Consider the following 57,053-nt stretch of genomic DNA (forward strand, 5'->3'; position numbering starts at 1 on the left):
TCGGCAGGGGCTTTACACAAAACCCAACCCCTGTAGTGCCGAGCCATGCTCGGCAGGGGCTTTACACAAAACCCAACCCCTGTAGTGCCGAGCCATGCTCGGCAAGAGGCTTCCCCGCTAGCAACCCTGCCGAGCATGGCTCGGCACTACATCCAATCAGCGCAGCAAAGCGCTGACGGCGCTGCCGAACTGCTGTCGTGCCTGCATGGATGCGGGATCGTGATTCAGCTGGCGCACCGCGTACGCCAGCCGCGACGCTCCCACAAAACCGCAACTGGCCTGCAGCTTGTGCAGCTGTGCGTGCAGGGTTTTATCGTCGTGTTCTTCCAGTGCATGACTGACCGCATCACGCGTGCCCGGCAGCTCGGAGAGGAACAGCTCGCGCAATGCACGCACGTGCGCCTGTTGCCCGTTCAATGCGCTCATCGCGGCCGATTCGTCCCAGTCCGGTGCGGCATCGGCAATGACCCCGTCGGCTTTTGCAGGTGCCTTGGCCAGCGCACGGCGCACGCATTTGAGCAGCGCATCGCGACTGATGGGCTTGACCAGGGTCTCCTGGAATCCGGCCTGCTGCAATGTGTGCTGCAACTCCAGGCTGGTGTCGGCGGTGTGTGCCAGTGCCACGGTGCGCGGGTGCTGCTCATGCAGGCTGCGCAACAGGCTGGCGCCGTTGCCGTCGGGCAGGTTCACGTCGATCAGCCACAGATCGTAGTTTCCGTTCTGTGCAAGGCGCAGCGCGCTGGCGCAGGATTCTGCGATATCAACCTTGGCCGGTAGCGATTCCAGCACGAACTGGAAGAAGCCTTGGCTGGTCATGTCATCCTCGACCAGCAACAGGCGCGGCGGGTTTCCTTGGTGATGCGTATTCATCTGCTGCCTCCATGTCAGCTGTCACCCGCATATTAGCGGGGGCGTGGCGATCTGCAAGCCATCGGGGTGTTCCAGTGGCGCATCTGCGACAATGGCCGCCCTTTTGCCCGCAGCCTGTTGCCACGTGGCCCGATCCAGATCCCCCCGCATAGACAAAACCCCGTTCCAGACCGACATCCTCGACCTCAGCCACGATGGCCGTGGCGTTGCCCGCCGGGAAGGCGAGGGTGGCAAGGTCACCTTCATCAGCGGTGCCTTGCCGGGTGAAACGGTGATGGCTGAACAGACCGCCAAAAGCCGGCATTTCGACGAAGCCAAGACGGTAGAAGTACTGAAGGCCTCGCCGGATCGCGTGCAGCCGCGTTGCCCGCATTTCGGCGTCTGCGCCGGCTGCGTGCTGCAGCATCTGGAAGAGTCGCAGCAGATCGTGGCCAAGCAGCAGGTGCTGACCGACAACCTGACCCGCATCGGCCATGTCAGCCCGGGCACGGTGTTGCCGGCGCTGGTGGGTGACAGCTGGGGCTATCGCCGCAAGGGCCGCTTCTCGGTGCGTCGCGTCGAGAAGAAGGACAAGACGCTGGTGGGTTTCCGCGAATTGGATCCGCGCTTCGTCGCCGACCTGTCGCAGTGTTTTACGGTGATCCCGGAGATCGGCAGCAAGGTCGGCGCGCTGTCCGCGTTCATCGAAACCCTGGACGGCAAGCGTGATATCCCGCAGATCGAGTTCATCGCCGGTGATGCCGCCATCGCCCTGACCGTGCGCCACCTGCAGCCGCTGAGCGATGCCGACAAGCAGGCCTGGATCGCATTCGGCCAGGAGCATGGCTTTGCGATCTACCTGCAGTCCGGTGGCCTGCACACGGTGGCGCCGCTGTGGCCGGCCGAAGGCGTGGCTTTGTCGTTCGCCTTGCCGCAGTGGGATGTGGAGCTGGCGTTCCGTCCGCTGGATTTCATCCAGGTCAATGCCAAGCTCAACGAGAAGATGATCGCGCATGCGCTGACCCTGCTGGACGGCCAGGCCGACGAGCGCGTGCTCGACCTGTTCTGCGGGCTGGGCAACTTCACCTTGCCGCTGGCGCGTACCGTGCGCGAAGTGGTGGGCGTGGAAGGCGATGACGGCCTGGTCGCGCGCGCCCGTGAGAACGCGCAGCGCAACGGGCTGGCCAACGCCGAGTTCCATGCCGCCGACCTGACCCAGGACCAGAGCAATGCGCCGTGGATGAAGCAGGGCTTTGACAAGCTGCTGCTAGACCCGCCGCGTTCGGGCGCGATCGATGTGCTGAAGCAGTTGCCGCTGAAACAGTTCAAGCGCATCGTCTATGTCAGCTGCCACCCGGGCTCGCTGGCCCGCGATGCCGGCTACCTGGTCAACGAGCAGGGCTTCACCCTGGTGTCGGCCGGTGCGATGGATATGTTCCCGCATACCGCGCACGTGGAAAGCATTGCCGTCTTCGAGAAGAAGTAAGCGATGGGCATCGAGATCGAACGCAAGTTCCTGGTGACCGGCGATGGCTGGCGTGCGGCTGCGCACGCCGTCGTCCCGATGGCGCAGGGCTACATCAATGACATCGCGGCGATGGACAGCGGCGCGCAGAAGGCCTCGGTGCGGGTGCGCATCCAGGGCGAGGCGGCCTACCTGAACATCAAGTCGCGCGAGCTGGGCCACACCCGCCAGGAGTTTGAGTACCCGGTGCCGGTGAACGAGGCGCGCGAGCTGCTGGCGTTGTGCGTCGGTGGCCTGATCGACAAGCGCCGCCACCTGGTGCAGCACGGCGGCCTGCTGTGGGAAGTGGATGAGTTCCTCGGTGACAACGCCGGGCTGGTGGTGGCCGAAGTGGAACTGGCGAGCGCCGACCAGGTGTTCGACATGCCGGACTGGGCGGGCGCCGAAGTCACCGACGAGCTGCGGTATTACAACCTGGCCTTGGCATCGAAGCCGTACAACCAGTGGTGAAGTGCCCGTAGTGCCGAGCCATGCTCGGCAGGGGCTTAACAAGCAAACCCTGTAGTGCCGAGCCATGCTCGGCAGAGGCTTAACAAGCAAACCCTGTAGTGCCGAGCCATGCTCGGCAGAGGCATTACCGGCAAGGCTTCAGCCGAGCATGGCTCGGCACTACAGTTGGGATTATTGGTAAAGCCCTTGCCGAGCATGGCTCGGCACTACAGTTGGCATTATTGGTAAGGCCACTGCCGAGCATGGCTCGGCACTACATTCGAATCTAGGAACCCTCATGCGCATCGATATCTGGTCCGACGTGGTCTGCCCCTGGTGCTGGATCGGCAAGCATCGCTTCCAGCGTGGACTGGAACTGCTGGGTGAGGACGCACCGGAGGTCGACGTGCATTGGCACCCGTTCCTGCTCGATCCCACCGCCGATACCACCCCGGTGCCGCTGCGCGAGGCCTATGCGGCCAAGTTTGGTGGCATCGAGCGCACCAACCAGATGCTGGCGCAGACCCAGGGCGCCGCCCAGGCCGAAGGTCTGCCGATGGATTTCGACAAGGGCCAAGTCAAGGTCAGCACGCTGCCGGCGCATCGGCTGCTGTGGCTGGCCGGGCAGAGCGGGGTGCAGGAACAGGTCGGTGAGGCACTGTTCCGCGCGCACTTCGCCGAAGGCCGCAACCTGGCCGATCCGCAGGTATTGGTGGCCGCGGCCGCCGTCGGTGGCATTCCCGCCGAGCGGGTGCAGGCCATGCTGGCCTCCGACGAGGGCCTGGCCCAGGTCCAGGCCGGGCTCGGCCAGGCGCAGGCGCTGGGCATCCAGTCGGTGCCGACCTTCGTGATCAACGGCAAATACGCCGTGCAGGGCGGCCAACCCCCGGAAGTGTTTGCCCAGGTGCTGCGCAAGATCGCCGCCGAGCAGGCGCCGGCCGTCGCCAGCGGCGATGAACAGGCCTGCGGCCCGGACGGCTGCAGCATCTGAACGCAGGCTCTGACGCGACCGGCGCCATCTGCGACAATGCGCAGCTACGCCGCAGCCTGCGGCGGATTGGAGTCCTTGCATGCTTTTGATCGGCGTTGCCGGCACTGAATTGACCGCCCAGGAGCGCGACTGGCTGCAGAACGACGCCGTGGCCGGGGTGGTGCTGTTCAAGCGCAACTTCGCCTCGCGCGCGCAGGTGGTGGAGCTGAGCGCGGCCATCCGTGCCGCTACCGCCCGCCCGCTGTTGCTGGCGGTGGACCAGGAAGGCGGCCGCGTGCAGCGCTTCCGCGAGGGCTATGCCGAACTGCCGCCGCTCGATGGCCTGGGCAAGCGTTATGCGACCGACCCCGAGGGCGCGTTGGCGCTGGCCGAGCAGCACGCCTGGCTGATGGCCAGCGAGATCCGCGCCAGCGGCCTGGACCTGAGCTTCGCGCCGGTGGTGGATGTGGGCCACGGCAACCTGGCCATCGGCAACCGCGCCTTTGGCGAAGACCCGCAGGTAGTGGCGGCGCTGACCGCTGCCTATGTGCGCGGCATGCATTCGGTGGGCATGGCTGCCACCCTCAAGCATTTCCCCGGCCATGGCACGGTGCGCGAGGATACCCACGTCGATACCGCCGTGGACCCGCGCCCGCTGGCGGAAATCCAGGCCCATGACCTGATACCGTTCCAGGCCGGCATTGCCGCCGGCGCCGATGCGGTGATGATGGCGCACGTCATCTACCCGCAGGTGGCACCGGAACCGGCCGGCTATTCGCCGCGCTGGATCAACCAGATCCTGCGCGAGCAGATGGGCTTCCGTGGCGTGGTGTTCTCCGACGATATCGGCATGGCGGCCTCGTTCGCCGCCGGTGGGGTCAAGGGCCGCGTCGATGCGCACCTGGATGCCGGCTGCGACGTGGTGCTGGTCTGCCACCCGGAGCTGGTCGAGGAATCCCTGCAGGCGGTGGCCAGCCGCCGCCTGAACACCGCCGCCGTGCTGAGCCTGATCGGGCGCGGGGCGATGGGCTGGGGCGGCCTGCTGGCCGATGCCCGCCACACTGATACCTGTAATCATCTGTTTGAAAACCTTGGAAGAACCGCCTGATGTCCAGCAAACTCACTCTTGAACAAGCCGTGGCCCAGGCCGACCTGCTGGTCGACCGCCCCACCATCGACACCGCCATCGCCGGCATCGCCGACGCCATCGCGCGCGACTACAAGGGCGAAGTGCCGGTGTTCATTTCGATCATGAACGGTGCGCTGCCGTTCGCCGGCCAGCTGGCGCTGGAACTGGGCGCGCGCGGCCAGGACGCGCAGTTCGACTACATGCAGGCTTCGCGCTACCACGGTGAGAGCGGCGGCGAGCTGGTGTGGAAGCACCGCCCGGTGTCGGCGCTGTTCGGCCGCCGGGTGATCCTGGTCGACGACATCCTCGACGAGGGCTTCACCCTGCAGGGCGTGCGCGAATGGTGCCTGGAGCAGGGCGCGACCGATGTGCGCATCGCCGTGCTGACGGTGAAGAAGCACGACCGCTGCCTGCCGGGCGTCAAGGCCGACTATTCCGGCATCGAGCTGCCGGATCGTTTCGTGTTCGGCTTCGGCATGGACGTCAGCGAATCGCTGCGCTCGCTGCCGGCCATCTACGCAATGAAGCAGTAATAGCGGTGGCCGATGCTTGTCATCGGCTTTCGCGCTGATCGCGGCTGGGCCACGCCAAGGGCGTGGCCCGCGCGTGCCCAACGAGAACATCAGGAATGAGCATGGAACCTATCGCCCTGGCCGTTATTGGCGGTACCGGCGTGTACAAGCTGGCCGCGCTGGACGACGTCCAGACCCATGAAGTGGAAACCGTCTACGGCTCTCCCTCGGGCCCGGTCCGGGTTGGCCTGCTGAACGGCCAGCGCGTGGCATTTCTGGCCCGGCATGGCGAAGGCCATTCGATCCCCCCGCACAAGATCAACTATCGCGCCAATCTGGCTGCCCTCAAGCAGTTGGGGGCCAGTCGAGTGCTGGCGCTGAACACGGTCGGCGGTATCGGTGACGAGTTCGGTCCGCGCGTGCTGGCCTGCCCGGACCAGTTGATCGACTACACCTGGGGTCGGATTTCCACGCTCAGCGAGGAGGAAGGCAGCGAGGTGCTGCATGTCGATTTTGGCCATCCCTACACCCCGGCGTTCCGTGCCCAGGTATTGGCGGCGGCCGCGGCCAAGGGCGTGACCATCAAGGACGGTGGCTGCTATGGCGCGACCCAGGGGCCTCGCCTGGAAACCAATGCTGAAATTGCCCGGATGCGCCGTGATGGCTGCGATCTGGTCGGCATGACCGGCATGCCGGAGGCTGGGCTGGCGCGCGAGTTGGGGCTGGACTACGCCTGCCTGGCCATCGTCGCCAATTGGGCCGCCGGCTGTGGCGATGCGGGGGAGATCACCATGGCCGAAGTGCTGGCCAATGTGGACGCAGCTTCGTCTGGTTTGCCGACTTTGGTGGGTGAATTGGCCCGGGGGTGATTGTCATCCCGGCTTAAGCTTTGCATACTCCGCCAGTGCGCTTCATTCAGCGTGCATCAATCCATTCATCGAACAAGGTCTCGCATCACCATGCCGAACGGTACCGTCAAGTGGTTCAACGACGCCAAGGGATTTGGCTTCATCTCACCGGAGGACGGCAGCGCCGATGTCTTCGCGCACTTCTCTGCGATCAATTCCAAGGGCTTCCGCAGCCTGCAGGAAGGCCAGCGCGTCAGCTATGACGTGACCCAGGGCCCGAAGGGTGCCCAGGCTTCGAACATTACGCCGGCTGAGTGATCCACCCGGCTGTGCGGAAAAACCCCGCTTCGGCGGGGTTTTTTTTTAGCAAAGGCAGCCACCCAGGGAGGGACTGCAATGAACAGGACACTGGATATCGCCATTGTCGGCTATGGCACGGCCGGCCAGGCCCTGGCCGTACTGTTGTCGCGCGATGGGCACCGGGTGCAGGTGTTCGAGCAGGCGGCGACACCGGGACCGGTAGGCGCCGGCTTCCTGCTGCAACCCAGCGGCCTGCAGGCGCTGTGGCAGATGCAGTTGATGCCGCAGGTGCTGGAACATGGCGCGGTGGTCCGCCGCCTGTACGGTGAAACCCCGTGTGGCCGGGCGGTGATGGACATGACCTATGCCGGTCTGGACGCGCGTCTGTGTGGCGTTGGGATGCAGCGCGGGGCGCTGTTCTCGTTGCTGGATGCGGCCTGGGATGCGGGCCCCGCACTGCACGTGGACAGCCGTATCAGCGCCATCGATGAATCCCTGCAGCGCGTGCAGGACCAGCATGGGCGTTGGCACGGCCCGTTCGACCTGGTGATCGCCACCGATGGCTCGGGCTCCGGGCTGCGCGCGCAGGTGCAGGGCACCAGGCTCGACCGGATATACCCGTGGGGCGCGCTATGGTGCCTGCTGCCGCGCGGCGACTGGCAGCACGGCGATGAGCTGCGCCAGCGCTATGTGGCGGCGCGCAAGATGATAGGCCTGCTGCCGGTGGGCACCCGCCCCGGTGACAGCGAACAACGGCTGAGTTTCTTCTGGAGTCTGCCGCGCGATGGTTTCCAGGCCTGGGAACGCGATGGGCTGGAGCCGTGGCTGGATGAGATCGCCACGTTATGGCCGGAAGCGCGCGCGCGTCTGGCCGGGGTCAGTGTGCAGGCACAGCTGGCGCGCGCGAGCTACCGCGATGCGGTGATGGACCGCTGGTACCGCGGACGCCTGGTATTGGCCGGGGATGCCGCGCATTCGATGAGCCCGCAGCTGGGGCAGGGCGTCAACATGGCGCTGATGGATGCCATGGCGCTGCGCGATGCGCTGCGCGCGGAGCAGGATATCGAGGCGGCGTTGGCGCGTTACCAGCATGCACGCAAGGCGCATGTCTGGCTGTACCAGTTCTGGAGCCGCTGGCTGACCCCGATCTTCCAATCCGACCACGATTGGATCGCCACGGGTCGCGACCTGCTGTTCAAGCCGATGGGGCGCATGCCCGGCGGCCGTGGCCACATGCTGCGGGTGCTGAGCGGCACCCAGCACGGGCTGTTCGGCAAACTGGCGCTGCAGGACGAGTTCATCGCGGCAATGGCCGAAGTCGCAGAAAAGCACTGAACAACGCGCGGGCGGTGGGTGCTTGCGGCAGAATCAAGGGTGGTCCCATACGAGTCGCCGCCATGCTGCCGCAGCCGCCACCGTTTGAAACCCACGTGGTCGACAATCAGCCGCCACCGTTCGCCGAGCGCGATCTGTGGCAGGACGACCTGGCCCTGCAGCAGTGCGTGCAACGCGAAGGCGCGGACGCCTTTGCCGCGGCATTGCAGCATTACGGCGTGCTGGCCGGTGGCGAGCTGTACCGGATCGGCTTCGATGCCAATCGGCAGCGGCCGTTGTTGCGCACCCACGATGCGCAGGGCAACCGGATCGATACCGTCGATTTCCATCCGGCCTACCACCGCCTGATGGCCTCGGCGAAGACCCGTGGCGTGGCCGGCCTGTCCTGGCGCTCGCCCCAGCCCGGCGCGCATGTGGCACGTGCGGCCTTGAGCTATCTGCACAGCCAGGCCGAAGCGGGGACCAGTTGTCCGCTGACCATGACCCACGCGGCGGTGCCGGTGCTGCGGCAGGAACCAGCGTTGGCGGAATGGGCTGACAAGGCGGCGGCCCCATTCTATGACGCGCGGGACCTGCCCATTGGTGACAAGCCGGGCATCACCGTCGGCATGGGCATGACCGAGAAGCAGGGCGGCTCCGATGTGCGCAGCAACAGCACGCTGGCAACGCCGCTGGCGGGCGAGGGCGAATACAGCCTGGTCGGGCACAAGTGGTTCTTCTCCGCGCCGATGTCCGATGGCTGGCTGGTGCTGGCGCAGGCACCGGGTGGCTTGAGCTGCTTCCTGATGCCGCGTCGGCTGGCCTGCGGGCGTCGCAACAACTTCCATCTGATGCGCCTGAAGGACAAGCTCGGCGACTGGGCCAATGCCTCCAGCGAGGTGGAGTTCTGCGGTGCCTGGGCACGTCGCGTCGGCGAGGAGGGACGTGGCGTGGCCACCATCATCGAGATGGTGATGCTGACCCGCCTGGATTGCATGCTCGGCTCGGCCGCTCAGATGCGCATGGCCTTGGCGCAGGCGCTGCATCATGCACGGCACCGGTACAGCTTCGGGAAGCGCCTGGTCGAGCATCCGTTGATGGCCAACGTACTGAGTGACCTGGCAATCGAGTCGGAAGCGGCGACCACCCTGGCGATGCGGGTGGCGCATGCCGTGGATCGCGCGCCGCAGGATGCACATGAGGCAGCGTTCGCACGCATTGCCACGGCCATCGGCAAGTTCTGGATATGCAAGCGCGCACCGGGCTTCGTCAATGAAGCGCAGGAGTGCCTGGGCGGTGCCGGCTATGTGGAAGAATCGATGCTGCCGCGGCTATATCGGCAGGCGCCACTGAACTCGATCTGGGAAGGCAGCGGCAACGTGCAATGCCTGGACGTGCTGCGCGCGCTGCAGCGTGAGCCGGAAACCCGCGTGGCCATGCAGGCCGAGTTGCAGCAGGTTGCCGGTCGCAGTGACGTCTACGATCAGTCGCTGCAGGCGCTGTTGGGACGGCTGCAAGGGGCTGAGTTGCTACAGGCCGATGCGCGCACGCTGGTGGTGGATATCGCGGTGTTGTTGCAGGCGGCGATGTTGCTGCGTGCGGGCAGCCCCTTGGCGCAGGCCTTCGTGTGTTCGCGGCTGCGCCGGTCACAGGCGGTGTATGGGCAGCTGCAGGCGGATACACCGTTCGCGGACATATTGGCCCGCGCCTTGCCGATGGCAGCGGCTGCAGGAGCGGCGTAAGCCGCGAAGCCAGTAGCCATTGCAGCCGCTACTCAGCTGGCAACTGCAGAATGCCGGCTTGCAGACGTCGCCTTGTGGGAGCGGCGTGAGCCGCGAAGCCGACAGCAATTGAAGCCGCGAGCAAGCCCGCAAACGCAGAATCAAGGCCGCCGCGTACGGCAGCCATCTACGCCGCTCACGGCTTTCCTGCAACGCGCGCCGCCGCAGCCCTGGTCAGTTGCGGTAGCCCGGGTAAGCGCAGCGCACCCGGGGCTGTTGGCGGACAGCCTGGAAGATCCATGGACCGTTCCCCGGGTGCGCTGCGCTTGCCCGGGCTACAGTTCCGGTGACATGGCCGGTGCGATCCACCGCCACCGTTTGCGTGCATCCTTCAGGGCGGCTTGCCGCAGCCCTGGTCAGCCGGCGCCATCCAGTGCCGGGTCGAAGCGCAGTACCTGGTTGCGGCCGCTGCGCTTGGCCCGGTACAGCGCGGCATCGGCCTTGCGCAGCAAGGTAAGACCGGCCACGCCATCGACGGGGTAAGTCGCCACGCCCAGCGAGATGGTGATCGCTGGCAGTGTCTTGCCGGAGAACGGGACGCTCATCTGCGACAGTGCCAGGCGCAGTTCCTCGGCCTGGCGCAGCGCATTGCTGCTGTCCGACTCGGGCAGGATCACGGTGAATTCCTCGCCGCCATAGCGGCAGGCGATGTCTTCGCCGCGCAGGCGTGAGCCCAGCAGTTGGCCGATGGCAGCCAGCAAGGCATCACCGCCGCCATGGCCGTGGGTGTCGTTGAACTGCTTGAAGTGATCCACGTCCAGCATGATCACCGACAACGGAAAGTCGCGGCGACCGCAGCGGGCGATTTCGCGGGTCAGCGATTCTTCCAGGTAGCGGCGGTTATACAGCCCGGTGAGCGGGTCACGGATGGATTGCAGGCGCAGGGATTCGCGCAGGCGCAGGTTGCTCAGCGCCAGTGACAGCTGCTCAACCGCGGATTCGGCGATGTTCAGGCGCGGCAGTGGCCCGGGACCTGGGCCGGACAGAAACAGGAAACCGATCTGCACGCCTTGTGCCGACATCGGGATGCAGGCGCTGGCCACGCAGTGACCCGGTTCCGGTCGGCTGATATGTGGGCAGCCGGCGTCGCGCAGCAGGTCATCGATCACGTGCGGCTGTCCACGTCGCAGCGCCCAACAGTCGCTGGGTGACAGGAATGCGGCGGTTTCCACCAAGGGGCTGCCCCAACTGACAATGTTCTCGACGCGGTCATTGGAGGCGCGCAGCAGATAGACCGAGCCGGCGACGTTCGGCATCAATGCCTGCAGCGTGCGGGCGCTGATATCCAGTGCTTCCTCGGGGTTGGCGCAACTCTGCAACAGGCCTGTGTAACGGCCCAGGGTCTGCAGGTCGGCACTGGAACGCTCGATCTGTTGCAGGTTGTCCGCCAGCTGCTGGCTGGCATGGGCCGCGCGTTTTTCCGCGCGGGTACGGCGGCGCAACTCGGAAAGCAGAATGCCGTAGACCGAGGCGACCACGGCCAGGCCGAACGGTATGCCGGCAAAGGCCAGCCCCAGCAGCAGGTCGGCGCTGCGGCGGGAACTGGCGGCGCGTTCGACCAGACGCTGGTGTTCCTCCTCGACCATGGTCCGCACCTGTTCGCGGATGGCGCTGGTGGTGCGGAAGGCGGTCTGGTTGATGGCTGCCCGCGCTGCCTCCAGGCCGTTGCTGTCGTAGATGTCGACCACGTGCTGGATCTGCTGCAGCCGTTGGTTGACCAGCTCATTGAGCTTGCGCGCGTTGCGCACCTGGTCGGGGTTGTCGGGGACCGCCTTGGACAGGCTGCTCAACAGCAGCGGCAGACGCTCCACGCTCACCTCGTAGTCGAGCAGGTAGGCCTGGCTACCGGTCAACAGGTAGCCGCGCTCGGCAGATTCGGCGTCAAGCACCATCGACTGGATTTCGTCGATGCTGCTGATGACTTCATGGGTGTGGGCGACCAGTTGAGCATCGGCGATGAAGCGACGTGCGCCGATGAAAACGCCTACGCCAATTGCGACGAATACCAGCGCGGAAAAAATCAGCGCGAGTTTACTGCTTGTGCGTTTCTGCATCGCGACCCTGACCGCCTGATCAAGGTGAGGCGCGCATACTGCCTGTCGCGCTGATCACCCGCCTGCCTGGATGGTTTGCATCCGGCCCCCGCTGGCACCACGCTTCCCGCGCGATTGCCACGCAGTCGTCCGTGCACGGACGGCTGCGTGGCGGAGTCTATCAATGCTTGGCTTCGTTCGCTTTTTCGCGTGCCTGTTTGGCGGCGTCATGGGCTTCATCGGCCACTTTCTGTGCAGCGTTGGCGGTAGCCGCACTGGCATCGGCAGCGGCATCCTTGGCTGCCACGGATGCGTCTTCGGCGGCCTTGCTGGTGGCGTCGGCAGCCTTGTCCAGCGCCTGCTGCGATTCGGCGGCGGCGGTGCGGGTAGCGGCAGCAGCCGAGTCGGCAGCATCGCGGGTAGCATCGGCGGCTGACTCTGCCGCGTTCCTGGCGGCATCACCTGCGTGTTCTGCCGCGGCGGCGGCGTCCTGCTTGGCCTGCTCGGCATTGCGGTCGTTGCAGCCTGCCAGTGCCAGGACCAGGCCTGCGGCCAGCATGGGGATAATTGGCTTCATTGCATTCTCCTGTGAGGGGACCAATGCAAACAGCGTATGGGCTGACGTATTCAGATCACGTCAAGACGCCACCGGTCCAAGCCCGGGGCAACCGGGCAGGTTGCAGGCGCGCCGGCGGAACGTTGGCCTTGCGCAGACGTGGCCGCAAGCATCTGCCATCGACTGACGGTGACCGATGCGGCGTGCGGGGGAAGTTTGCCGCGCGGTAGCGGGGCGGGATTGCAGCAGGCGAAGGCAGGTGCAGGCTGGCGACGCGTTCGGGCGCGTTGTCGTGCAGGATTCGCAGGCAAAGAAAAAGCCGCTGGCGAACCAGCGGCTTTTCCAGACTCACTTGGAAGCAGAAGTTATTACTTCTTGGCTTCTTCAGCAGCGTCCTTGGCCTGGCCGGCCACGTCTTCAGCAGCCTTGGCAGCGTCAGCAGCGGCGCCAGCAGCAGCGTCGGTGGTGGCAGCAGCAGCGGCGCCAGCAGCTTCGCCAGCGGCGTCAGCAGCGGTAGCGGCGGTGTCAGCAGCAGCCTGGGCAGCGTCGGCGGTAGCAGCGCCGGCGGTAGCAGCCTGGTCAGCAGCGACCTGTGCTTCCGAAGCAGCCTGGTTGGCGTCAGCGGCGGCGTCAGCAGCCTGCTCCTGCTTCGAGCAGGCGGTCAGGGCCAGACCCAGGGTCATTGCGATCAGCAGCTTGTTGATGCTCATTTGTGAATCCTCGTCGTGAAATTAGGCAACGCGCCATTGCGCGCCGGGAACATGATGACAAGCCCATTTCGGCTGTCAAGCGGTCCCGCATTCAGGTTTGAAAAAATCTGAGATTTCTCAATTAAATCAATTCAATGGCGATGGCGGTTGCTTCGCCGCCGCCGATGCAAAGGGATGCAACGCCACGCTTGAGGCCGCGCGTGCGCAATGCATTTACCAGCGTAACCACCAAGCGGGCACCCGAGGCACCGATGGGATGACCCAATGCACAGGCACCGCCATTGACGTTGATCTTGGCATGCGGAATACCGAGCTCGCGGATGGGGGCCATCGCGACCACGGCGAACGCTTCATTGATCTCGAACAGATCGACGTCGGCGACGCTCCAGCCTGCCTTTTCCAGCACCTTGCTGATCGCACCGATCGGAGCGGTGGTGAACCATTCCGGTTCCTGAGAGAAGGTGGCATGGGCAGCAATGCGGGCCAGCGGCTGCACGCCGCGGCTGGCGGCATCGTCGGCCGACAGCAGCACCACAGCGGCGGCACCGTCGGAAATGCTGGAGGAGCTGGCGGCGGTGACGCTGCCGTCTTTCTTGAAGGCCGGACGCAGGGTAGGGATCTTGCTGATGTCCGACTTGCCCGGCTGCTCGTCCTGGTTGAACTCCACCTCGCCCTTGCGGGTGGCAACCTTGACCGCGACGATTTCGTCAGCGAACGCGCCATTGGCCTGCGCGGCCTGGGCACGGGTCACCGACTCGATGGCGTAAGCGTCCTGCTCCTCGCGGGTGAAGCCGAACTTGGCCACGGTGGCCTCGGCAAACACGCCCATGGCCTGGCCATCGTAGGGATTGGTCAGGCCGTCCCATGCCATGTGGTCGACCGCCTGGAAGTTGCCATAGCGATTGCCGGTGCGCGAGTTGGGGAGCATGTGCGGGGCGTTGGACATGGACTCCATGCCGCCGGCAACGACGATGCTGGCCGAACCGGCCTTGATCAGGTCGTGGCCAAGCATGATGGCCTTCATGCCGGAACCGCAGACCTTGTTGAGGGTGGTGGCGCCGGCGCTGGTCGGCAGGCCGGCGGCGAGCGCGGCCTGGCGGGCCGGTGCCTGGCCCAGGTTGGCGGGCAGCACGCAGCCCATGATGACTTCGGATACGTCGCTGGCAGCAATGCCGGACTGCTGCATGGCCGCGCTGATCGCGGCTGCACCGAGGGTCGGGGTGGGAACGCCGTTGAACTGGCCAAGGAAGGAGCCAATGGCGGTACGCTTGGCGGCGGCGATGACGATGTCAGACATGAGCAATCTCGGTTATACCTTGCGGCAATTATCGAACGTCTGCGGGGCCGGGCACATTGGACCAACGGCACATCCCCACGGACAATGGATTGTCGTTGCAGTATAGAAGGTCGCCGCAGCAACGCCGGGAACAGGTAGTACCTGAATTGGCGGATCATCCACAGGACGGAGAGAAAGGCAATGAGGAGTGCAATGGTGAGTAGTAGTGTGGTGCGCAGTGCGCTGGCCAGTTCGTTGGCATTGGCGTTGGCCGCTTGCGGCAGTGGCAGTGGTCCCAAGTCCGATCCGCCGCCGGTGACCCCGCCGGTAACCCCGCCACCCACCACCCCGCCGGTGACGCCGCCGACAACTCCCCAGCCGGCCTTTGACGCGCACCTGGCGCTGACCAATACCGCGGCCGCGCACGCGATGGGCCTGACCGGTGCGGGCTACCGCATCGGCGTGATCGACTCCGGAGTGATGCGCAACCACCCGGCACTGGCCGGGCGGGTACTGGTCAACCGCAATTACATCAGTTCGACCCAGAACAACCTGTTGGTGGATGACGTGGTGGGTCACGGCACCACGGTGGCACAACTGGCTGCGGGTGCGCCGACCGGGCAGTGGCCGGGTGGTGTCGCGCCGGGCGCGCAGATCCTGTCGGCGCGCATCATTGCCGACAAGTCGCCAACCGATGACGGCTCCGGCAAAGGCAACGAGGTGACCGGCGCGCTGGGCATGGCTGCGATCCATGCGGACCTGATCCGCGATGGCATGCGCATCATGAACAATTCCTGGGGTGGCCTGTACTGGACCCGCCCGAATGTAACGGCGGATATCGCCAACGAATACCGTCCTTTCATCAGCAACAATGACGGGCTGGTGGTGTTCGCCACCGGCAACGAATCCAAATCCAACCCTTCGGACATGGCGGCGTTGCCGAGCAAGGCAGGCGCCAACAACACCTATCCGGCAGCTGACCTGGAACGGGGTTGGCTGGCGGTGGCCGCCCTGGACACGGCCAACCCGACGGCCCTGGCGACCTACTCCAACGCCTGCGGCGTGGCCAAAAATTATTGCCTGGTGGCACCGGGCACATCGGCATTCATCGGCCATAACAGCACCGCCAGCAACCTGACCTATTACTATGGCAGCGGCACCTCGTACGCGGCACCGCTGGTATCCGGTGCGGCGGCGCTGGTGTGGCAGGCATTCCCCTACTTCAACAACGACCTGGTCCGTCAGACCCTGCTGGGTACTGCGACCGACCTGGGCGCGGCCGGACCGGATGCCGTGTTCGGTTATGGCCTGCTCAACGTGGGCAAGGCGGTGAAGGGGCCCGGCAAGGCCGACTGGGGAGATATCAAGGTCGATGTGAATCAGCTCGGGCTCAATTCGGTATGGAGCAATCCGATCAGCGGCGCCGGCGGCCTGGTGAAATCCGGCAGTGGCTCGCTGGGCTTGGCCGCGGCCAATACCTATGCCGGTGCTACCCGCATCCAGCAGGGCACGCTTGCGCTGCAGGACGGTGGCTCAATCCGTTCCAACGTCAGCATCGATGCCCAGACCAAACCCAGTCTTGCCGCGCTTCAGTTCATGGGGGGCACCACGCGTGTGGTGGGCAATGTGGACAACGGCGCCAGTGTCATCGTGCTCAGCAATCAAGGCTCGGCAACGATCGAAGGCAATTACGTGCAGCGCCCGGGCGCGCAGCTGATGGTGGCGCTGGGTTCCAACGCCTTGCAGGTGACGGGAACCGCCACCCTGGATGGCGGAGTTAATGTCAATGGAGCGGTCACTGGCTATGTGCCGCAGGATGGTCGCCGCCAGGACCTCCTGCATGCAGGTGGAGGTATCAGCGGCCAGTTTGCGACCCCGGCTACCGGCAGCACCGGCGTTACCTTGCTGCAGACACAGTATGGCTATGACGCCAACAATGCCTGGTTGCAGCTGGACCGTGTAAGTGTCACCGCGATGGCAAGCACGGCCAGCGTGGGCCTGCGCGCGATGTCGGCGGCACAGCGGGTGGAGCAGGCGTTTGAAGTGCTGGATGCGGATTCCGGCCTGCAGACCACGGCATTCGGTACGGCGGCGGCAGCGGTGCAAGGTGTTGGCGGCGGCGTTGCCGGTTTGGCCAAGAGCCTGGAAAGTCTCTCGGGGCAGGCTCACGCCACCGCCACGGCAATGACCTTTGACAGCATCGACATGAACCGGCGCGCGTTGTCCAGCCAGTTTGCCGAGGGCGCCACAGGGGCGGCAGCCAATGGCGTCTGGATGCGCAGCCTCGGCGGTGGCGGGCAGGGCGGGTATCTGGGCAGCGACTACAGCGTCGGCGGTTGGATGATGGGGGGCGAAACCGCGCTGTCCAGCAACGCCGTACTGGGCTTCGCGTTCGGCGAAACCCGCGCCAATGCCAGCGGTGGTGTGGCGCAGGACCGTAGCCGCGATCGTCAGACCCAGTCCCAGCTCTATGCCGGTTGGCAGCGCGGTGATGCCTATGTGCTGGGTCAGGCCGGGTTTGGCCAGTACCAGCGCGCACTGGATCGAGGCCTGTTGCTGGGCGCCGAGCGCAGTGGCGTGCATGCGCGTTACAACGGCAACTTCCTCTCCAGCAGCGTCGAGGCCGGGTATCGGCTGGGGCGCGGTGCGGCGCAACTGACGCCGTATCTGGGGGCGGATTACATCCGCATCGACGGTGGCGCGTTCAACGAGCAGGGCGGTTACGGCTTCGGCCTGCGCGCCGATGATTGGAGCAGCAGCCGCGTGCAGGCCTTGGCGGGCCTGCGGGGCCAGTACCTGTGGAAGCGGGTGGCGTTCAACGGCTATGCCGAATGGCAACAGGCAATGGGGGGCAATGGCCTGAGCCTGGATGCCAGCTTCGTGGGTGTGGATGCCTGGGCGCCGATCGCCGGCTTGCAGCCATCGCGTTCGGGCGGCTTGTTTGGCTTGTCGGTGGACTCGTGGCTGGCGCGCAATACCCGGCTGTCGTTGGGCTACGACCAACGCTTCGGCCCGCGCGGCGACAACCGGCAGGTTTCAATGCGGCTGCAACAGGCGTTCTGATCCGGCGCCCGTCCTGGCCGTTTGAAAAGCAGAAGGCGGGCGAGAGGATCGCCCGCCTTCCGTGTTTTGACTGTGCTGCTTACTCGCCGCGCAGGCGGTTCATGCGCGGCACCGAACGGCCCATCGGCATCTTCAGCTTGCCGATCGCTTCCAGCCGGGCCTCGGCAATACGATCTGCCGCGCGCTGCGGGGAGACGTCGTCGCGCTCGGACTGGTCGAAGATCTTGTCGAGGTTGTGGTAGATGCTGCGGATCAGCCGCATCGCCCGCTCGCGGTTGTAGCCATCGATCTCCAGCGACACGTTCATCACGCCCCCGGCGTTGACCGCATAATCCGGCGCCCACAGCACGCCGCGCTTGTACAGCTCGTCGCCGACCGCATGGCTGGCCAACTGGTTGTTGGCGGTGCCGCAGATGACCTTGGCCTTGAGCCGCTCAAGCGTGGCCATGTCGATGGCGCCTTCCATCGCGCAGGGCGCGAACACGTCGGCGGCCACGTCATAGATGGCGTCGGGCTTGACCGCCTCGCAGCCGTATTCAGACACGGCCTTCTGTACCAGCACCGGGTCCAGGTCGGTGACGTAGAGCTTGGCGCCGCGCTCGCGCAGCAGCTTTACCAACTCCATGCCGATATGGCCCAGGCCCTGTACGGCGATGCTGAGCTTGCCGATCTCCTCGTGGCCGAACTTGCGCTTGACCGAGGCCATCAGCGCTTGCAGCGCACCGTAAGCGGTAAACGGGGCCGGGTCGCCGGAGCCGCCATGGACCTGGTGTACGCCGGTGACATAACCGGTCTCCAGGTAGATGTTCTCCATGTCGTTGACGTCGGTGCCCACGTCCTCTGCAGTGATGTAGCGGCCGGCGAGGGCTTCAACCTGGCGGCCGAAGGCGCGGAACAGGACTTCGCTCTTGGCGGTCTTGGGGTCGCCGATGATCACCGCCTTGCCGCCACCCACATTCAGCCCGGCCAGGGCGTTCTTGTAGGTCATGGTGCGGCTCAGGCGCAGCACGTCGCGCAGCGCGTCATCGGTGTTGGCGTAGGGACGCATGCGTACGCCGCCCAGGGCCGGGCCGAGGGTGGTGTTGTGGATGGCAATGATGGCCTTCAGGCCGGCGTCGCGGTTCTGGCAGAACAGGACCTGCTCATGGCCGGAGGTCTCGAGGGTGTCGAACAACATGCGGGCTCCGATGGCGTGTTTGCCACAACGTCAGTGATCGTGTGGCCAAATGGCTGGCCGGAAAACAAAAAATGCGACTTCGTCGGGGTGGTGACGGGTCGCGGATGCGCCATTCTAATCCATTCCCGCCGAAGGAATGTTCAGGCAGGGGCTACCCGCGGTGGTAGCTCGCTTTGCCGGAAACGGCGCCTGCTGTAGCCATCGATAGCGCAAACCGGCAAAAGGTCACGCTGCGCTGCAACCTGACCTGCAGGGCTGGCGGTTCTATGATCGGTTTCAACAGAAACCGGATGTTGCACGGCCCATGAGTACCCCCGCCTCCCAGCTCCCGCAGGCCCAGCCTGAGACCACCCCGCTGCGCTTTGTCACCGCCGCCAGTCTGTTCGATGGCCATGACGCGGCGATCAACATCATGCGCCGGCTGATCCAGGCGCAGGGTGCGGAGGTGATCCACCTCGGCCACAACCGCAGCGTGGAAGACGTGGTGCGCGCGGCGCTGCAGGAAGATGCCGACGCGATTGCACTGTCGTCCTACCAGGGCGGGCATGTGGAGTACTTCAAGTACATGGTCGACATGCTGCGCGAACGCGGCGCCGGCCATATCAAGGTATTCGGCGGCGGTGGCGGCACCATCACGCCGGAGGAAATCCGCGAGCTGCAGGCCTATGGCGTGGAGCGCATCTACCACCCCAACGACGGCATGAAGATGGGGCTGGTGGAGATGATCGAGGACGTGGTGGCGCGCGCGGGCAAGGCCCGCGAGGCCGCCGCGCGTGATGACAGCGCGGACGCCCCGGTGATAGAGGATGAAATCGGTATTGGCCGGGTGCTGTCGGCGCTGGAGGATGGCAATCATTCGGAGGCGGAGCTGCTGCACCTGCGCAAGCAGTGGCAGCTGGCGGCGGGCAATACGCCGGTGGTCGGCATCACCGGCACCGGTGGTGCCGGCAAGTCGTCGGTAACCGATGAGCTGCTCAATCGCTTCCTGGCCAGCTTCCCGCAGATGCGCATTGCGGTGATCTCGGTCGACCCGACCCGTCGCCGCACCGGTGGTGCGCTGCTGGGCGACCGCATCCGCATGAACTCACTGCGCTCCAAGCGCGTCTACATGCGTTCGATGGCAACCCGCCGGCAGCATGCGGCGATCAATACGGTGCTGCGTGATTGCATTGGCTTCCTGAAGTCGCTGCACTTCGATCTGGTGATCGTCGAGACCGCCGGTATCGGCCAGAGTGATTCGGAGATTGTCGATCTGGTCGACTTCCCGATGTATGTGATGACCAGCGATTTCGGCGCGCCCAGCCAGCTGGAAAAGATCGACATGCTCGATTACGCCGAACTGGTGGTATTGAACAAGTTCGACAAGCGTGGCGCCGAGGACGCCCTGCGTGATGTGCGCAAGCAATGGAAGCGCAACCGCACAGCCTTCAGCATGAAGGACGAAGACGTGCCGGTGTACCCGACGATTGCCAGCCAGTTCAATGATCCGGGCATCAGCTGGATGTTCGCCAACCTGTGCCGTTTGTTGCGTGAGAAGCGAGATCAAAACCGGGGTCAGAGTCCGGTTTTGCAGGCAAAATCGGACTCTGAACCCGGTTTTGATCTCGCCCCCAACATCGACACAACCCTCAAAGAGCCGCGCGCAACCGTCCTGATACCGGGCAGCCGCGTGCGTTACCTGGCCGAGATCGCCGAGCAGGGCCGTGGCATCAACGCCCGCATTGAATCACAGGCAGAAGTGGCCGAGCGTGCACAGAGCCTTTGGCAGGCGCTGCAGGAGCTGGGTGATGCAGCGCAGCCGGGTGCCCTGGACCTGTACGCAGGTGATGCACTGACCGATGCAGGCGTCGACAACAGCATCCGCACTCTGCGCCAACGCTACAACGATGCCGTGCAATCGCTGGATTCGGACGCACTGCGCCTGCTGCGTGAGTGGCCGGCACGGCTGAAGTCGATCACCGAGCCGGTCAACGAGTACCAGGTGCGCGGCAAGACCATCCGCGTCGAGAACTACCGCGAGTCGCTGAGCCACCAGCAGATCCCCAAGATCGCCGCGCCCACCTATCGCAGCTGGGGCGAGCTGCTGGTCTTCCTGCAGAAGGAAAACCTGCCCGGCTCCTATCCGTATACCGGCGGCGTCTACCCGTACCGCCGCAGCGGCGAAGATCCGATCCGCATGTTTGCCGGTGAGGGTACGCCGGAGCGCACCAACCGCCGCTTCCATTACCTGAGCGTGGGCCAGCCGGCCGCGCGCCTGTCCACGGCCTTCGACAGCGTCACCCTGTACGGCGAGGACCCGGCGCCGCGCCCGGACATCTACGGCAAGATCGGCAACTCCGGCGTCAATATTCCTACGCTGGACGACATGAAAAAGCTGTACTCCGGCTTTGACCTGTGCGCGCCAACCACCTCGGTGTCGATGACCATCAATGGCCCGGCACCGATGATCCTGGCGATGTTCATGAACACCGCCATCGACCAGCAGATCGAGAAATACCTGCAGGAAGATCCCGCGCGCTGGGCCGAGGCGGAAGAGAAGATCGCGAAGCTTTTCGAAGGCCGCTCACGTCCGCAGTACCACGGTGAGTTGCCGCCGACCAACAACGGCCTGGGCCTGGCCCTGCTGGGTGTCACCGGCGATCAGATGGTGGATGCCGATACCTATGCGCGGATCAAGGCAGAAACCCTGTCCACCGTGCGTGGCACCGTGCAGGCCGACATCCTCAAGGAAGACCAGGCGCAGAACACCTGCATTTTCTCCACCGAGTTCGCGCTGCGGATGATGGGTGATATCCAGCAGTACTTCGTCGACCACAAGGTGCGCAATTTCTACTCGGTGTCGATCTCCGGCTATCACATCGCCGAGGCCGGCGCGAACCCGATCAGCCAGCTGGCCTTCACCCTGTCCAATGGCTTCACCATCGTCGAGTACTACCTGGCGCGTGGGATGAAGATCGACGACTTCGCGCCCAACCTGTCGTTCTTCTTCTCCAACGGCATGGACCCGGAGTACACGGTGATCGGCCGCGTGGCTCGCCGCATCTGGGCGCGCGCGATGCGCGAGCGCTACGGCGCCAACGAACGCTCGCAGATGATGAAGTACCACATCCAGACCTCGGGTCGTTCGCTGCACGCGCAGGAGATCCAGTTCAACGACATCCGCACCACGCTGCAGGCGCTGTATGCCTTGTTCGATAACTGCAACAGCCTGCACACCAATGCCTACGACGAGGCGATCACCACGCCGACCGAGGAAAGCGTGCGCCGCGCGGTGGCGATCCAGATGATCATCAACAAGGAGCTGGGGCTGAATTTCTGCGAGAACCCGTGGCAGGGCAGCTTCATCGTCGACAAGCTCACCGATATCGTCGAGGAGGCGGTTTACAAGGAGTTCGAGGCGATCAGCGAGCGGGGTGGCGTGCTCGGCGCGATGGATACCATGTACCAGCGCGGCAAGATCCAGGAAGAATCGCTGTACTACGAGCACAAGAAGCACGACGGCAGCCTGCCGCTGGTCGGCGTCAACATGTTCCTGCCCAAGGAGCATGCCGGTGAAGTGGCCACCGAGATCGAACTGATCCGTTCGACGGAGGAAGAGAAGGGCCAACAGATCGAGAACGTGCACAACTGGCAGCGCAACCGCAATGCGCTGGCACCGGCGGGGGAGACCTCGCATGCACACGAGATCGAAGGCGCGGCCTCTGACGACGCGGTGCATGACGGTCACGGACTGGGTTACCTGCAGAAGACCGCGCGCGATCGCCGCAATGTCTTCGAAGCACTCATCGAGGCCGTCAAGACTCACAGCCTCGGCCAGATCAGCCACGCCCTGTACGACGTAGGCGGCGAGTACCGTCGCAATATGTAAGCGCCCCGCCAAAGGCGAATGTAGTGCCGAGCCATGCTCGGCAATCGCCTTAATGTAGTGCCGAGCCATGCTCGGCAGAGGCTTTGCCAGTAATGCCCCTGCCGAGCATGGCTCGGCACTACAGGTGGAGCTTTGCGCTGCTACTCTTGGGTCGACTCCCGGTAACAGGCAACAACATGGATAGACGGCGTTTCATTGGCGGTACGGCATTGGCGGCAGCCTTGCCGCTGCTCGGCATGCAGGGCGCAATGGCGGCTACGCGCGGGCAGCTGCTGGCCGCCGGGCTCAACAAGGGCGATACGGTCGGGCTGGTCAGCCCGTCCTCGGCCAGCAGCGAGCGGCTCAGCCTGCAGTTGGCGCGCGAGGCGATGGAGGCGCTGGGCTTTGTGGTCAAGACCGGGGCGCATTACGCCTCGCGCCATGGCCACCTGGCCGGCACCGATGCCGAGCGCGCGGGCGATCTGAATGCCATGTTCGGCGACAAACAGGTCAAGGCCATCATCTGTGTGCGCGGCGGCTCCGGTGCAGCACGGCTGCTGCCGCTGCTCGACTACGAGCGCATCCGCGCCAATCCCAAGGTGTTGCTCGGTTACTCGGACATCACCGCGCTGCATTGTGCCATCCATGCCAAAACCGGCCTGGTGACTTTCCATGGGCAGATCGGCGCAGGCAGTTGGAACCGTTTCAATGTCGATCAGTTCGAACGCGTGTTCTTCAAGCGCGAATTGATGCACTACCAGAACCGCAGCGAAAACGACGATGAGCTGGTGCCGCGCGACAACCGCACATTGACCATCCGTGGTGGCAAGGCGCAAGGCGAGTTGATCGGCGGCAACCTGACCGTGCTCACGGCCTTGGCCGGTTCGCCCTATCTGCCGGATTTCACCGGCAAGATCCTGTTCCTGGAAGACGTCGCAGAGGCGCCCTATCGCATCGACCGCATGTTCAGCACCTTGAAGCTGATGGGTGCGCTGGACAAGATCGCCGGCTTCATCTTCGGTGAGTGCACCGATTGCGCGCCGGGTGATGGCTATGGCTCGCTGACCCTGGACCAGATCTTCGACGACTACATCCTGCCGTTGAAGATTCCGGCCTACCGTGGCGCGATGATCGGCCACATCAAGGAGCAGTTCATCGTGCCGGTCGGCGGCAAGGTGGAGATGGATGCCGACGCCGGAACCTTCCGCCTGCTGGCGCCGGCGTTGGCCTGAGCGTGATATGCGCGACGACGTGGCGCGGTGCGCTCACGTCGTCATTGCACGGGGCTTACTCTTCCTCGTCGTCCTGTGCGTCCTCGTCCTCGTCCTCGTCTTCATCCTCGGGCGACAACCACCAGGCATGGCCGTCCTCGCGTGCCGGCTGCGGACACTCGCGGGTCTCGATGGCGTCCAGATGGCGGCCGCTACCGCCGGCGAGCCAATCCTTCAACAGCTTCTCGACGGATAGGTGGCTCTGCGCTGCAATGCCGAGGTTGCGCTCACGCTGCCACGCCGTGTCTTCATCAGGCCTGGATGCATGGCTGTGCGGCGCGCCGTAACTGCAACGCAGGCAGTAATGGCGGATGCTGCGGGTCCAATCCTCGGCATAGCCGATGCCGGGTGCGCTGGCACGTAGCAGCGCGTTGATGTCCTCGGCGCTGTCCGCGCGCACGAACACCACGAAGGTCTGGAACTCGGACGACTCCAGCCGCTCCAGTTCGTTGAACACATGCACCTCGCGCTCGCCATCGAAGCGTGCGCCGGTGGGGGCACCGTCGTGCAGCACGATGTCGCCGAAGCGGTGGCCGCTTTCCGGCAGCGGGACGTTGAGGATGCGTGCGCGCACCGGGTCGATGCGGCGCATGAACACCGTTTCCCCGGCACTCCATGGATTCAGGCGCACCACCGCGACACCGAAGTTGCCGTCGATGGGGCCTTCGCCTTCGGGCAGGGTGATATCGCAGGCGGCCCATAGTTCGCGCACTGTCGTCCATTGGCCCAGGCCGGTCGCCGCAATGGCGGCGTTCCAGTGCTGGGCCTGGCTGAACTCCTCGGCCAGTTCGATGGCGCGCAGGTTGTCCCGCAGTGATCCGGCCCATTCCATCTGGTACTTCAATGCCAGACCGCGCATGTAGTGATAGAACGGGTTCTCCGGGTGGTGCTGTAACAGCAGGTCGAAATCCTGGGTGGCGCTGCACAACTCGCCATCGTCGATGGCCAGGTAGGCCCGGTTGTGGATGCTTTCGAGATCAGGCTGTTCGGAAGTCATTGCGGGCAGCAGTGTTGGGGGAAAAGGATGATCGCATGCGCACCGTATGCTGCGCAGGCGGGGTACGGGGTGCGACTGGCAGTTGCGCCCTTTAACATGCGGATAACAGCGGTATTGCCAGCATCGTCCGCAATGCGCGGTCGTGCTTTTAGCGTGGGCGGTATCGTGCATGCCGGTTTTCCCGTGGCTTGCTGGAGCAGCGCAATGAACGACAAAGGTTTGAAATGCATGACGTTGGTGGTGGCGATCGCGATCGCGCTGGCAATCACCGGCTGCGGGAAGCCCGGGACGCCAGACGGGACGACCACCGCAGCCCCCTCGGCAGCGGCGCCGGCTACCGACCCGTCATCGCAAGGCACCCAGCAAGCCTTGAACGTGGAAGTGTTCAATCCTGGTGCGGACTCCATCTTTGCGGTGTCCTCGGAACTGTTGACCGGGACCAGCGATGCCGTGCTGGTCGATGCGCAGTTCTCCACCGCCGACGCGGCCAAGCTGGTGGAGAAGATCAAGGCGTCAGGCAAGAAGCTGACCACGATCTATATCAGCCATGGCGACCCGGATTTCTACTTCGGCCTGGAGACCCTGCACGCCGCATTCCCCGATGCGCAGATCCTGGCTACGCCGCAGACCATCGCGCATATACAGGCCAGCAAGGATGAAAAGCTGAAGATATGGGGGCCGCAACTGGGTGCCAATGCACCCAGACAGTTGCTGGTGCCTGCACCATTGCAGGGCAACAGCCTGCAGTTGGAGGGGCAGGAGTTGCAGGTGATCGGCCTGGATGGCGCCAGCCCGCAGCGCACGGCCCTGTGGGTGCCCTCGATCAGGACGGTGATGGGCGGGGTGTTGGTGGATGCAGGTTCTCACGTATTCATGGCTGATACGCAGACGCCGCAGTCACATCAGGATTGGCTGGCCGCGCTGCAGCAGATCAAGGACCTTGCGCCGGTACGGGTGATTCCCGGCCACTATGCGGAAGGCGCACCACAGGATCTGGCTGCGGTTGAATTCACCGCCAACTACATCCGGGCTTTCGACGAGGAAGCGGCAAAGGCCAAGGATTCGGGTGCGCTGATTGCGGCGATGAAGCAGCGCTATCCGGGCCTGCCAGGTGAGGCATCGTTGGAGCTCAGTGCCAAGGTGGCCAAGGGCGAATTGCCCTGGAAGTAGCGGCCTGATGCAGAAAGGCGCCGGTATCAGACTTCAAGGAGGATCATTATGAAAGCTCGATTTTTTGCTGTTCTCATCATCGGCGTCCTGGCTGCAGGTAGCGCCTTGGCCAAGGAGCCGATCCGATTGGACGCATCTTCCGATGCGGCAGCGGAGTCCAGTTGGAAACAAATGATCGAATCCGTCAGTGCTGAGAAAAAGCAGAAGCTTCTGCTGGCCATGCTTCAGATCAATCTGGACGGTGTGAACTCTGCCTATGAGGTGATGGGCAATCCGGAGTTGCAGGGTTTTGGCATTGCGAGGGTGAAGGACAGGGTCGCCGGCCTGGATGCTGATGAGATCATCGAGTTGGGCAGTCGGACCTCCGGCGCCGAGATCCGGATCCAGTCGGTCCAATAGCGCCCACTCACGTATGCAGGCAGAACCCATTCTGTCGATAGGGTGGGTTCTGGGGACGTTGCGTTCACGCGGCAAGTCGCTTCGCGATCCCGGGCCGGTGGCCGCTGGGATGTCGGTGTCATGGCGTGCGCCACGCACACCGTCCCAACCCTGGAAGAGCGGCCTGGATCAGGAAATCGGGTTGGAGGCGCGATCCGCGGCGGAGTTGGCAAGGCGCTTCTTCGCCTTGGCGGCATACATGGCGGCATCGGCATGGCGCAGCAGTGCGTCGGCGTCACTGCCGTCGGCGGGGAAGCAGGCTACGCCCACGCTGGCGTCGATCTGCGGGGTGTCGCTGCCAAGGCTCTGCAGCAACGCCAGCCGTGCACGCAGGGCGGTAGCGATATTCAGCGCATCACCGGGGCTGGCGCAGGCTGGCAGCACGGCAACGAACTCGTCGCCACCGACGCGGGCGATCAGGTCGTTCTGTCGCAGGCCATCGCGCAGTTGGCGGGCGGCGTCACGCAGCAGGCGGTCACCGGCTTCATGCCCGTAGTGGTCGTTGGCGGCCTTGAAGCCATCCAGATCGATGTAGAGCAGTGCCAGCCCACTGCCGTCACGCCCCGCGCGCTCCAGCGCCGCTTCCAGTTCACGGCGCAGGTGATAACGATTGGGCAGGCCGGTCAAGGCATCGTGGCTGGCCAGGTGCTCCAGCTGTCGTTCGATTCCACGCAGGGCGGTTACCTCATGGCCGACGCCGATGCGGATGCCGTATTCCGGCAGCCATTTGGCCGACCATTGGATGTCGACCACGCTGCCGTCCTTGCGGATGTAGCGGTTGCGGAAGTTGGAACGTGGCCGGCCTGCCATCACGTCCAGCGCCGACTGTTTGGTGGCGGCGCGGTCCTCTGGATGTACCAGATCCATGATCTGCCGGCCTTTGGCCTCGGCGGGGGTGTAGCCGAAGATGGTCTCGAATGCGGCATTGACCATCAGCAGTTCGCCATCGGGGGCAACCATGCACACCGCGTCGGGTAGCAGGTCCAGGACTTCACCGAGCGGCGGCAACTTGAAAGGCATGTGCAGACACGACAAATACGAAGGCTGGGATTATGCCGTTTCCAGATGTCAGCGTATGTCGGGTGAGGCTCCCTGCGGCGAACATCGGTTGCGGGACCGATGGCGCGGCCGATTACCGGCCCCCGGTTCCGCCGGCCTGAACGGGCACCCTTGCGGCCGTCGTCGGCGTGCAGGAGCGCTGCTGGCGGGGGAGGGCAGGCATTGCCAATTGCGGTCTGCAAGGGCTTGTCCCATGCTCGCGGCATGGACCTGAACAGCTTCCTGCAATCTGCACTTTCGGTAGACGGGATGGTTGGCCATGCCAGCTACCTGCTGTTGATCCTGTCGATGTTGATGACACGCATGATGTGGCTGCGTGCGCTGGCGGTAGCGTCGGGACTGCTCAGCATCACCTATTCGGTGATGATCTCCGATTACGTCAGCGCCACCTGGGAGATCATCTTCGTGGCAGTCAACGTGGGCCAGCTGTCGCTGCAGGCCTACCACAACCGCATCACCCATTTCAGCGCCGAGGAACGCCGCTTCAGGGAAGCCGTATTGCCATTGGTGGAGCCGGCGCAGGCGCGACGGGTGCTGGATCTGGGGCAATGGTGCGAGGCCGGGGCAGGTGAGGTGCTGATCCGCCATGGCGAACAGGCCAGCCACATGCTGTTCATTGCCAGCGGTGAAGTCGCGGTCATGGTGGATGAAGCCGTTGTGGGGTGGTGCGGGGCGGGTGCCTTGTCGGGGGAGATCAGCGTACTGACCGACATGCCGGCCACCGCGACCGTGATCACCGCCAAGCCGACCCGCTACCTGGCACTGGAGCGGCATGCGCTGCGACAGCTGATGGCCCGTGAACCCGAGATCGAACATGCCATCGACCAGTGTTTCCGCAAGGACATGCGGCTGAAGCTGGCGGCCGCCAACCAGGCCATGGCCGAGGCGGGCATCCGGGTCGAGGTGATACAGACCAGCCTGCAGTGATCTCCGCGGGGCGGCAACGAGTGGGGCGGTGCCCCGCTGCACAGGGGTTGTCCTGGCCCGTGAGGGTTGGGGGATCCCGGTGCGTTGGCCGACGTTTGTCGGGCGTGCGGACGGTTTCGGATAAAACCTGAAGCGCCGGTTTTGCTACCCTGTGCTTCTTTGGGTTCTGGGGTTGCTCCCCGCGGTTATTTCCATGGTGTGGTTGCGCGTGGCTCTGATTTTCCCCTTGATCGTGATCAATACGCTGGCACACTGCCTGCCGTTGTTCGTGGTGGCGCTGTTCAAGGCGGTACTGCCGCTGAAGTCGGTGCGTCGGGCCTGCAATCCGCTGCTGACTGGCTTGGCGGAAAGCTGGATCGCGGTGAACAGCGCGATGATCCATGCCTTTACCGCTACCCGCTTTACGGTCAGTGGCACCGAGGGGCTTGAGCGCGATGGGCATTATCTGGTGCTGGCCAACCACCAGAGCTGGGTCGATATCCTGGTGCTGCAGAAGGTGTTCAACCGCCGGATTCCTTTGCTGCGTTTCTTCCTGAAGCGCTCGCTGTTCTGGGTGCCGGTGCTGGGCCTGGCTTGGTGGGCCCTGGATTTTCCCTTCATGGGCCGCTACAACCGCAAGCAGATTGCCAAGAACCCCGAGCTGGGCCGGCGCGACATGGAAGTGACCCGCAAGGCCTGCGAGAAATTCGCCAGCATTCCGGTGGCGGTGATGAACTTCGTCGAAGGCACCCGCTTCACGGCCGCCAAACACGCAGCGCAGGCCTCGCCGTTCAAACACCTGCTCAAACCCAAGTCCGGCGGCGTGGCGTTCGTGTTGGATGCGATGGGCAAGGGCCTGCATGCCTTGCTGGATGTGACCATCGTCTATCCCAAGGGCATTCCCTCGATGATGGACCTGATGGCCAATCGCCTGCCGGAAGTGAAGGTGCTGGTGCGCAAGCTGCCTATCCCCACCGAGTTCATCGGCCGCAACTACCAGGAAGATCGCAACTTCCGTGCCCAGTTCCAGCAGTGGATGAATGGCCTGTGGCAGCAGAAGGATGAGGACATCGCGCGTCTGCTCGAAAGCAAGGCCTGATCACCGCCATCGTTGAAAACAAAGGCCCTTGACAGGGCCTTTGTTGCTTTGCATGGCGCTGGATTCGTCAGCGATGAACCCGTTCGCAGCGGGTCTCGACCACGCGCTGGCCATTGCGCTCCTGGTTGCGGCCCTGCACATTGCGGCCCACCAGACCGCCCGCCACCGCGCCGCCCACCGTGGCCAACTTGCGGCCATTGCCCTTGCCGACCTGGTTGCCTAGCAGGCCGCCGACCACAGCACCTGTGGCGGTGCCGGCTACGCGATTCTGGTCACGTGCGTTGTTGGCTACCTCCACCTCGTGGCAGACCACGCGGCTGCCGTCGTTGAAACGGCGGCCTTCATCGCGTGGGCCATAGGTTTGTGCGTTGACGCCGACGGAGAGAAGCATTGCACTCGCGGCAATGGTCGAGGCCAGGGTGATAGGAAGCTTGCCCATGTCGATACTCCTGTTATTGGCAGCGCAGCTTTGCGCCAATGTGCGTCCAGCCTGCGCCCACGCAATGAAATTCGAGGTGAAAAGCGAGCGGCGCAATTGAACCTGCGTTCATCCAATGTGCCGTGCAGCCTGAAGCTTCCTCGGCTTGGGTGTAAAGTGCGCGCCATCCTCCGTATTGAAGAGACCTGCGCATGAGCATTGATGCCGCTTTCTATCCGATTGGCACCCCCGGTAAGCCGTGGGGCGAGCAGGAGCGCGCGCAGTGGCTGGAACAGCAGCAGGTGCAGCGCAGCTATGCAGGTGAGGTGGTGGAAAAAATAGATGTGCTGCGTGAGCGCTTCGATGTCACCCAATACGGTGAACTGGACTACCCGTCGGGTCGCTATCCACTGTTTGCCATCCGCAGCCGGAACTGGAACGAGGCCTTGCCGGTGATGCTGGTCACCGGTGGCGTACACGGCTATGAGACCAGCGGCGTGCAGGGCGCGTTGCAGTTCGTCGACCAGCACGCGGAGAGTTACGCCGGCCGCTGCAACCTGCTGGTCGCCCCCTGCGTCAGTCCGTGGGGTTATGAGCGCATCCAGCGTTGGAATGCGCTGGCACTGGACCCGAACCGTTCGTTCGTGGACAACAGCCCGGCGCAGGAATCGGCGGCATTGATGGCCCTGGTTGCGCCGCTGCGGGGGGGCGTGCTGATGCATATCGACCTGCACGAAACCACCGACACCGACGAAACCGAATTCCGTCCGGCGCTGGCCGCGCGCGATGGCAAGCCGTTCGAGCCGGGCGAGATTCCCGATGGTTTCTATCTGGTGGATGACACCGAGAATCGCCAGCCGCTGTTCCAGCAGGCGGTGAATGCCGAAGTGGCCAAGGTGACCCATCTGGCACCGGCCGACGAACGCGGCGAGATCATCGGTTCCAAGGTGGTGGCCGAAGGCGTGATCGAATACCCGCTCAAGGCCCTTGGCCTATGCGCCAGCGTCAGCGGTGCGCGCTACACGACCACCACCGAGGTGTATCCGGACAGCGCCAAGGCGACCCCGCAGCAGTGCAACGACGCCCAGGTGGCGGCGGTGATCGGCGCGCTGGATTACGCGCTGGCGCATCGCTGAGGTCTCTGGATCCGCAGGTTTGCTGAAGGCCCACCCGGCGCAAGCGGGTGGGTTTTTCATTTGTGGCCTCGCCACCGACCAGAAGGACTTCCCCGGAGCATCCGTAGCCCGGGTAAGCGAAGCGCACCCGGGAAGCACGCTGCAACAGCCGGAACGGGCCATCGCGCAGCGTGGCGCCCCCTGCGCATGCCGGTAGTGCCCATGATCTTTCACATCGCCACCCAGCCACGTATGGAACATGGCGGGCATGAAAACCTCGTCTCTGCTGCTGGCAGTGCTCGCCTTGGCAAGTGGCCCCGCCCAGGCCGATGACGCGCCGGAGTTCGATCGTCCAGGCATCGGCTTTTCCACCAGTACGGTCGGCAAGCACGTAATTGTCTGGGAGCAGGGCTTGCCCGATGCCAGCCGTGATCGCAGCGATGGCCTGACCACCACCACCTGGACCGCAGACACGCTGTTGCGCGTCGGGCTTGCCGATACGCTGGAGTTGCAACTTGGCGCGGACAGCTGGAGCAGGCTGCGGCTGCGCGGCCCTGGTATCCGTGTGCAGGACAGCGGCGGCGGCGACGGCAGCGCCGCACTCAAGTGGGCACCGCCGTTGGCCAACGAGCAGCTGTCAGTGGCATTCAAAGCAGGGGCCAGCCTGCCTTGGGGCAGGGCACCGCTGGGTGATGCGGGGCATGACTACGACCTTGGCGTGACGGCGGCATGGGCGCTGCCGCGCGACAGCAGCCTGGCGTTCTACATCGACCGGCAATGGGGCGACGGTGGCAGCGGCTGGTTGTTCTCGCCCAGCTATGGCTTCGCCTTGCGGCCGCAGTTGTCGGCCTATGTCGAGGGCGGCTATGGCACCGGCGCGCAGTACATGCGTGCGGCCGGTGCCGGTGTGACGTGGATGGTGGGCCCGCGCGTGCAACTGGATGCATCGTTCCTGCGCGGGTTGGATGCCGACACCACCGATTGGCAAGGCGGCGTCGGCGTATCGATGTCCTTCGATTGAGAACGCGGTTCAGCGATTGACCGCAGGGCCGTACACGCCGCTGTAGCCGGCTGCGCAATTGCTGGTGCAGTCGCTGGTGAGCATGTTGCGCACGATCAGGCCGGCATTGTTCTTCGAGCGGAAATGGCCGACGCCGCTGCTGGTGTCGCCGCCACCGAAGTTGTACGGGCTGCCGTCGCTCCAATCCCAGTCGAAGCTGTAGGCGCTGCTGCCTGCGCCGATGTCGACCTGCGCGTAGACATTGGTAGCGCTATTGAACAATGCGCCATCGGCGCAGCCGGCGCTGTAGCTGGTGGTGAAGCAATGCACCTGGTCACGCGAGCCGGCGGTGATGGTGTAGAAGCGGATGCCGGTGTACGTGGCCGGGAACGTGCGCAGGCTGCCGCTGCCACTGCCGGTCCAGCGGTTGTAGCCGTAATAGGCTACGCCGGTGCTCGGGTACAGGCCGAAGGTGTAGTAGTTGTACGGGAAGACATAGGCCTCGGCGTTGCAGGTGGGCGCCAGGGTCGATTGATAACCGGTGCTGCGGCAGGTCTGCAGGCCGCGCAGGCCACCGGCGATATTGATGAAGCGGCGCACACTGCCTTGATTGGCGTTGTACTTGATCGAGGCCAGGGCCATGGTCGCGCCCAGCGAGTGGGTGACGATGTCGACCTGGCTCTTGCCGGTATAGGCCTTGACCTTGTCGATGAAGGTCTTGAGCGTCTGATAGGTGGCCGGTGTGTGGTAGTTGTACTGCGGTGCCGCGCGCTCGCTGGCGCTGAGGTAGGTGATGCCGAACAGTTCGCAGTCGTTGTAGCCGGCAGCCTTCAGTTCGGCATAGATCGAGCGCGGCGGGGTGCTGTAGCCGGCCACCGCGCCGGCTGGCATGTCGAAGCTGATGGCGCTGTCGCCATTGCCGGGAATGAATACCACCGGGGTCTTGCTGGCGGTACAGCTGCCGCCGCCAAAACCGCCCTGGCCGACACCGGGATTGAACCCGCCAGCGTATTGGTTCGCCGTTCCTGTGCAGGTGTAACCGTTGTTGCTGCCGCACTCCAGGGCCTTGGCGCTGGTGGGTGCCAGCATCAGCATGGCGCCCGCCAACGGCGCGGCCAAGGCGCTGAGCAGCCACGAGGAAATGACGGGGGCAGATCGTTTGCTCGACATCTGGCGGCTCCGGTAGGTGTGTGGGTCAATTCCTGCAGCATCCGCCCGGGCCGCCGGGGCAGGCAGTGTCCTTTAGGGAAACTTGCAGTGCAGCACAGGCCCCGCGCTATCTGCGCTTGCGTATCAGCATGGCCGAGGCCTGCAGGATGGCGCGGGTCAGCAAGGCCATGGTCTTGACCTCGCCCTTCCAGTGCTGCCAGTACAACGGCACGTCCTCCCAGGCGCGCGCCTTGACGTAAACCAGGCGCCCGCTCTCCAGGTGCCGGCGTACCAATGGCAACGGGTTCATGGTCCAGCCCAGTCCGCCGAGGTTGGCGTGGACGAAGGCGCGGGTGGAGGGGATCCACCAGGTTGGCGCATTGTGCGGCTGTTCGACCCCGGCCAGACGGCGTGCATAGCGGGCCTGCATGTCGTCCTTGCGGTTGAATACCAACACCGGTGCCTGTGCCAGCGCCTGTGCGGTCACGCCCTTGGCGAAATGCCTGGCATGGAATTCGGGGGTACAGGTGGCTGCGTAGCGCATGCTGCCCAGCGCATGGATCTGGCAGCCCTGCACCGGCTCGGACAAGGTGGTTACCGCACCCATCACCGCGCCCTGGCGCAGCAGGGCAACGGTGTGGTCCTGGTCTTCGGTATGCAGGTCCAGGGTGGTGGAGGTGCTGTGGGAGAAGGTCTGCACCGCCTCCGGGAACCAGGTTTCCATGCTGTCGTGGTTGACCGCCACCGGGATGCTGGCCCTGGGCAGCTCGGCATCGCTGAGGCCGATGCGCTCGAAGGCATCGCGCTCGAGCAGGGCGGTCTGCTCGGCCAGCTGTACCAGCACCTGGCCCTCCGGTGTTGCCTCGGTGGGGATGGTGCGCTTGATCAGCAGTTTGCCGACCCTGTCCTCCAGCGCCTTGATCCGCTGCGATACCGCCGAGGCGGTGACGTTCAACGACAGCGCCGCGCGCTCGAAGCTGCCTTCGCGGATGACCGCGGCCAGCGCCCGCAACTGGGCATGATCAATGCGCATATTAAGTTCTGCTAATGATGGTTAATGAAGTTTAGCTCTACTTTTCCTTGCTGCATTGCGACAATTGCCGCGTCCGGACGTGCCGGTGGGTTCTCCCGCTGCGTCCTTCCCCCCAGTAGCAAGGTTTTTCCTCATGTTTTCGGTTATTTCCGCCCAAGCCGCCGGCAGTGCCTGGCTCAGTGGTGCCGGTATCGGTATCGGTCTGTTCGCCATCGTCGGCGCGCAGAGTGCGTTCATCCTGCGTCAGGGGATCATGCGCCAGCACGTGATTCCGATCATTGCCACCTGCTTCGCCATCGACGCGGTGTTCATCATGGCCAGCGTGGCCGGCCTGCGTCAGCTGACCGCGCAGTTGCCGTGGCTGACCACCGTCCTGCTGTGGGGTGGTGTTGCCTTCCTGACCTGGTATGCGGCGCAGTCGGCGCGGCGTGCGGTGGCCGGTGGCGGTGGCATGAAGCTGGATGACAACGGCGAGCAGTCGTTGCGCGCAGCCCTGATGGCAGCGGCCGGTTTCTCGATCATCAACCCGCATTTCTGGCTGGACATGATGGTCATTGGTTCGATCGCCGACAACTTCGGTGAGTCGCGCATGGCCTTTGCGATCGGCGTGGTGACCGCCAGCGGCGTGTGGCTGACGGTGCAGGGGCTGGGCGCTCGCATGTTGGCGCCGTTGTTCACCAAGCCCTCCACCTGGCGCATTCTGGACGGCACCATCGCCGTGATCCTCAGCGTGCTGGCCTTGACCCTGGCCATCCGCGGGGTCAACTGAGGTCAGGCTTGATCCGTCAGGATGAACGCAGCAACGTAGCCCGGGTAAGCGCAGCGCACCCGGGAGCAGAGATCTGTCGTTCTTCCTGCCTGTGAAACAGCAGTTGCGGGTGCGTCGCGCTTACCCGGGCTACGGCTTTGTCTTCGCCGCTAGGTGGCCGGGTTCCAGCGTGCCGGCCATTGAAGGATGAAGTCCTCCACTTCTGCCAGCGGCATCGGTCGCCCGAATACATAGCCCTGTCCCTCGGCGCAGTGCTCCTCCTGCAGTTGTGCCAGTTGCGCCTGGGTCTCCACACCTTCGATGGTGGTGGTGATGCCCAGCTTCTCGCACAGGTGTGATACCGCGCCGATGATCGCGCTGCCCTGGCTTTGCTCGCCCAGGTCGCGGATGAAGGATTTGTCGATCTTGACCTTGTCGAACGGGAACGCGCGCAGGTAACCCAGCGACGAATAGCCGGTGCCGAAATCGTCCATCACGATCGATACACCGGCCTGCTTCAGGCGCAGCAGCTGCGCGGAGGCCGCTTCGATGTTGGCGATCAGCGCGTTCTCGGTGATTTCCAGTTCCAGCCGGGCCGGGGCCAGCCCGGTGGCGGCCAACACCTGCTCGACGCCGTCGGCCAGGGTGGGCTGGGCCAGTTGCGAGACCGACAGGTTCACCGCAATTTTCATCTGTTCCGGCCACTGGCTGGCGTCGTGCGCGGCCTGCCGCAGCACCCAGGCGCCGAGTGACAGCATCATCCCGATGTCTTCGGCCAGGCCCAGGAACTGGCTGGGTTCGAGCAGGCCGCGTTGCGGGTGGTTCCAGCGCAGCAGGGCTTCAAACCCGGTGACCTGGCGCAGGCGCAGATCCACCAGCGGCTGGTAATGCAGTTCAAACTGCTGCTGTTGCAGGGCCGTGCGCAACTCGGTTTCCAGCTGTCGGCGGCGCTGCATGCGGGTGTCCATCTCCGCCTCGAAGAAGCGGTAGCAGCCACGGCCTTCATCCTTGGCCCGGTACAACGCAAGATCAGCGTTGCGCATCAAGGTATCGGCGGCGCGGGCCTGGTTGTCGATCAGGACGATGCCGATGCTGGTGCTGATGGCGAACTGGTGGTTCTCCAGTTCGATGCTACGGCCCAGTTCGTCCACCAGCCGCGCGGCCAGTGCGGCGGCGGCTTCGGGCATGCGGTTTTCCGATGCCATCAGGATGGCGAACTCGTCGCCGCCCAGCCGTGCAACCAGGTCATTGCCGCGTACACAGGCGAGGATGCGTTGGGCCACTTCCTGCAGCAAACGGTCGCCGGTGGGGTGGCCCAGGCTGTCATTGACCTCCTTGAAGCGATCCAGGTCCAGCAGCAGCAAGGCGCTGTGATGGCCTCGCTGGGCGGCGATCAAGGCCTGGTCGAGCTTCTCGAACAGCATGCTGCGATTGGGCAGCGAGGTCAGTGCGTCATGCAACGCCAGGTAGGCGATACGCGCCTGCGCCTGTCGGCGTGCATCCACATCCTCGAGCACGCCGGCCCATTTGCTCAGGCTGTGACCGATGCGGGCACCCCGGGCGCGCAACCAGCGCCACTTGCCATGCAGGTCGAGGACGCGGAACTCCACATCGAGCGAGCCGGTCTTGCTGGCAGTGAAACTCTGCTCAAGCGCGATCTCGATCTGTGGCAGGTCGTCTTCATTGACCCGTCGCAGCCAGCCTTTGCCGAGTGCGTGTTCGTCCGACTGCCCGGTGAGTTCGCGCCAGCCGGTGGCGGCAAGCACCTGCCCGTTGCGATCAGATTGCCAGAGCACCAATGCACCGGCTTCGGCAACGGCGCGATAGCGCTGTTCGCTGTCCTTCAGGTCGCGGGCCAGTTCGCGCGCTTCATCGGCACTTCGCTTCAATGCATCGACGGTGCCACTGAGGCTGCTCTGCAGGCTGCGCACCTCACGGATGTTGGAGGGCTGCGGGTCGGGCAGGTGGGTGAGGTTGTCGACCACGCCGTGGCTGCGTTGCACCAGGGCGCGGATGGGCAGCAGGATGCTGCGGGCGATGGCGTTGGCCCAGAGCAGGGCGATCACGGCGGCGACGATGCCGCCGAAAATGATCCCGAGCAAGGGCTGCTGCCAGCGTGCCTGGAAGCTCTGTTGCGGCTCTCCCACCACCAAGGTCCAGCCGGGTGCGGCCTGCAGCCGGTGGAAGGCGAAGATGACGGGCAGGCCCTCGTTGCTGCTGGCATCGAACAGCCCGTGCTTGCCACCACTGCGCTGCAGTACCCGCCAGTCGGGCACCTGCTTGCCGATGTAGCGTTCCGGCGACAGTGATCGCGCCGCAATGACGCCGTTGTTGTCGACGACCGCCGTCAACAATTGCTGGTTGTTGCCGGTCCCCATGATGCTGGCGATCAGTCGATTGGAGGGCTGCACCATGGTCAGGACGCGGGTACCACCGGCATCGTCGAAGGGCAGGGCGATCGCCACCTCCGGGGTGTGGGTGATGGCGTTGGTAAACAGGTCCGAGACCTGCACCTTGCCTTCGCGGCGTGCGTCGTACAGCAGACCTGAGGGTAATGTCCGGGCTTGTTCGCTGTCGTCCTGGATCAGGCGAATGTCCGGATTTTCACGTTCCCAGGCCTGCAGCTCAGGCGCGGCTTCACTCAGCTGCGGTGCCAGCAACGACAACAGGCGTAGCTGGTTGACATTGTCCTCGATGCCTTGGTCAACGCCACGGGCCAGGGCGGTGGCGGTTTCCTGCAGGCGTTGCTCGGAGCTGTGACGGTAATCCTGGGCGGCATTCCAGACGGCAATGGCACCAATCACCAACAAGGGCAGCAGCGTGGCAAGTATCAGCAGATGCAGCCGGGAATGGAGGCCTCGGGTACGCGGCAACCTTTCATGCGTTGCCGTTGCGGTAGTTGCCAAGCCTGAGTCTCCGGTTGCCGTTGCGGCGTAGCGCGATGGGCCGCCAACCCCTTGTTGCTGTCGAAAGCGGCGAGGCGCTGTTATGGCACGAACCCTGCGCGGTTGGAAGCGGCGGCACGCACCTGCACTGTCCAATCCCGGCCGTGCAGGGCACGTGTAGGTGACGCCAGTGGATGCGTGACTGCAATCACGCTATGGCATCGACCCGCTCGCAATGGCGCTTTCAGGCACCATTGCGGTCAGCGCCCGGCGCGAGGAAAGCGCGTCGTGCTGGCGCAGATGGTGGCTACTGCCTTCATTGGCGTCGCTGACTGAACATCCACTGCCACATCGCAGGGTTGCGATACGTGGCGTCCCAGGCGTTGTGTTCCACGCCCGGATACTCGGTGTAGCGGAAGCCGGCGCCCAACCGCTGGCTGGCGGCGGCAATGGCGCGGTCGTCGGTGGTGGGCACCAGCGCATCGAGCGCGCCGTGGAAGATCCAGGTCGGCACATCGCGCAGGCGGTTGACGGTTGCCTGGTAGGGATCGGCAACGTCGGCCACCTGGTCGACCATCAAACCGGGGCGGTCGGGTCGCGGCGCGCGTAGTGCCCCGCATATAGGCACCAGCGCGGCGAACTGCGTAGGCCGGGTCAGGGCCAGCTCCCAGCTGCCATAGCCGCCCATCGAGATACCGGTCAGATAGATGCGTTGCGGATCGGCGCCAAACTCCTTGCTGGCCGCATCCAGAACCGCCAACGCCATGCGCGCGTTGCGTCCTCGCCATTCTTCGTTTTCCGGAACCTGTGGGAATACGACCAGTGCGGGGAAGGTATCCATGTTCTGGGTCAGCCAGGGGCCTACCCCGGCCAGGGTGGGCTTGTGTCCATCATCGCCGCGCTCGCCCGAGCCGTGCAGGAACAGCACCAGCGGACGTGCGCCCGGCGGCGTGGCGGCAGCGGCCGGGACGAATACCTGGTAACGGAACTGATGGCCCTCGAATTCGAGTTGGCGTGCCACGAACTGTCCCTTGGCAGGCACGGTAGTGGTGGTTGAGGACAGGCTGCTGCAGCCCAGCAGCAGGCCCAGCAGACATAGCGACATCACGATGCGACCCATTGCATCCGGCTCCCTGGCAGAAGCCACTAGCCTAGCCTGATTGGGCGTGTGCCAGAATGTTGGTCGATACACCGTCGTGTCGGTCTGCGCTGTTACTGGGGGTTGTGGATGAAGAAGCTGCTGATCGTTGCGTTGGCAACCTTGCTGGTTGCCTGCAGCCAGGGCCTTGACGGTACCTGGGACGATGGCATGGGAATGGTGAGCTATACCTTCGCAGCTGATGGCAGGGCCAGCGTCGAAATGCTGGGCAAGGTTCAGCAGACCCGCTATGTCCGCGAGGGCGACAGCTTGCAGGTTGTGGTACCGGGCACCGAGGCGGAGACAGTGGACTTCACCATCGGTGAGGATGGGTCACTGCAGGGCCCGATGGGTGTACGCCTGCAGAAAAGGAAGCGATGACGACTGTCGTCGCCACGTTGCTGACACTTCACAGAGGACGATGCACGCGGCGTCTACGGGGGCTCGGTCCCCCGCACGCCGCGCGTCGTGGACGTCAGCGCCACACGTACAGATAGCGCGCCACCAGCTGAGAACCGGCGGCGCGATTCTTCGCCGCGCCTTCGGCGTAGACATTGCCGATGAAGCGATGCGCCCCAGCGCGCCACTGCACGCCCGGGCCGATGCCGAACAGGCGCTCCTTTGACGCGGGCTGCGCGTGCCCATTGATGCGGTCGGCACTCGTCTGTTGCAGGTGATACATTGCCAGGCCCAGCCGCCAACGTGCATTCAGTGCATGCGATGCGCTGAGGTTGTAGTGCAGTGCCCGCCCGGGTTGAATCCTGTGTACTGGTTGGCCGAACGCAGCATGCAGGCGTGTCTCGGGATCATCGCTGCTGCCATTCCACAGGTACATGAGGCGACCACTGATCTCCCACGCGTCGCTGTGATGCCAGGTAAAGGCGTAATAGGGATTGATGCTGTAGTAGTCGGTGCCCGGATTGAGCTTGGCATTGCGATCGTAGTCGCCAAGCGGTAGCGATGCTGCCAACGCCAGGCGTGCGTCCAAGCGCTTGCCAAACAGCCGTTTGTCGCGCCATTGCACATAGCCGCCAAGGCTGGGGTTGCCGAGGCCGCTGCCGCTGACATGCGCAGGCCCCAGGTCGAGTTCCAGGTCGAGCAGGGGCACGATGAGCTCGCCGCCAAGGTGGCCACCAAATGCCTGCCTGGAACTGGTGTAGGCATAGTGCAGCCGCGCGATCCACAGCGCACGGTCATAGCGCATCGGCCGTTTTTCACCCTTGGCGTCATAGTTGCGGTTGGCATCGAAGCGACTGTTGCTGGTCTGGAACATATGGCCGACGCCGCCACCACCATCCTCGAAGCTGGTCGCGCCGGTGTTCACCCCCGGCAGGGCGAGATCCAAGGCCTGTGCCGGTGCTGTGGACGCGCCAATGGCGGCCGATAGAACATACAGGCAGATGCGATGTTGCATGGTTGTGCTCCTTGCGGTCGATACGGGGGCAGCGCCGTTGGTGGGCGGCCTGCAGCGTCGGGGGCGGCGATGACTACGCCGGATGATGGTCTCAGCGCCTGCAATCACGCGGCTGCAACAGCGACGTGGCGCTGTCCGGCAGTTGGGCGCGTTCGCGCAGCCACAGCATCCAGCCGCAGACCAGGATGAGCAGCTGCGTGCCTATCAGTACTGCAAAGCCGGCTCTCAGGCTGGCGTATGGCGATGCACCGCCAGCGGACGCCAGCATCATCACCTTGCCCATGAGCAGGGGCATGAATGCCGAGACCAATGCGCCGGTGCCATTGGTGATGCTCATGGCGCTGGCGACATTCTGTGGTTGTGCGTAGTACTGCACGGTACTGGGCAGCGGCGGTGTCTGGATGCCGCAGAAAATGCCGGCGACGATCAGGCTGAGCACCGCCATGTAATTGTTGCTGACATTCAGGGCAGTCAGCACGGCGATGGCAACGCCGATACTGCCGACCACGAAAATCAGGGGCACCTGGCGGCGCGGGATGCGGTCGATGACGAAACCACTGATCAGCACGCCGATGATCATTGCGTATTGTGGCAGCGAACCCAGCCAGCCCATCTCGCGCAATGCGAAGCCGCGCGCTTCCTTGAGGTAGGTGGGCAGCCAGCTGACGCTGCCCCAGAGATAGGCAAGATAGGCGGCAGTCAGTACGGTGATCATCAGCAGGTAGCGCGTCTGCAACGCACCGCTGAATATCTGCCGGACCCGCGCGGCCATCTCGCGTACCGACGCGGGGCGCTGCTGGTATACCGCCAGCTGCGGCATGTGGATATAGGCCAGTACCAGCGGCAAGCCGATCAGCAGGTTGATCAGGCCCAACACATGGAATGCCCCTTGCCAGTCGAGTGTGGCAATCAGGCTGCTGATCAGCGGCATGCCGATGGCCAGGCCCAGCCCGGTGCCCATGTTGACCAGTGAATTGGGCTTGCCGTTCTCGTGACCTTCGAAGTAAGCCTTGATATAGGACGATGCCAGACCAAACAGCGGGCCTTCGGAGACACCGAGCAATACCCGCGAGAGCAATAGCAGGGCATAGCTGTCGAAGGCTGGCGAGACAAAGGTGACGCCGCCCCAGAGGATCAACCCGAGTAGCAGACTGCGGCGCACGCCCAGCAGCGCGGCGCAGAATGGCGTCAGTACAAAGGCTGACAGGCCGTAGCCGACCATGAACGCGGTGCTGAGCGCGGCCTGGCTGGCCCGGTCCCCGGCGGCCATGCCAAAGTGCTGCAGGAAATGCGCATCGGTAACCATCAACGCGATGTTCATGCGATCGATAAAGGAAATGGCAACGATCACCAGCAGGGTGATCACGCCATACCAGCGGGCACTACGTGCTTGCATCACACTCTCCTTTGCGTTGACGGCGGTTTGGCAGTACGGGCGGCAGCAGGTGGCGGTTGCTGCGGTGCCGGTGGCAGGTGCGGGAGTTGGAGGGGCGTTTCAGGCAGTGATGGCAGCCAGGTGCCAACGTGCAGAAGTCAGGACGCGTGTTGGAGGACGTACCCGGGGCGGGTGGGATCCGTGCAACATTGCAGTTGCGTTGGCTGTCATCGATGCAGCGGCTGCCCGCACACCGCGAGGCGTCTGGGGCTCAGTACAGTCTCTTCTGCGGTGGACCCGAGAAGTGCAGTGGCCCTATCGCAGCCATGTTCACCTCCACCAGCGCCGGGCCCGGATGGGCGACGGCGGCCCGCAGCACGGCATCGAAATTGCTGCAGTCATCCAGTTTCCAGGCACGCATGCCCATCGCCCCAGCCAATGCGTGGAAGTCCGGGGCATGCAGCTGGTTGTAGTACTGGCGGTCACCGAAGTACTTCTGCTGGATACCCCGCATCACCCCGTAGCCACCGTCGTTCATCACCAGCAACACCATGTCCAGCTGTTCCTGCACGGCTGTGGCGAGTTCACCGATGTTGAGCATCAAGCCGCCATCGCCGATCAATGCCATGACCTTGCGCCCGGGATTGGCGATGGCGCAGCCAATGGCGGTGGGCAATGCAAGTCCAATGGCGCCGGCCAGCGAGTGGATGTTCTGTCGTGGCTGCTGGAAGTTGAGCAGTCGACTGCCCCAGGTACTGCCGGACATGGTGATGTCGCGCACGAAAATGCCATCGTCGGGCAGCGCGCTGCGCACCGCGTCCGACAGCACTGCATACGCGCCCAGCTGCTCACGCAGGGCGTACTCGGCGGCAATGGTGGCAGAGCAAATATCGCGGTCGCGGAGCGGATCGTGCTTGGGCGCAACCTGCAGGGCCTCGGCCAGCTTATCCAGTACGTCCGCGCAGTCGCCCAGCACGAACGCATCCATTGGGTAGTTGCGGTTGCAGGCGGCCGGGTCGATGTCGATCTGTACCCGGCAGGAGCCCAGCGGCAGGCTGTAGGTGGCGGTTTCGTTGCTGCGCAGGCGTGAGCCGGCAACGATTACCAGATCGCTTTCCGCCAGCAGACGCGCGACCCCCGTGGCGTTGTGGAATGCGCGCAGGCTGCGCGGATGACCGTCGGGGAGGATGCCGCGGCCGTGCGTGCTTGATACGACAGGCACACCGAGCTCGGCCAGACGCAGGACCGCAGCGGCCGCGGCGATGGCGCCGCCACCTACCCATAGCATCGGCCTTTGCGCGGCGAGCAGGCGCGCGGCCAGTGCAGCCACCGCCCTGTCATCGCGCGCCGGCGCTGGCAGCGGCAGGCGCTGGATCGCACAGGGCAGGTCGACCATGGCGGCCTGCACATCGATGGGGATTTCGATGCTGACCGGACCGGCAGGCAGGCGTATCGCTTCCTGGATCGCGCGCTGGGTGACGGCGACCGCCTGCTGGGGATGCAGGATGCGGAAGACTGCCTTGGAACAGCCGCGCAGCAGACTCACCTGGTCGCGTGTTTCGTGGATGAAGCTGGCATCACGGTCCAGGTAGTCGCGTTCCACCTGGCCGGTGATATGCAGCACCGGTGTACCGGCGTTGAGCGCTTCCATCAGCGCACCTGCGGCATTGCCGGCACCGGCACCAGTGCTGGTCAGGACGACACCCAGTCCACTGTGCCGGCCGTGGCCGTCGGCCATGGCCGCTGCGCCGGCTTCGCCACGCGCGGCGACGAAACGGATCTGTCCGCGGCGGCCGATGGCGTCCGCGACCGGCAGGTTGTGGATGGAGATGACGCCATGCACAGCGTCAACGCCGTAGGCTTCCAGTACCCGCACGATGGCTTCGGCTGCGGTCACGCGCTCTTGCCGGGCGGCCGCGTCGGATGCGGAATTGTGCGCTGCTTCCTGTGCGGAGCGGCTGAGCTGCTCGGTTGTCATGGTCTCGCTCTTCATTGGCTCCATCCCATTGGGGTTGCATCCAGTCCCAGGTAAATACTTTTCTGCTGCATGTAGGCGAGCAGGCCTTCGCGGCCCTTCTCGCGGCCCAGTCCGCTCTCCTTGAAGCCGCCGAACGGCGTGGAGATGGAGAACTTCTTGTAGGTGTTGATCCACACCGTGCCGGCTTCCAGGCGTGCAGCCAGACGCAGGGCGCGGCGGTAGTCGCGGCTCCAGATGCCGGCCGCCAAGCCGTAGACACTGTCATTGGCCTGCGCGACCAAGGCCTCTTCATCGTCGAAGGGCAGGGCGATCAGCACCGGTCCGAAGATCTCCTCGCGGCAGGCACGTGCCTGCGGCGACAGGCCTTCGATCAGGGTCGGCTGGTAATAGCTGCCCGCTGCCAGCGCCGCATCGGCAGGTGCTGCGCCGCCGAAGCGCAGCTGGCCACCTTCGGCCAATGCCGACGCGACATAAGTGGCAACGCTGTCGCGGTGGGCGTGATTGATCAGTGGCCCGAGATGGATGCCTTCCTGTTCGGGATGACCGATGCGCAGCGCGCAGGCGACCTGCTGCAGGCGCTGAATGAAGTGGTCATAGCACGCGCGCTGCACGAACAGCCGTGAGCCGGCAATGCAGGCCTGGCCGGCCGAACTGTAGATGCCATACACCACGCCCTGCACGGCCAGCTCGATGTCGGCATCGTCCAGCACGATGGTCGGTGACTTGCCGCCCAGCTCAAGCGAGGTCGGGATCAGCTTGTCGGCGGCGACGTGCGCCAGGTGACGCCCGGTGCGGGTACCGCCGGTGAAGGAAATCTTGCGCACCAGTGGGTGGCGGGCGATGGCTTCGCCGATCAGGGAGCCGCGCCCGGGCAGCACACTGAGCAGGCCCGGCGGCAGCCCGGCCTGTTCGAACAGGCGGGCCAGCGCCAACGCAGCCAACGGTGTTGCTTCGGCTGGTTTGAGTACCACCGCATTGCCGGCGGCCAACGCCGGGGCGATCTTCTGCATCTCGCTGGCGATGGGTGAATTCCACGGGGTGATGGCAGCGATCACGCCGATGGGTTCGTGACTGCTGAAGGTCATGAATTCCGCGCTGCGTGGTATCGGCAGCACGCCATCCAGGGTTTCGCAGACCGCCCCGAAGTAACGGGCGGTGGCGGCTGCACTGTCTACCAGGGCGCGTGTCTCGCCCAAGGGCTTGCCGTTGTCGCGGGTCTGCAGGCGCGCCAGCGGTTCACGCTGTGCATCGATCAGGTCGGCAACACGGTACAGCACCCGCGCGCGGTGGTGGGCGGGCAGGTCGCGCCAGGCGGGCGCACGCCAGCTGCGGTCGGCGACTGCTACGGCCTGCTCGACATCATCGAGGTCAGCGGCATGCAGTTCCGCATTGATGCTCTGGTCGGCCGGGAACACTGAACGCATCAAGGCACCACCGCCCTGGCGCCACTGCCCGCCGATGGGTATGTGCTGTTCGATCAGCGACCTCATCGTCGACCTGCTCATGCCGTCGGTTCCAACAGCTGGCGGCAGGCGCGCACCGCACTCAGCGCAGCCAACATCGAGGTCTTGGGGTTGCTGGGCAATGGATTTGCCGCCAGTTCGATGGTCATTTCGCCGAATGCACCACGTGCGTGGATGCGATGGGTGTTGCGGCGGGTATGCGGGTCCACCATCAGCACGACCCGCGTGGCCTCCATGCCCATACCGTTGAGCGCGATGGTGGCGGCGACGTTCGCATTGGCCGGGAATGCACGTGCGGCTTCACCGGCATTGCCCTCGAAGAAGACGGTGGTTTCCGCAACTGCGTCCAGATCGATCATCTGTTGTGCTGCCGAGCCGCGCCAGCTACGCGGACTCTTGCGTGAAATGTAGGTGACCTCGTCCAGGCCTGCCTCGCGCGCCGCGGCGAGTCCATCCATTCCTGCCACCGCACCGGAGAGCAATTGCAGCACCGCGTCGCCGTCCCGGGCGGCGTTGAGAAGCTGGCTGTGCAGCGCGGCATCGGCCAATGCACCAACGGAAACCACTGCCAGTCGCCAACCGCGTTGCAGCGCGGGTATGCCGTGTTCGGACAGCGCGGCGTGGCCGGCGCATTCAAGCACCAGGTCTGGCGCGGCATCGAGCTGGTTGATGCTGTCCAGCACCTCGATGCCCTGTGGGGTGAGCTCACTGACCAGGGCAGCATGGAACTCGGTGGGCACGATCACCCAACCCACCCGGACACCGTCGGGCAGGCGGGCGACGACTTCGCGCGCCATGGCGCCATAGCCAATCAACAGGATGCGTTTACTGCAGGTGCGGGTCATTGCGGCAGAACTCCTTGTAATACCCGATTGCGAGGTGGGCGACGGCCAGCTGCAGGGCAGTTGCGGGCAAGCGGTAGTGGTCAGGGCGATTCAGAGCTGGCGGTTGAAACCGCCGGATACGTCAATGCAACTGCCAGTGGTGTAGGAAGCCAGCGGTGAGGCGAGGAAAAGCAGGGCACGCGCCGCCTCCTGCGGCTGACCCATGCGTCCCATCGGAATGCCGCGGCGCGCGGCGATGCGGGCGGTCCAGTCGGCCCACTCCAGCTCGGTATCGCTGCGTTGTTCGAAGCGCCGCCGCCACTGCCCGGACTCGACCATGCCGAGCAGGATGGAGTTGACCCGGATGCCCTTGCCGATCAGTTCCTGGGCCAGCGAGTGGGTGAGGTTGAGCAGGGCGGCGCGGGCGGCGGAGGTGGCGATCATGTGCGGTTCCGGCTGCAGCGCCAGCAGCGAATTGACGCAGGTGACGGAAGCGCGCTCGCTGACTTCGAGCAGCGGCAGGAACGCCTGCAGCGGGTGCAGGACGCCGAACAGTTTGACCCGGGTTTCATCCAGCCAATCCTGCTCGCCGGTTTCTGCCAGCGAAGCCACGCGACCCTGGCCTGCGTTGTTGATCAGCATGTCGGCGCCGCCAAGGCGCGCATGAACGATGCCGGCGAATTCATCCATGGCCGCCCGATCGAGCACGTCAGCGGCATGGCCGAGCAGGGTGGCATCGGGAAACTCCTGGCGAAGGCAACGCTCGGCCTGCGCCAGGCGCATCGGGTCGCGGCCACAGAAGGCGACGTGGGCCCCATGCGCAAGCAGCAAGCGCACCGTCTCCAGACCGATGCCGGAAGAGCCGCCGGTAACTACCGCGATGCGTGCCTGGACTTCGAACTTCATGGCGTTCCCTTTGCTGGTTGGAGGTGGCGTGCGGCTTCGAGCACGGTCCTGGCGAAGGACGCCGGGGCGTCGAGGTAGCTGGCATGGCCAGCACCGGGCAGCAGTCGCAGCGGTGCCTTGATCCGCAATGCCAATGCACTGACGTCTGCCGGGGGGGTGATGGTGTCCAGGTCGCCGCCGATCACCCGCGTCGTGCCAGACCACTTCGGCAGATAACGCCAGATGTCATCGTTGGCCAGCATCGCGCAGGCCTGTTCAAAGCCGTCCGGGCGCAGCCGCCGCATGGCGGCCTGTGCTGCCAACAGCGCTTCTTCGGAAGGATATGGGCGTAACAGGGCCGCGGCCCGCTGCAGTGCGTAGGTTTCCGACCCGAGAGTGTTGAGCATCTGCAGTCGCTCACTGCGCACGCGTGCGCGTGCGGCTGCTGTGGCGCGTGCGTAGCCCTGTGCAGGGTCGGCGAGCAGCAGGCTGTGTACCTGCTGCGGATAGGCCGCGGCATAGGCGGCGGCCATCATTGCGCCGAGCGAGTGCCCAACCAGCACGAATGGCGGCAGAGCAAGGGTGGCCACCAGGCCATGCAGTGCATAGGCGTAGTCACTGGCGCGAGGGTTGGGCTCGGCCAGGGCGTCGCTGTCGCCGTAGCCGGGGGCGTCCCAGGCGATGACCCGTAGCCGCTGCATCAGCAGCGTCGACAGCAGTTCCCAGGAACCTGCACCGGAGCCGATGCCGTGCAGCAACACCACCGTTGGCCCGCTACCGCATTCGCGGTAGGCGATCTTGCGTCCGGCAATGATCTGGAAGCGCTCCCGCCAGATGGCGGGAGTGGCTGACATGTCTGCGCAGGAGGGGGAGGCTGTCATCGCTGCCGGCCTCAGTTGCGCTTGATCCTGGCCAGCGGATGGTCAGCCGGATAGGTGGGAATGCGCGGCGTCGGTGATCCCAGCATCACGCACATCAAGGCTTCCTCCTGGCCATGGTTGAACAGGCCGCGGTAGATTCCCGGCGGGATCGATATCAGGTCGCGTTCGCTCAGCTCGGTTTCGAAGCGCTCGCCATTCTCTTCCAGGGTCAGCAGGATCTTGCCGCGAAGGATGAAGAACACTTCCTCCACATCGTCATGCAGGTGTAACGGACCCTCGCACTGGGCAGGCAGCACCATCGTGGAGAAGGTGAAGCTGTCGGAAGGCACGGTGTTGGCGTCCGCGCCAACGCCGGTGGCGCCAGTGCCCATGTAGCGCATCTGCGCGCGCCGATACTTGGGGTCGAAGTCGGCCTGGAACTTCAGCGCGTCCCAGTCATAGCTTCGGCTCTGGTAGCGTGCAATGCGTGCTTGCATGCGCTCGCCGAGGCGGGATTGCTTGCTGCTTGCGTGCTCTGTGGCGTGCTGCTCATTCATGGTCTAACTCCGAATCAGTCAATCCAAAGGGGACGGCATTGCTGCCGACGGGAACCTGCGTGCAACCTGCCGGCGATGACTACCGGGTACAGCCTTCCGTGCCCGCTGCGTGGCGAGCCGTTCTGTTCCTGCTTGTGATGGCCTGCGCCGGTGCTAGCGCAGCGCCATCAGGTCGATCCCGGGGTCGGCCAGAACGGCCGGATCCAGTTGTCGTGCGGCGCTCATCCAGCGGCGCCCCAGCTTGATTGCGCGTGCATCACCGAAGGCCACCATGTGTTGCAGGCGCGCCTGTTGGTCGAGTTGGAAATAGATGTCGCGCCCATCTTCGGCTGCGCGATGCACGCGACGGTTGTGTTCGGAGTGCAGGCCAAGAATCTGGATGTTGATGCCGTGCTGGTCAGACCACAGCCAGGGAATATCGTCGTAGTTGACGTCCAGCCCCAGCATGCCGCGCGCCGAAGCGATGCCCTGGTTCTGTGCGTTGGCCCAGGACTGCACGCACAGGCCGTGGCGCGGGTGTTGGGCTACATCACCGGCGGCGTAGATGGCCGGGTCGCTGGTGCGTCCGCTGCCGTCCACGACAATGCCATGGCCCAGTTGCAGGCCGGCTGCCTGCGCCAGCTCGGTATTCAGCTGGGCCCCGGCGCCGACCAGCACGGTGTCATAGACAGCGGCATCGGCGGGCGTAGTGATCTGCACGCCCGTTGGGACCTGTGCCAGGCGCAGGTCGCCGCAATCCAGCCGCAGTGCTATTTCCCGTTCCCGATGCAGCGCGGCCAAGTGTGTCGATACGTCGTTGCCGATACTGCGACCGCAAAGGTAGGGGCCACGTTCGTAGATCACCACGTCGATGCCCTGGCCGCGTGCCAGGGACGCTACCTCCAGGCCGATCCAACCGCCGCCAATGACGGCCAGGCGCTGGCAGCTGGCCAGACGTTGCCGCAGCGCGAGCGCGTCATCCACACTGCGCAACGTAAGCACGCCCGCGATGTGTGCCCAGGCCGGGTCCGGCAGCCGTGGGCGGCTGCCGGTAGCAATCAGCAGGCGGTCGTAGGCCAGCGCGATGCCGTTGTCCAGCATCACCTGCCGCTGTTGTCGATCAATGGCGAGGGCGCGACGCGGCCGCTGCCAATCGATGGCCAGCGATGCCAACAGCTCGGCCGGGAACAAACTCAGTTGGCCGGGCGCGAGGGTGCCGCTGAGAATGTCCTTGGACAGTGGCGGGCGCTCGTAGAAATCATGGGTTTCGTCGGCAACCACGCGCAGGCGCTGGTCGTAACCCAGGTCGCGCAAGGTTTTTGCGGCCCAGCCGGCAGCCTGCCCACCACCGATGATGACGATGTCTTGCAGGCTGCTCATGCCGTGGGTACGTCCTGCATGCGCAGCTGACGACGGGTGCTGGCATCGATGCCACCTTCCACCGCCCACTCGGTGAACGACTCCACCGAGTGCTCCAGTTCGCGGGGCTGCCACGCCTCGGTGAGATGATCCTCGTTGGTATAGAACTCAAAGGCGCCGCCGGCAGGGCTACGCACGTACCAGAAATAGGCGGAGGAGATCGGGTGGCGGCCAGGGCCGAGGAAGGTCGCCCAGCCGGCGCGGCTCATGGCCAGGCCGCCGCCAAACACCTCCTGGATATCGCGCACGGTGAACGCAACGTGGTTCAGGCCGCGCGGCTTGCCGGGGCGGTGCAGCAGGAACAGATCGTGGTGGCCGCCGCGCGCGGCCACACGCAGGAACACGCCACGACCCACATAGCGATCGGAGACATGGAAGCCCAGTTTGTCGCGATAGAAGCGTTCCACCGGCGCGAGATCGTCGACGAAGAGCACGGCGTGGCCGATACCGATGGGCGTGGCGCGGTCGTATACCGGGCTGGCCTGGTCGATACGGCGTACATCTCCCCACTGGTTGATCGGTGGCGACGGCGCCAGTTCAACGCAGCGCAGGCGGCTGAGCCGAAAACGCAGGGTCATGCCATTGGGGTCGCGGCAGCTGATGCTGTCGTGGTCGGCCACGAATCCAGGCTGGTCGGCCAAGGCATGCGCCAGCGCCTGCAATGCCTGCACCGAAGCAACGCCCCAGGTAATGCGGCGCAATGTGGAGCCGGCTTCGATCGCCTGCGGAAGGCGCGGATCATCCACGGGGAAGAGCGTCAGCCGCGAACCGTTGAGCGTTTCCACGCCGCGGGTGCCGGCGAGCTCGTGCCCGACGGCCACACGGCTCAGCCCGAAGTCAGCGACGAAGCGCTCACAGGTGGACAGGTCTTCAACACCGAACTCAAATTCTTCAATACCGACTATCTGCATGACTTCCGTTCCATGGGGTGGCGGGGCGGTTGGGTCGGGTGCAACAGGCGAACAGTGACAGCGGGGGCGTTGCAGAGCAGGTCTTGGTGTACTCAACAGGCCTGCAGGAAGCCTTCGATCTCGCGTGCGGCGGTCTCCACCTGTGTGCTCAGCGAAGTCTTCAGATCCAGTGGCAACACCGAGCGCGGGACCATCACGCTGATCGAGGCCAGGACGTTTCCATCACGGTCCCGCAGTGGGTAGGCCACGGCCGAGACACCTGGCTGGTAGAACGATTCACTGATGGCATGGCCGCGGGCGTTGTCACCGTCCAGCAGCGCGATCAGGTCCTGTGGTGTCTTTGGTCCCTGTTCCGAGGTCAGCGAGAACGCCGATTCCGGATAGAGCGCGCTCAGTTCCTGCGGTGGCAGTGTCATCAGCAGGACACGACCAATGGCGGTGCAATGTGCGGGCAGGCGCGTGCCGACACCCACGCCGGCTGCAAGTTCGCCGACCGCGCTGGCCCTTGCCACGTACACCACGTCGCGACCGTCCAGTACACACAGGTGCGCCGAGTAACTGGTGGTGTCGCGCAATCGCTGAATGACGGGTTGCCCGATCTGGACGATGTCCATCGACGACAGGTAGTCAAAACCCAGGCGCAGGATGCTGATGCCGAGGCTGTAAGCCCCGCTGGCATTGTTGCGACTCAGGAAGCGCATCTGCTCCAGCGTCTGCACGGTGCGGTAGGCCGAGGCCTTGGGCATGCCGGTACGCTGGCAGACCTGGGTGAAGCTCAGCTCGCCGCGGTGCTGTCCAAACAGCAACAGCATGTTCAGGCCTTTCTCCAGCGCCGGCACCATGTAGCGAGTGGGCTCTTTTCCCGGTGTTGCCTGGGGCGTTGACATATCCGTCGTCCCTTCAGTTGAAGACAAAGCCGCCGTTGACGGGCAGGGTCTGCCCGCTGACGAAATCCGAAAGTGCCGACAGCAGGTACACCACGCTGCCATCGATGTCGGCGGGGTATTGCGCGCGTTGCAGGGCGCGGCCGTTCTCATACAACGCGTGCCGTTCCGCGGGGACGTATTCGGTGGCTTCGCACTGGGTCAGTCCGGGGGCGATGGCGTTGACGCAGATGCCGTCAACACCCAGTTCGCGGGCCATCGAACGTGTCATCGCCAGCACGGCGCCCTTGCTGGCCACGTAGGGTAGCAAGCGGGGCGCACCCCAAAGTGCGGTATCGGAGGCCAGCATCACGATCTTGCCGCGATCGGCGGCGCGCAGGTGTGGCAAGGCAGCACGGCTGACCAGCCAGGTGCCGCGCACATTGACCTGCAATGTACGGTCCCAGGTTTCCAGCGAAAGCTCGTCCATCATTGGTCCACCAATGCCGGTGGCGATCGCGGCGTTGTTGACCAGTCCGTCAATCCCGCCCATCAGCTGCGCCGCTTCCGCGACGGCTGCCTCCACGGTTGCCGGATCGGCCAGATCGATCCGTACCGCATCGGCCTGGGCGCCTTGATCATGCAGGCGCTGCAGGGCGCTGCTGGTATCCAGAATGTCAGCGATCACTACCCGCGCGCCGGCAGCGGCGATGGCACAGGCAAAGCTCAAGCCCAATCCGCGTGCAGCACCGGTTACCAGTACGTTGCGGCCAGCCAGCAACGAGGGCGCGGACGGACTCATGCCTGCGCGACCTCGTTTGCTGCCAGCGCCGGTGCGGTGCCTTGACCGAGCTGGCGTTCGGCCATCTTCTGCATCATCCGCCGCACCCGGCTCAGGCCAGCATCATGGGCATAGAGGAACTCCCGGCTGCGGGCGTCGGGGGCGAGGTTTTCCAGGATCACCCGATCCTGTTCCAGCACATCCCAATGCAGCTGCTCCAGCCGCGTGCGGTACATGAAGCGCCATACGTCGCGCTGCCATCCCTGCACCTTGCGGATACGCCAGAAGAACACCCGGCAATTGTCCTCATCCACCGGCACGGTCATGCCAACGATCCAGAACGGGCCGCCGGGGCCGAAGCGCTGCCGGTACGGGATGGACAGACGCAACCAGAACGCGCCGCCATGGCCGAATTCCACCCAGTCGAAGTTGACCCCGCGCTGCCCTGTCTTTTCGAAAATAAAGCCGGTATCGGTAGGCACTATCTGCATTTCGGCGCTGCGGTCGCCTTCGGCCATGGAGTGCGAGGCCGCATGCAGGTAGGCGCCATGCATCGGATCCATCACATTGTCGATGGCAAATTCGTAGCCGCACTGCCACCCCGCCGTACACAGGAAGTGGCTGTACTGGCCTTGGTCTTCCAGCTCCTCCGGCAGGCGCAGGGGCGGCACTTCCGCCTTGGGATCGAGGGCGAAGTAGAGGAATATCGCGCCGTGCCGTTCCTGCACCGGATAGCTGTGCAGGCATTGGCTGCCAACCAGGGGGCAAGCGCTCACCGCAGGCACATCCTGGACCACGCCGCTGCCGTCCACCTCCACGCCGTGGTACCAGCAGGCGATGCGTTCGCCCAGATTCCAGCCCATCGACAAGCGCGCGCCGCGATGTGGACAGCGGTCTTCCAGGGCATGCACACGTCCATCGTGGTCGCGCCACAACACGATGTTCTCGCCCAGGCGGGTGATGCCCAGCGGTGCACTGGATACCTCCCAGCTGGCCACCACCGGATACCACAGTTCGCGCAGGCCGCGGCGCAGGTGCGCTTCAATCTCTGTCTTCCTTGCCATCAATGCTCCCTCCCAGGATGCGTTGGCTGTGGCTGCCGGATCAGTAGCCGAGGGTGGCAAGGGATTTGTGGAACGACACTTCGGTCCACGCCTTGCCGCTGTGGTCATAAACACCGATCGCGTTGAGCTGGCAGACCACGTCGACGACGTCGCTGGCACCATTGGCGAAGGCCTGTTCCAGTGCGTTGGCCAGTTGCAGCTCGTGCTCGGTCGGGGCACGCGTACGGGTCTGCCAGACGATGTTGCGGGCCTGCCCCGGCTGCTCGATGCTGCCTGCGCCCGGGTCATTGGCCGGGACGGGCTTCTGCCACTGTTTGAGGTATGGATTGAATTGCAGCGGAGTGCTCATGCCACTTCCTCCAGTCCGGCTTCGATCCTGGATGCATCAACCTGTATGTCATCACCCTGTACCCGCAGCGGATAGGTGGACAGATCGCGGCCGCCGGGCTCGCGCAGGCAGCGCCCGCTTCGGATGTCGAACACCGCCTCGTGCAGCGGGCACTCGACCTTGCCATCCTCGACAAATCCCTGGCTGAGCAGGGCATAGGCATGCGGGCAGACATCTTCGATGGCGTAGTAGTCGCCATCGACCAGAAAAATGCCGATCTCCTTGCCAGCCAGCTTGGCTGCGAAAGGATATTCCGCGTGAACCTGCGATTTACTACAAACAGTTTTCCAGTTCATGCCGTTCTGTCCGCCCGGGTGGGTGAGGGTGAGGTTTTATATTTGAAACTAAATCTCAATACAGAAACTTCGATTCAACATAGCAGTGCTTGAGGGGGTCGCAATAAGGGAAACTGTCATTTGCGTGTGCTGTTATTCACACATTTGAAGTTTGATCGACTTTGTTTGTTGGTGCTTGCCTATGTCTTGGGGCGACGGAGCTTTGCTGTTGCGGCTTTTGTTTAATGGGTGAAACCTGGTGGAGTTGTTCTGCTGCTTTCTGTTGTTGGGGCCGGGTGTTGGATAGCGCCGCGTCGCCTGGCGATATGGCTTGCTTTGCACCAACCGGAAGCGATGGGGTGCGTGCTCGGAGCCTCACTGGTTGCTGCGCAATAACGAATGGCAAGCGGCAGCTTGGTTTGATTTACTTTGATTTGAATATAGGGCTGGCGGGTATGAGGTTGCTTTGGGATTTGTCCTAAAACTTTTGATTGGGCCAAAAGTTGGAATATGCGGGTGGATGCCTGGCTAAAGAAAACGGGACATAGGCCGATATACCGGGCAGCTTTCCGTTTGGACTGATTCGTTGTTTGTCATGGTGATTATCTCGGCAGTGGTTGCGGCGGTGGTTGCCGGAGGCCTGGTCTGGCTCTGGCAGCGGAGCAATGGCGACAGGAGTGGGCCACAACGGCGGCCGCGCACCCCGCCGGTCGTACCGACAACGACGATCAAGGCGGCAACCGTGGCTGTGGGTGATCTGCAGCGGCGCTTCCTGCTCAGTGCCCTGGGGGCTGCCGATGCAGCCGCTGACGCATTGCGTGTACAGCGGGCGGTGGTGGACGACGTGGTCGCGGCGCTGACGCGCGCAGACCTGTCGTCGCGTTACACGCCGCGTCGGCCGAACCTGTTGCCGCAGTTGATCCAGAGCGTCAACGACAGCACGGCGTCCTCTCGCTCGATCGCGCGCATCATCGGCAGCGATGCGGTGCTGGCGGCGACCTTGCTGCGCATCGCCAACAGTCCCCTTTATCGCCTGCAGCGGCAGGACGTGCAGAGCATAGAGCGGGCAGTGACGCTGATCGGCAACGATGGCATCCGGCAGATCATTTCAGCGGCGCTCGTGCAACCGGTGATGGAGTCGGCACGTGGTGTCGATGCGGAGTTCGCAGGCCTGCTGTGGGAGTACACCTTGCGGGTTTCATTGGCTGCCGCCGATCACGCGCGCAGCGTTGAGCGCGAGGATGGCTTCGCCGCGCAGCTGGCTGGCCTGCTGCTGGGGCTGAGTGCGGCGATGGCCATGCAGGCGGCCACCGATGTGCTGGCGCAGCCGCCATTGCGGGTGCGTGAGCCGGGTACCCTGCTGGCGGTGCTGGAGCGCTGCAGTGCGCCAACCGCCGTGCGGATCGCCGGGCACTGGAAACTGTCCGCCCCCATCGTCGAGGCGCTCAAACAGGTGGATGCGCCTGCTGCCACCGGCTTGGCGCGCTCCCTGCAGGTAGGACAACTGGCCGCCAGCGCTGCGATGCTGCATGCGCAGGGCCTGATGAGCGAGGAAGAAGCCGTTGCAGCGCTCGCCAGTCAACTGCCCGAACATGTGGCGACATGGCTGTGGAAGCGGATGAGCCAGGCCGACGCTACGCAGGAGTGAGGCCCGCAACGAGGGCCGCGCGGCACATCGCGCGCCCGTATCCTGGCGGTGAGGGATGGCTGCGCCGCTGTGGGGCAGGGTGCCTACAGCTGCGATTCCAGTGGCAGCCAACTGATCACGCGGGTGCTTGCACGTTGCATGAACCCGGTGTCCGGTTCGGTGCGCAGGCTGATGGGTGGATTGCTGCCGCGATCCAGCCAGCGTAGTTCGTGATCCTTGTTCAGATACATCCAGTAACTCATCTCCGCGCTGGACAGGCGCAGATACTCCTGGCGCAGGCGTGCTGCCAGCACCGGGTCATCGAACAGCGCGCCCATTTCGGTATTGAGGTAGGCCGAGCGTGGGTCGAGGTTGAACGAACCGACGAAGCCGCGGCGGTCATCCACCACGAAGGCCTTGGTATGCAGGCTGGCGCCGCTGCTGCCGAAGGTCGACGCCTTTTCGACGTGTCCATGCGCCTTGAGCTCGTACAGTTGCACGCCGCCAGCCAGCAACGGGCGGCGGTAGTGCATATAGCCGCCATGCACTGCCGCCACGTCGTTCGCGGCCAACGAATTGGTGATGATGCCGACCTGCACGCCGTTCCGGGCCTGCTGGATCAGTCCCTTGGTGCCAACTGCGCCGGGTACGAAGTACGGTGATATCAGCAGTGACTTGTGCTTGGCACTGCTCAATACGTCAACCAGCTGGGCCACCAGCCATTGGCTGCTGTCGCCGCCGACCGGCTTGCGCGGGGGGTCGGAGCGGATTCTTACCCCGTCGGTCCAATGCAGGTCCAACTGCCGGCTGAGGTAGGCATCGGTGAAGTGAGCACGCACGCGCTGCAGGTAGGGCTCGGCCTCCTGCTGGCGTGCATCCAGCTCGGCCTGGCTGATGAAGTTGGCCATCTGCTGGTCGGTGCTGTAGTGCAGGGCCGCGATCGGGACCACGGCGTCGCTGTTCCAGAAGTCATCGAACACCGTGCTGGCGTCATTGGCGACGGGGCCGGCGAGCAGCAGGTCCAGATCGCGGAAGTTCACGTCCGGGCGTGCGTCGAAGTATTCCGCGCCGATATTGCGGCCACCGACGATGGCCACGCGGCCATCGGCAATCCACGCCTTGTTGTGCATGCGGTGATTGATGCTGAAGACCCGCTGCACCATTTCGACCAGGCGCCACAGTCCGTCGCGGTTGCGGAAGGGGTTGTACAGGCGGATTTCGATGTTGGGATGGTTGTCCAGTGCCAGCATCTGTGGGTCCAGCCCGGCAGCGTTCATGTCGTCCAGCAGCAGACGCACGCGTACGCCGCGCTCGGCGGCCTGGTAAACGTCATGGGCCAGCAGATGGCCGAGCAGGTCGTCGTGCCACATGTAGTACTGCAGATCGAGGCTGCGCCCGGCCTGGCGGGTGATGATGGCGCGCGCCGCATACGCCTCAAGTCCATCGGAGAGGTAGACCGCGCCACTTTTGCCGGGATGCGCGGCCAACAGGGGCTGCAGTTGGCGATCGATCAGGGTCTGCTGCGCCTGCACGGGCAGGGCATATGAAGGCGCTCCTACGGCTTTGGGCGTGAGATGGTCCCCCAGCAACAGGCCACTGCCGATCAGCAACACCACCACGCCCAGCAGATAGGCGAGGAACCGCA

The 57,053-nt window shown here is 64.6% G+C and carries 50 protein-coding genes (1 of these 50 cut by a window edge); 21 read left to right on the plus strand and 29 right to left on the minus strand.

The window, feature by feature from the left end; genetic code table 11:
- Window positions 1-156: 156 nt before the first annotated feature.
- The gene (locus tag RT131_RS04465; RefSeq protein WP_313170629.1) at window positions 157-870 is read right to left on the minus strand and encodes a response regulator; all 714 of its coding nucleotides are present in this window, start codon (window positions 868-870) and stop codon (window positions 157-159) included.
- A 124-nt stretch (window positions 871-994) separates the two neighbouring features.
- On the opposite strand from RT131_RS04465, the gene rlmD reads away from it, so the two are divergent.
- From rlmD to RT131_RS04510, 9 genes are all read left to right on the plus strand, one after another.
- Window positions 995-2,335 carry a 23S rRNA (uracil(1939)-C(5))-methyltransferase RlmD gene (gene rlmD / locus RT131_RS04470; protein WP_313170631.1) on the plus strand — a complete coding sequence of 447 codons (1,341 nt, stop codon included), beginning with the start codon at window positions 995-997 and terminating at the stop codon, window positions 2,333-2,335.
- 3 nt (window positions 2,336-2,338) lie between these two features.
- Window positions 2,339-2,824 (plus strand): CYTH domain-containing protein, encoded by a 486-nt coding sequence (locus tag RT131_RS04475; RefSeq protein WP_313170633.1) that lies wholly within the window; start codon window positions 2,339-2,341, stop codon window positions 2,822-2,824.
- Window positions 2,825-3,101: 277 nt separating this feature from the next.
- Window positions 3,102-3,794: a DsbA family oxidoreductase gene (locus RT131_RS04480; protein ID WP_313170634.1), complete on the plus strand. Its 693-nt coding sequence runs from the start codon at window positions 3,102-3,104 to the stop codon at window positions 3,792-3,794.
- A gap of 79 nt (window positions 3,795-3,873) precedes the next feature.
- Window positions 3,874-4,881 (plus strand): beta-N-acetylhexosaminidase, encoded by a 1,008-nt coding sequence (nagZ, locus tag RT131_RS04485; protein ID WP_312913659.1) that lies wholly within the window; start codon window positions 3,874-3,876, stop codon window positions 4,879-4,881.
- On the plus strand, window positions 4,881-5,435 hold the full coding sequence (locus tag RT131_RS04490; RefSeq protein WP_312368868.1) for a hypoxanthine-guanine phosphoribosyltransferase: 555 nt from the start codon (window positions 4,881-4,883) through the stop codon (window positions 5,433-5,435). Before nagZ ends, RT131_RS04490 begins: the two co-directional genes overlap by 1 nt.
- Before the next feature lie 95 nt (window positions 5,436-5,530).
- The gene (locus RT131_RS04495) at window positions 5,531-6,283 is read left to right on the plus strand and encodes an S-methyl-5'-thioinosine phosphorylase (protein ID WP_313170636.1); all 753 of its coding nucleotides are present in this window, start codon (window positions 5,531-5,533) and stop codon (window positions 6,281-6,283) included.
- A gap of 90 nt (window positions 6,284-6,373) precedes the next feature.
- On the plus strand, window positions 6,374-6,580 hold the full coding sequence (locus tag RT131_RS04500) for a cold-shock protein (protein WP_057506519.1): 207 nt from the start codon (window positions 6,374-6,376) through the stop codon (window positions 6,578-6,580).
- A gap of 78 nt (window positions 6,581-6,658) precedes the next feature.
- Window positions 6,659-7,897, plus strand: a complete 1,239-nt coding sequence (locus RT131_RS04505; protein ID WP_313170637.1) for an NAD(P)/FAD-dependent oxidoreductase — start codon at window positions 6,659-6,661, stop codon at window positions 7,895-7,897.
- Between the two features lie 62 nt (window positions 7,898-7,959).
- On the plus strand, window positions 7,960-9,618 hold the full coding sequence (locus RT131_RS04510) for an acyl-CoA dehydrogenase family protein (protein ID WP_313170639.1): 1,659 nt from the start codon (window positions 7,960-7,962) through the stop codon (window positions 9,616-9,618).
- Window positions 9,619-10,013: 395 nt separating this feature from the next.
- On the opposite strand, the gene RT131_RS04515 is transcribed toward RT131_RS04510, so the two are convergent.
- The 4 genes from RT131_RS04515 to RT131_RS04530 form a co-directional block, all read right to left on the minus strand.
- Complete coding sequence (locus tag RT131_RS04515; protein ID WP_313170640.1) at window positions 10,014-11,711, minus strand: diguanylate cyclase; 1,698 nt, start codon at window positions 11,709-11,711, stop codon at window positions 10,014-10,016.
- Window positions 11,712-11,871: 160 nt separating this feature from the next.
- Window positions 11,872-12,267, minus strand: a complete 396-nt coding sequence (locus RT131_RS04520; RefSeq protein WP_313170642.1) for a hypothetical protein — start codon at window positions 12,265-12,267, stop codon at window positions 11,872-11,874.
- Between the two features lie 347 nt (window positions 12,268-12,614).
- The gene (locus tag RT131_RS04525) at window positions 12,615-12,956 is read right to left on the minus strand and encodes a hypothetical protein (RefSeq protein ID WP_057626557.1); all 342 of its coding nucleotides are present in this window, start codon (window positions 12,954-12,956) and stop codon (window positions 12,615-12,617) included.
- A gap of 121 nt (window positions 12,957-13,077) precedes the next feature.
- Window positions 13,078-14,253, minus strand: coding sequence for an acetyl-CoA C-acyltransferase (locus RT131_RS04530; RefSeq protein WP_313170644.1), 1,176 nt, complete (start codon window positions 14,251-14,253; stop codon window positions 13,078-13,080).
- A 192-nt stretch (window positions 14,254-14,445) separates the two neighbouring features.
- On the opposite strand from RT131_RS04530, the gene RT131_RS04535 reads away from it, so the two are divergent.
- Window positions 14,446-17,295: a S8 family serine peptidase gene (locus RT131_RS04535; RefSeq protein WP_313170646.1), complete on the plus strand. Its 2,850-nt coding sequence runs from the start codon at window positions 14,446-14,448 to the stop codon at window positions 17,293-17,295.
- 79 nt (window positions 17,296-17,374) lie between these two features.
- Here RT131_RS04535 and RT131_RS04540 read toward each other — a convergent pair whose 3' ends face one another.
- Window positions 17,375-18,472 carry a Glu/Leu/Phe/Val dehydrogenase dimerization domain-containing protein gene (locus RT131_RS04540; RefSeq protein ID WP_313170648.1) on the minus strand — a complete coding sequence of 366 codons (1,098 nt, stop codon included), beginning with the start codon at window positions 18,470-18,472 and terminating at the stop codon, window positions 17,375-17,377.
- Between the two features lie 304 nt (window positions 18,473-18,776).
- On the opposite strand from RT131_RS04540, the gene RT131_RS04545 reads away from it, so the two are divergent.
- Window positions 18,777-22,340: a methylmalonyl-CoA mutase family protein gene (locus RT131_RS04545; RefSeq protein ID WP_313170649.1), complete on the plus strand. Its 3,564-nt coding sequence runs from the start codon at window positions 18,777-18,779 to the stop codon at window positions 22,338-22,340.
- Between the two features lie 176 nt (window positions 22,341-22,516).
- On the plus strand, window positions 22,517-23,551 hold the full coding sequence (locus RT131_RS04550) for an LD-carboxypeptidase (protein WP_313170650.1): 1,035 nt from the start codon (window positions 22,517-22,519) through the stop codon (window positions 23,549-23,551).
- A gap of 55 nt (window positions 23,552-23,606) precedes the next feature.
- Here RT131_RS04550 and RT131_RS04555 read toward each other — a convergent pair whose 3' ends face one another.
- Entirely contained in the window at window positions 23,607-24,587 is a 981-nt protein-coding gene (locus RT131_RS04555) for a hypothetical protein (RefSeq protein ID WP_313170652.1), read from the minus strand.
- Between the two features lie 204 nt (window positions 24,588-24,791).
- Here RT131_RS04555 and RT131_RS04560 point away from each other — a divergent pair, with 204 nt between their 5' ends.
- Window positions 24,792-25,757, plus strand: coding sequence for an MBL fold metallo-hydrolase (locus RT131_RS04560; RefSeq protein WP_313170654.1), 966 nt, complete (start codon window positions 24,792-24,794; stop codon window positions 25,755-25,757).
- Between the two features lie 48 nt (window positions 25,758-25,805).
- Window positions 25,806-26,156, plus strand: coding sequence for a hypothetical protein (locus RT131_RS04565; protein ID WP_313170655.1), 351 nt, complete (start codon window positions 25,806-25,808; stop codon window positions 26,154-26,156).
- 168 nt (window positions 26,157-26,324) lie between these two features.
- Here RT131_RS04565 and RT131_RS04570 read toward each other — a convergent pair whose 3' ends face one another.
- Window positions 26,325-27,215, minus strand: a complete 891-nt coding sequence (locus RT131_RS04570; RefSeq protein ID WP_313170657.1) for a diguanylate cyclase — start codon at window positions 27,213-27,215, stop codon at window positions 26,325-26,327.
- Window positions 27,216-27,458: 243 nt separating this feature from the next.
- Here RT131_RS04570 and RT131_RS04575 point away from each other — a divergent pair, with 243 nt between their 5' ends.
- Together RT131_RS04575 and RT131_RS04580 are read left to right on the plus strand one after the other, a co-directional pair.
- Window positions 27,459-28,181, plus strand: coding sequence for a cyclic nucleotide-binding domain-containing protein (locus RT131_RS04575; protein WP_313170659.1), 723 nt, complete (start codon window positions 27,459-27,461; stop codon window positions 28,179-28,181).
- Window positions 28,182-28,374: 193 nt separating this feature from the next.
- A complete protein-coding gene (locus RT131_RS04580; protein WP_313170660.1) occupies window positions 28,375-29,259 on the plus strand; it encodes an acyltransferase in 885 nt (294 codons plus the stop codon).
- A gap of 67 nt (window positions 29,260-29,326) precedes the next feature.
- Here the strand turns inward: RT131_RS04580 and RT131_RS04585 are convergent, their stop codons facing one another.
- Complete coding sequence (locus RT131_RS04585; RefSeq protein WP_313170776.1) at window positions 29,327-29,650, minus strand: glycine zipper 2TM domain-containing protein; 324 nt, start codon at window positions 29,648-29,650, stop codon at window positions 29,327-29,329.
- A 239-nt stretch (window positions 29,651-29,889) separates the two neighbouring features.
- Here RT131_RS04585 and RT131_RS04590 point away from each other — a divergent pair, with 239 nt between their 5' ends.
- Window positions 29,890-30,813: a M14 family metallocarboxypeptidase gene (locus tag RT131_RS04590; protein ID WP_313170662.1), complete on the plus strand. Its 924-nt coding sequence runs from the start codon at window positions 29,890-29,892 to the stop codon at window positions 30,811-30,813.
- A gap of 247 nt (window positions 30,814-31,060) precedes the next feature.
- A complete protein-coding gene (locus tag RT131_RS04595) occupies window positions 31,061-31,813 on the plus strand; it encodes a transporter (protein ID WP_313170664.1) in 753 nt (250 codons plus the stop codon).
- Between the two features lie 9 nt (window positions 31,814-31,822).
- Here RT131_RS04595 and RT131_RS04600 read toward each other — a convergent pair whose 3' ends face one another.
- Together RT131_RS04600 and RT131_RS04605 are read right to left on the minus strand one after the other, a co-directional pair.
- Entirely contained in the window at window positions 31,823-32,962 is a 1,140-nt protein-coding gene (locus tag RT131_RS04600) for a hypothetical protein (protein ID WP_313170666.1), read from the minus strand.
- Between the two features lie 106 nt (window positions 32,963-33,068).
- Window positions 33,069-33,974, minus strand: coding sequence for a LysR family transcriptional regulator ArgP (locus RT131_RS04605; RefSeq protein WP_313170668.1), 906 nt, complete (start codon window positions 33,972-33,974; stop codon window positions 33,069-33,071).
- Window positions 33,975-34,107: 133 nt separating this feature from the next.
- On the opposite strand from RT131_RS04605, the gene RT131_RS04610 reads away from it, so the two are divergent.
- Complete coding sequence (locus tag RT131_RS04610) at window positions 34,108-34,743, plus strand: LysE family transporter (RefSeq protein WP_282265376.1); 636 nt, start codon at window positions 34,108-34,110, stop codon at window positions 34,741-34,743.
- A gap of 149 nt (window positions 34,744-34,892) precedes the next feature.
- Here the strand turns inward: RT131_RS04610 and RT131_RS04615 are convergent, their stop codons facing one another.
- Window positions 34,893-37,595: an EAL domain-containing protein gene (locus RT131_RS04615; RefSeq protein WP_313170671.1), complete on the minus strand. Its 2,703-nt coding sequence runs from the start codon at window positions 37,593-37,595 to the stop codon at window positions 34,893-34,895.
- Between the two features lie 328 nt (window positions 37,596-37,923).
- Window positions 37,924-38,727, minus strand: a complete 804-nt coding sequence (locus RT131_RS04620) for an alpha/beta hydrolase-fold protein (RefSeq protein WP_313170673.1) — start codon at window positions 38,725-38,727, stop codon at window positions 37,924-37,926.
- A 108-nt stretch (window positions 38,728-38,835) separates the two neighbouring features.
- On the opposite strand from RT131_RS04620, the gene RT131_RS04625 reads away from it, so the two are divergent.
- Entirely contained in the window at window positions 38,836-39,126 is a 291-nt protein-coding gene (locus RT131_RS04625; RefSeq protein ID WP_313170675.1) for a hypothetical protein, read from the plus strand.
- A gap of 94 nt (window positions 39,127-39,220) precedes the next feature.
- Here the strand turns inward: RT131_RS04625 and RT131_RS04630 are convergent, their stop codons facing one another.
- From RT131_RS04630 to RT131_RS04700, 15 genes are all read right to left on the minus strand, one after another.
- Window positions 39,221-40,159 carry a transporter gene (locus RT131_RS04630; protein WP_313170677.1) on the minus strand — a complete coding sequence of 313 codons (939 nt, stop codon included), beginning with the start codon at window positions 40,157-40,159 and terminating at the stop codon, window positions 39,221-39,223.
- Between the two features lie 91 nt (window positions 40,160-40,250).
- Window positions 40,251-41,555 (minus strand): MFS transporter, encoded by a 1,305-nt coding sequence (locus RT131_RS04635; protein ID WP_313170679.1) that lies wholly within the window; start codon window positions 41,553-41,555, stop codon window positions 40,251-40,253.
- A gap of 250 nt (window positions 41,556-41,805) precedes the next feature.
- Window positions 41,806-43,431 carry a thiamine pyrophosphate-binding protein gene (locus RT131_RS04640; protein ID WP_313170681.1) on the minus strand — a complete coding sequence of 542 codons (1,626 nt, stop codon included), beginning with the start codon at window positions 43,429-43,431 and terminating at the stop codon, window positions 41,806-41,808.
- A gap of 92 nt (window positions 43,432-43,523) precedes the next feature.
- Window positions 43,524-45,017, minus strand: a complete 1,494-nt coding sequence (locus tag RT131_RS04645; RefSeq protein ID WP_313170683.1) for an aldehyde dehydrogenase family protein — start codon at window positions 45,015-45,017, stop codon at window positions 43,524-43,526.
- Window positions 45,014-45,820, minus strand: coding sequence for an aspartate dehydrogenase (locus RT131_RS04650; RefSeq protein WP_313170685.1), 807 nt, complete (start codon window positions 45,818-45,820; stop codon window positions 45,014-45,016). The genes RT131_RS04645 and RT131_RS04650 overlap by 4 nt, the downstream gene beginning before the upstream one ends.
- Before the next feature lie 90 nt (window positions 45,821-45,910).
- Window positions 45,911-46,705 carry an SDR family oxidoreductase gene (locus RT131_RS04655; protein WP_313170687.1) on the minus strand — a complete coding sequence of 265 codons (795 nt, stop codon included), beginning with the start codon at window positions 46,703-46,705 and terminating at the stop codon, window positions 45,911-45,913.
- Entirely contained in the window at window positions 46,702-47,538 is an 837-nt protein-coding gene (locus RT131_RS04660; protein ID WP_313170688.1) for an alpha/beta hydrolase, read from the minus strand. Before RT131_RS04660 ends, RT131_RS04655 begins: the two co-directional genes overlap by 4 nt.
- Window positions 47,539-47,576: 38 nt before the next feature.
- A complete protein-coding gene (locus tag RT131_RS04665; protein ID WP_313170690.1) occupies window positions 47,577-48,041 on the minus strand; it encodes a cupin domain-containing protein in 465 nt (154 codons plus the stop codon).
- A gap of 213 nt (window positions 48,042-48,254) precedes the next feature.
- Window positions 48,255-49,460: an FAD-dependent oxidoreductase gene (locus RT131_RS04670; RefSeq protein ID WP_313170692.1), complete on the minus strand. Its 1,206-nt coding sequence runs from the start codon at window positions 49,458-49,460 to the stop codon at window positions 48,255-48,257.
- Window positions 49,457-50,410: a VOC family protein gene (locus RT131_RS04675; RefSeq protein ID WP_313170693.1), complete on the minus strand. Its 954-nt coding sequence runs from the start codon at window positions 50,408-50,410 to the stop codon at window positions 49,457-49,459. Before RT131_RS04675 ends, RT131_RS04670 begins: the two co-directional genes overlap by 4 nt.
- Before the next feature lie 92 nt (window positions 50,411-50,502).
- The gene (locus tag RT131_RS04680) at window positions 50,503-51,297 is read right to left on the minus strand and encodes an IclR family transcriptional regulator (RefSeq protein ID WP_313170695.1); all 795 of its coding nucleotides are present in this window, start codon (window positions 51,295-51,297) and stop codon (window positions 50,503-50,505) included.
- Window positions 51,298-51,310: 13 nt separating this feature from the next.
- A complete protein-coding gene (locus RT131_RS04685) occupies window positions 51,311-52,075 on the minus strand; it encodes an SDR family oxidoreductase (protein WP_313170697.1) in 765 nt (254 codons plus the stop codon).
- On the minus strand, window positions 52,072-53,118 hold the full coding sequence (locus RT131_RS04690) for an aromatic ring-hydroxylating dioxygenase subunit alpha (RefSeq protein WP_313170699.1): 1,047 nt from the start codon (window positions 53,116-53,118) through the stop codon (window positions 52,072-52,074). The genes RT131_RS04685 and RT131_RS04690 overlap by 4 nt, the downstream gene beginning before the upstream one ends.
- 40 nt (window positions 53,119-53,158) lie before the next feature.
- Entirely contained in the window at window positions 53,159-53,467 is a 309-nt protein-coding gene (locus tag RT131_RS04695) for a recombinase-like helix-turn-helix domain-containing protein (protein ID WP_313170701.1), read from the minus strand.
- Window positions 53,464-53,802: a non-heme iron oxygenase ferredoxin subunit gene (locus tag RT131_RS04700; protein ID WP_313170703.1), complete on the minus strand. Its 339-nt coding sequence runs from the start codon at window positions 53,800-53,802 to the stop codon at window positions 53,464-53,466. The genes RT131_RS04695 and RT131_RS04700 overlap by 4 nt, the downstream gene beginning before the upstream one ends.
- Before the next feature lie 574 nt (window positions 53,803-54,376).
- Between RT131_RS04700 and RT131_RS04705 the strand changes: the two genes are divergently transcribed.
- A complete protein-coding gene (locus RT131_RS04705) occupies window positions 54,377-55,429 on the plus strand; it encodes an HDOD domain-containing protein (protein WP_313170705.1) in 1,053 nt (350 codons plus the stop codon).
- Between the two features lie 83 nt (window positions 55,430-55,512).
- Here the strand turns inward: RT131_RS04705 and RT131_RS04710 are convergent, their stop codons facing one another.
- On the minus strand, window positions 55,513-57,053 hold the 3' portion of the coding sequence (locus RT131_RS04710; RefSeq protein ID WP_313170706.1) for a phospholipase D family protein. It continues 31 nt past the right edge of the window; only the last 1,541 of its 1,572 coding nucleotides appear in the window; the start codon falls outside the window, past its right edge; it ends in the stop codon at window positions 55,513-55,515.

It is taken from the genome of Stenotrophomonas sp. (assembly GCF_032066555.1).
GTDB lineage: Bacteria > Pseudomonadota > Gammaproteobacteria > Xanthomonadales > Xanthomonadaceae > Stenotrophomonas.

Excerpts from the sequence above, each read along its gene's own strand:
- RT131_RS04695 (WP_313170701.1), bottom strand. The coding sequence starts at position 53,467 with ATGAGCACTCCGCTGCAATTCAATCCATACCTCAAACAGTGGCAGAAG.
- RT131_RS04480 (WP_313170634.1), top strand. The coding sequence starts at position 3,102 with ATGCGCATCGATATCTGGTCCGACGTGGTCTGCCCCTGGTGCTGGATC.
- RT131_RS04535 (WP_313170646.1), top strand. The coding sequence starts at position 14,446 with ATGGTGAGTAGTAGTGTGGTGCGCAGTGCGCTGGCCAGTTCGTTGGCA.
- RT131_RS04545 (WP_313170649.1), top strand. The coding sequence starts at position 18,777 with ATGAGTACCCCCGCCTCCCAGCTCCCGCAGGCCCAGCCTGAGACCACC.
- RT131_RS04610 (WP_282265376.1), top strand. The coding sequence starts at position 34,108 with ATGTTTTCGGTTATTTCCGCCCAAGCCGCCGGCAGTGCCTGGCTCAGT.
- RT131_RS04705 (WP_313170705.1), top strand. The coding sequence starts at position 54,377 with ATGGTGATTATCTCGGCAGTGGTTGCGGCGGTGGTTGCCGGAGGCCTG.
- RT131_RS04660 (WP_313170688.1), bottom strand. The coding sequence starts at position 47,538 with ATGTCAGCCACTCCCGCCATCTGGCGGGAGCGCTTCCAGATCATTGCC.
- RT131_RS04495 (WP_313170636.1), top strand. The coding sequence starts at position 5,531 with ATGAGCATGGAACCTATCGCCCTGGCCGTTATTGGCGGTACCGGCGTG.
- RT131_RS04515 (WP_313170640.1), bottom strand. The coding sequence starts at position 11,711 with ATGCAGAAACGCACAAGCAGTAAACTCGCGCTGATTTTTTCCGCGCTG.
- RT131_RS04625 (WP_313170675.1), top strand. The coding sequence starts at position 38,836 with ATGAAGAAGCTGCTGATCGTTGCGTTGGCAACCTTGCTGGTTGCCTGC.
- RT131_RS04570 (WP_313170657.1), bottom strand. The coding sequence starts at position 27,215 with ATGCCTTTCAAGTTGCCGCCGCTCGGTGAAGTCCTGGACCTGCTACCC.
- RT131_RS04525 (WP_057626557.1), bottom strand. The coding sequence starts at position 12,956 with ATGAGCATCAACAAGCTGCTGATCGCAATGACCCTGGGTCTGGCCCTG.
- RT131_RS04685 (WP_313170697.1), bottom strand. The coding sequence starts at position 52,075 with ATGAGTCCGTCCGCGCCCTCGTTGCTGGCTGGCCGCAACGTACTGGTA.
- RT131_RS04510 (WP_313170639.1), top strand. The coding sequence starts at position 7,960 with ATGCTGCCGCAGCCGCCACCGTTTGAAACCCACGTGGTCGACAATCAG.
- RT131_RS04620 (WP_313170673.1), bottom strand. The coding sequence starts at position 38,727 with ATGGGTCGCATCGTGATGTCGCTATGTCTGCTGGGCCTGCTGCTGGGC.
- RT131_RS04540 (WP_313170648.1), bottom strand. The coding sequence starts at position 18,472 with ATGTTGTTCGACACCCTCGAGACCTCCGGCCATGAGCAGGTCCTGTTC.
- RT131_RS04675 (WP_313170693.1), bottom strand. The coding sequence starts at position 50,410 with ATGCAGATAGTCGGTATTGAAGAATTTGAGTTCGGTGTTGAAGACCTG.
- RT131_RS04655 (WP_313170687.1), bottom strand. The coding sequence starts at position 46,705 with ATGAAGTTCGAAGTCCAGGCACGCATCGCGGTAGTTACCGGCGGCTCT.
- RT131_RS04500 (WP_057506519.1), top strand. The coding sequence starts at position 6,374 with ATGCCGAACGGTACCGTCAAGTGGTTCAACGACGCCAAGGGATTTGGC.
- RT131_RS04645 (WP_313170683.1), bottom strand. The coding sequence starts at position 45,017 with ATGAGCAGGTCGACGATGAGGTCGCTGATCGAACAGCACATACCCATC.
- RT131_RS04580 (WP_313170660.1), top strand. The coding sequence starts at position 28,375 with ATGGTGTGGTTGCGCGTGGCTCTGATTTTCCCCTTGATCGTGATCAAT.
- RT131_RS04505 (WP_313170637.1), top strand. The coding sequence starts at position 6,659 with ATGAACAGGACACTGGATATCGCCATTGTCGGCTATGGCACGGCCGGC.
- RT131_RS04630 (WP_313170677.1), bottom strand. The coding sequence starts at position 40,159 with ATGCAACATCGCATCTGCCTGTATGTTCTATCGGCCGCCATTGGCGCG.
- RT131_RS04700 (WP_313170703.1), bottom strand. The coding sequence starts at position 53,802 with ATGAACTGGAAAACTGTTTGTAGTAAATCGCAGGTTCACGCGGAATAT.
- RT131_RS04530 (WP_313170644.1), bottom strand. The coding sequence starts at position 14,253 with ATGTCTGACATCGTCATCGCCGCCGCCAAGCGTACCGCCATTGGCTCC.
- nagZ (WP_312913659.1), top strand. The coding sequence starts at position 3,874 with ATGCTTTTGATCGGCGTTGCCGGCACTGAATTGACCGCCCAGGAGCGC.
- RT131_RS04670 (WP_313170692.1), bottom strand. The coding sequence starts at position 49,460 with ATGAGCAGCCTGCAAGACATCGTCATCATCGGTGGTGGGCAGGCTGCC.
- RT131_RS04575 (WP_313170659.1), top strand. The coding sequence starts at position 27,459 with ATGGACCTGAACAGCTTCCTGCAATCTGCACTTTCGGTAGACGGGATG.
- RT131_RS04490 (WP_312368868.1), top strand. The coding sequence starts at position 4,881 with ATGTCCAGCAAACTCACTCTTGAACAAGCCGTGGCCCAGGCCGACCTG.
- RT131_RS04550 (WP_313170650.1), top strand. The coding sequence starts at position 22,517 with ATGGATAGACGGCGTTTCATTGGCGGTACGGCATTGGCGGCAGCCTTG.
- RT131_RS04520 (WP_313170642.1), bottom strand. The coding sequence starts at position 12,267 with ATGAAGCCAATTATCCCCATGCTGGCCGCAGGCCTGGTCCTGGCACTG.
- RT131_RS04465 (WP_313170629.1), bottom strand. The coding sequence starts at position 870 with ATGAATACGCATCACCAAGGAAACCCGCCGCGCCTGTTGCTGGTCGAG.
- RT131_RS04565 (WP_313170655.1), top strand. The coding sequence starts at position 25,806 with ATGAAAGCTCGATTTTTTGCTGTTCTCATCATCGGCGTCCTGGCTGCA.
- RT131_RS04690 (WP_313170699.1), bottom strand. The coding sequence starts at position 53,118 with ATGGCAAGGAAGACAGAGATTGAAGCGCACCTGCGCCGCGGCCTGCGC.
- RT131_RS04595 (WP_313170664.1), top strand. The coding sequence starts at position 31,061 with ATGAAAACCTCGTCTCTGCTGCTGGCAGTGCTCGCCTTGGCAAGTGGC.
- RT131_RS04560 (WP_313170654.1), top strand. The coding sequence starts at position 24,792 with ATGAACGACAAAGGTTTGAAATGCATGACGTTGGTGGTGGCGATCGCG.
- RT131_RS04605 (WP_313170668.1), bottom strand. The coding sequence starts at position 33,974 with ATGCGCATTGATCATGCCCAGTTGCGGGCGCTGGCCGCGGTCATCCGC.
- RT131_RS04665 (WP_313170690.1), bottom strand. The coding sequence starts at position 48,041 with ATGCAAGCACGCATTGCACGCTACCAGAGCCGAAGCTATGACTGGGAC.
- RT131_RS04585 (WP_313170776.1), bottom strand. The coding sequence starts at position 29,650 with ATGCTTCTCTCCGTCGGCGTCAACGCACAAACCTATGGCCCACGCGAT.
- RT131_RS04555 (WP_313170652.1), bottom strand. The coding sequence starts at position 24,587 with ATGACTTCCGAACAGCCTGATCTCGAAAGCATCCACAACCGGGCCTAC.
- RT131_RS04680 (WP_313170695.1), bottom strand. The coding sequence starts at position 51,297 with ATGTCAACGCCCCAGGCAACACCGGGAAAAGAGCCCACTCGCTACATG.
- RT131_RS04600 (WP_313170666.1), bottom strand. The coding sequence starts at position 32,962 with ATGTCGAGCAAACGATCTGCCCCCGTCATTTCCTCGTGGCTGCTCAGC.
- RT131_RS04650 (WP_313170685.1), bottom strand. The coding sequence starts at position 45,820 with ATGACCCGCACCTGCAGTAAACGCATCCTGTTGATTGGCTATGGCGCC.
- RT131_RS04590 (WP_313170662.1), top strand. The coding sequence starts at position 29,890 with ATGAGCATTGATGCCGCTTTCTATCCGATTGGCACCCCCGGTAAGCCG.
- RT131_RS04475 (WP_313170633.1), top strand. The coding sequence starts at position 2,339 with ATGGGCATCGAGATCGAACGCAAGTTCCTGGTGACCGGCGATGGCTGG.
- RT131_RS04635 (WP_313170679.1), bottom strand. The coding sequence starts at position 41,555 with ATGCAAGCACGTAGTGCCCGCTGGTATGGCGTGATCACCCTGCTGGTG.